51 protein-coding genes (1 of these 51 cut by a window edge) are annotated in these 56,251 nt (G+C 64.2%); 25 read left to right on the top strand and 26 right to left on the bottom strand.

All coding sequences use genetic code 11. From position 1 onward, the window contains the following. The 4 genes from ACTHNZ_RS19215 to ACTHNZ_RS19200 form a co-directional block, all read right to left on the bottom strand. Positions 1–718, bottom strand: the 5' portion of a protein-coding gene (locus tag ACTHNZ_RS19215) for an aspartate aminotransferase family protein (RefSeq protein ID WP_440544163.1). 599 nt of this gene lie to the left of the window's left edge; the window shows 718 of its 1,317 coding nt (coding positions 1–718); the start codon lies at positions 716–718; the stop codon falls past the left edge of the window. Positions 719–869: 151 nt separating this feature from the next. Then, entirely contained in the window at positions 870–1,964 is a 1,095-nt protein-coding gene (locus tag ACTHNZ_RS19210; protein WP_440544151.1) for a phosphotransferase, read from the bottom strand. 140 nt (positions 1,965–2,104) lie between these two features. Next, complete coding sequence (locus ACTHNZ_RS19205) at positions 2,105–2,773, bottom strand: haloacid dehalogenase type II (protein WP_440544149.1); 669 nt, start codon at positions 2,771–2,773, stop codon at positions 2,105–2,107. Between the two features lie 319 nt (positions 2,774–3,092). Next, complete coding sequence (locus tag ACTHNZ_RS19200; protein WP_440544148.1) at positions 3,093–4,118, bottom strand: diguanylate cyclase; 1,026 nt, start codon at positions 4,116–4,118, stop codon at positions 3,093–3,095. A 335-nt stretch (positions 4,119–4,453) separates the two neighbouring features. On the opposite strand from ACTHNZ_RS19200, the gene ACTHNZ_RS19195 reads away from it, so the two are divergent. Continuing rightward, positions 4,454–5,443 (top strand): aldo/keto reductase, encoded by a 990-nt coding sequence (locus ACTHNZ_RS19195; RefSeq protein ID WP_440544147.1) that lies wholly within the window; start codon positions 4,454–4,456, stop codon positions 5,441–5,443. 32 nt (positions 5,444–5,475) lie between these two features. Here ACTHNZ_RS19195 and ACTHNZ_RS19190 read toward each other — a convergent pair whose 3' ends face one another. After that, positions 5,476–6,405, bottom strand: coding sequence for an AraC family transcriptional regulator (locus tag ACTHNZ_RS19190; RefSeq protein ID WP_440544146.1), 930 nt, complete (start codon positions 6,403–6,405; stop codon positions 5,476–5,478). A gap of 243 nt (positions 6,406–6,648) precedes the next feature. On the opposite strand from ACTHNZ_RS19190, the gene ACTHNZ_RS19185 reads away from it, so the two are divergent. Together ACTHNZ_RS19185 and ACTHNZ_RS19180 are read left to right on the top strand one after the other, a co-directional pair. Next, positions 6,649–7,701 carry an NAD(P)-dependent alcohol dehydrogenase gene (locus ACTHNZ_RS19185; protein ID WP_440544145.1) on the top strand — a complete coding sequence of 351 codons (1,053 nt, stop codon included), beginning with the start codon at positions 6,649–6,651 and terminating at the stop codon, positions 7,699–7,701. A 99-nt stretch (positions 7,702–7,800) separates the two neighbouring features. Further along, on the top strand, positions 7,801–8,556 hold the full coding sequence (locus ACTHNZ_RS19180; protein ID WP_440544144.1) for a Fic family protein: 756 nt from the start codon (positions 7,801–7,803) through the stop codon (positions 8,554–8,556). Between the two features lie 97 nt (positions 8,557–8,653). On the opposite strand, the gene ACTHNZ_RS19175 is transcribed toward ACTHNZ_RS19180, so the two are convergent. The 3 genes from ACTHNZ_RS19175 to betB form a co-directional block, all read right to left on the bottom strand. Next, positions 8,654–11,068 (bottom strand): two-partner secretion domain-containing protein, encoded by a 2,415-nt coding sequence (locus ACTHNZ_RS19175; RefSeq protein WP_440544143.1) that lies wholly within the window; start codon positions 11,066–11,068, stop codon positions 8,654–8,656. A gap of 353 nt (positions 11,069–11,421) precedes the next feature. Continuing rightward, positions 11,422–13,143 carry a choline dehydrogenase gene (gene betA / locus ACTHNZ_RS19170; protein ID WP_440544141.1) on the bottom strand — a complete coding sequence of 574 codons (1,722 nt, stop codon included), beginning with the start codon at positions 13,141–13,143 and terminating at the stop codon, positions 11,422–11,424. A gap of 35 nt (positions 13,144–13,178) precedes the next feature. Beyond that, positions 13,179–14,657 carry a betaine-aldehyde dehydrogenase gene (betB, locus tag ACTHNZ_RS19165; protein WP_440544140.1) on the bottom strand — a complete coding sequence of 493 codons (1,479 nt, stop codon included), beginning with the start codon at positions 14,655–14,657 and terminating at the stop codon, positions 13,179–13,181. A gap of 285 nt (positions 14,658–14,942) precedes the next feature. On the opposite strand from betB, the gene fdhA reads away from it, so the two are divergent. Then, positions 14,943–16,142, top strand: a complete 1,200-nt coding sequence (gene fdhA, locus ACTHNZ_RS19160; RefSeq protein WP_440544139.1) for a formaldehyde dehydrogenase, glutathione-independent — start codon at positions 14,943–14,945, stop codon at positions 16,140–16,142. Positions 16,143–16,286: 144 nt separating this feature from the next. Here the strand turns inward: fdhA and ACTHNZ_RS19155 are convergent, their stop codons facing one another. After that, positions 16,287–16,919, bottom strand: a complete 633-nt coding sequence (locus ACTHNZ_RS19155) for a glutathione S-transferase C-terminal domain-containing protein (RefSeq protein ID WP_440544138.1) — start codon at positions 16,917–16,919, stop codon at positions 16,287–16,289. Between the two features lie 74 nt (positions 16,920–16,993). On the opposite strand from ACTHNZ_RS19155, the gene ACTHNZ_RS19150 reads away from it, so the two are divergent. After that, positions 16,994–17,683 carry a TetR/AcrR family transcriptional regulator gene (locus ACTHNZ_RS19150; protein WP_440544137.1) on the top strand — a complete coding sequence of 230 codons (690 nt, stop codon included), beginning with the start codon at positions 16,994–16,996 and terminating at the stop codon, positions 17,681–17,683. Positions 17,684–17,744: 61 nt separating this feature from the next. Here ACTHNZ_RS19150 and ACTHNZ_RS19145 read toward each other — a convergent pair whose 3' ends face one another. Continuing rightward, complete coding sequence (locus ACTHNZ_RS19145) at positions 17,745–18,776, bottom strand: GlxA family transcriptional regulator (RefSeq protein ID WP_440544162.1); 1,032 nt, start codon at positions 18,774–18,776, stop codon at positions 17,745–17,747. Between the two features lie 439 nt (positions 18,777–19,215). Between ACTHNZ_RS19145 and ACTHNZ_RS19140 the strand changes: the two genes are divergently transcribed. From ACTHNZ_RS19140 to ACTHNZ_RS19095, 10 genes are all read left to right on the top strand, one after another. Then, the gene (locus ACTHNZ_RS19140) at positions 19,216–20,490 is read left to right on the top strand and encodes a serine hydroxymethyltransferase (protein WP_440544135.1); all 1,275 of its coding nucleotides are present in this window, start codon (positions 19,216–19,218) and stop codon (positions 20,488–20,490) included. Between the two features lie 65 nt (positions 20,491–20,555). Further along, positions 20,556–21,527 carry a dipeptidase gene (locus ACTHNZ_RS19135; protein ID WP_440544134.1) on the top strand — a complete coding sequence of 324 codons (972 nt, stop codon included), beginning with the start codon at positions 20,556–20,558 and terminating at the stop codon, positions 21,525–21,527. 51 nt (positions 21,528–21,578) lie between these two features. Further along, a complete protein-coding gene (locus ACTHNZ_RS19130) occupies positions 21,579–22,112 on the top strand; it encodes a DUF5943 domain-containing protein (protein ID WP_440544133.1) in 534 nt (177 codons plus the stop codon). A gap of 58 nt (positions 22,113–22,170) precedes the next feature. Next, complete coding sequence (locus tag ACTHNZ_RS19125) at positions 22,171–24,234, top strand: oxidoreductase (protein ID WP_440544132.1); 2,064 nt, start codon at positions 22,171–22,173, stop codon at positions 24,232–24,234. A gap of 2 nt (positions 24,235–24,236) precedes the next feature. After that, on the top strand, positions 24,237–26,162 hold the full coding sequence (locus tag ACTHNZ_RS19120; protein WP_440544131.1) for a (Fe-S)-binding protein: 1,926 nt from the start codon (positions 24,237–24,239) through the stop codon (positions 26,160–26,162). A 6-nt stretch (positions 26,163–26,168) separates the two neighbouring features. Next, on the top strand, positions 26,169–27,365 hold the full coding sequence (locus tag ACTHNZ_RS19115) for an electron transfer flavoprotein subunit alpha/FixB family protein (protein WP_440544130.1): 1,197 nt from the start codon (positions 26,169–26,171) through the stop codon (positions 27,363–27,365). Continuing rightward, complete coding sequence (locus ACTHNZ_RS19110) at positions 27,362–28,147, top strand: electron transfer flavoprotein subunit beta/FixA family protein (RefSeq protein WP_440544129.1); 786 nt, start codon at positions 27,362–27,364, stop codon at positions 28,145–28,147. The genes ACTHNZ_RS19115 and ACTHNZ_RS19110 overlap by 4 nt, the downstream gene beginning before the upstream one ends. 121 nt (positions 28,148–28,268) lie before the next feature. Further along, positions 28,269–29,510 carry an aromatic ring-hydroxylating oxygenase subunit alpha gene (locus tag ACTHNZ_RS19105; RefSeq protein ID WP_440544128.1) on the top strand — a complete coding sequence of 414 codons (1,242 nt, stop codon included), beginning with the start codon at positions 28,269–28,271 and terminating at the stop codon, positions 29,508–29,510. A gap of 19 nt (positions 29,511–29,529) precedes the next feature. Beyond that, a complete protein-coding gene (locus ACTHNZ_RS19100) occupies positions 29,530–30,681 on the top strand; it encodes an FAD-binding oxidoreductase (protein WP_440544127.1) in 1,152 nt (383 codons plus the stop codon). A gap of 158 nt (positions 30,682–30,839) precedes the next feature. Further along, on the top strand, positions 30,840–31,703 hold the full coding sequence (locus ACTHNZ_RS19095; protein ID WP_440544126.1) for a glycine betaine ABC transporter substrate-binding protein: 864 nt from the start codon (positions 30,840–30,842) through the stop codon (positions 31,701–31,703). A gap of 131 nt (positions 31,704–31,834) precedes the next feature. On the opposite strand, the gene purU is transcribed toward ACTHNZ_RS19095, so the two are convergent. The 10 genes from purU to phnG all read right to left on the bottom strand — a co-directional run bounded on the left by purU (position 31,835) and on the right by phnG (position 41,188). Continuing rightward, positions 31,835–32,713, bottom strand: a complete 879-nt coding sequence (gene purU, locus ACTHNZ_RS19090; protein ID WP_440544125.1) for a formyltetrahydrofolate deformylase — start codon at positions 32,711–32,713, stop codon at positions 31,835–31,837. A gap of 161 nt (positions 32,714–32,874) precedes the next feature. Continuing rightward, positions 32,875–34,437, bottom strand: a complete 1,563-nt coding sequence (locus ACTHNZ_RS19085; protein ID WP_440544124.1) for a methyl-accepting chemotaxis protein — start codon at positions 34,435–34,437, stop codon at positions 32,875–32,877. A 301-nt stretch (positions 34,438–34,738) separates the two neighbouring features. Then, positions 34,739–35,023 carry a DUF3331 domain-containing protein gene (locus ACTHNZ_RS19080; protein WP_440544123.1) on the bottom strand — a complete coding sequence of 95 codons (285 nt, stop codon included), beginning with the start codon at positions 35,021–35,023 and terminating at the stop codon, positions 34,739–34,741. A 148-nt stretch (positions 35,024–35,171) separates the two neighbouring features. Beyond that, positions 35,172–36,305, bottom strand: a complete 1,134-nt coding sequence (locus ACTHNZ_RS19075) for an alpha-D-ribose 1-methylphosphonate 5-triphosphate diphosphatase (protein ID WP_440544122.1) — start codon at positions 36,303–36,305, stop codon at positions 35,172–35,174. Between the two features lie 76 nt (positions 36,306–36,381). Then, the gene (phnL, locus tag ACTHNZ_RS19070; protein WP_440544161.1) at positions 36,382–37,134 is read right to left on the bottom strand and encodes a phosphonate C-P lyase system protein PhnL; all 753 of its coding nucleotides are present in this window, start codon (positions 37,132–37,134) and stop codon (positions 36,382–36,384) included. 77 nt (positions 37,135–37,211) lie between these two features. Continuing rightward, positions 37,212–37,982 carry a phosphonate C-P lyase system protein PhnK gene (gene phnK / locus ACTHNZ_RS19065; RefSeq protein ID WP_440544121.1) on the bottom strand — a complete coding sequence of 257 codons (771 nt, stop codon included), beginning with the start codon at positions 37,980–37,982 and terminating at the stop codon, positions 37,212–37,214. Continuing rightward, positions 37,979–38,914 (bottom strand): alpha-D-ribose 1-methylphosphonate 5-phosphate C-P-lyase PhnJ, encoded by a 936-nt coding sequence (locus ACTHNZ_RS19060; RefSeq protein ID WP_440544120.1) that lies wholly within the window; start codon positions 38,912–38,914, stop codon positions 37,979–37,981. Before ACTHNZ_RS19060 ends, phnK begins: the two co-directional genes overlap by 4 nt. Then, positions 38,911–40,098: a carbon-phosphorus lyase complex subunit PhnI gene (locus ACTHNZ_RS19055; RefSeq protein ID WP_440544119.1), complete on the bottom strand. Its 1,188-nt coding sequence runs from the start codon at positions 40,096–40,098 to the stop codon at positions 38,911–38,913. The genes ACTHNZ_RS19060 and ACTHNZ_RS19055 overlap by 4 nt, the downstream gene beginning before the upstream one ends. Continuing rightward, complete coding sequence (gene phnH, locus ACTHNZ_RS19050) at positions 40,098–40,709, bottom strand: phosphonate C-P lyase system protein PhnH (RefSeq protein WP_440544118.1); 612 nt, start codon at positions 40,707–40,709, stop codon at positions 40,098–40,100. Before phnH ends, ACTHNZ_RS19055 begins: the two co-directional genes overlap by 1 nt. Then, positions 40,706–41,188 (bottom strand): phosphonate C-P lyase system protein PhnG, encoded by a 483-nt coding sequence (gene phnG / locus ACTHNZ_RS19045; protein ID WP_440544117.1) that lies wholly within the window; start codon positions 41,186–41,188, stop codon positions 40,706–40,708. The genes phnH and phnG overlap by 4 nt, the downstream gene beginning before the upstream one ends. A 286-nt stretch (positions 41,189–41,474) precedes the next feature. Here phnG and phnF point away from each other — a divergent pair, with 286 nt between their 5' ends. The 6 genes from phnF (at position 41,475) to ACTHNZ_RS19015 (ending at position 46,533) form a co-directional block, all read left to right on the top strand. Continuing rightward, complete coding sequence (phnF, locus tag ACTHNZ_RS19040) at positions 41,475–42,263, top strand: phosphonate metabolism transcriptional regulator PhnF (RefSeq protein WP_440544116.1); 789 nt, start codon at positions 41,475–41,477, stop codon at positions 42,261–42,263. Further along, on the top strand, positions 42,260–43,003 hold the full coding sequence (locus ACTHNZ_RS19035; protein WP_440544115.1) for a DUF1045 domain-containing protein: 744 nt from the start codon (positions 42,260–42,262) through the stop codon (positions 43,001–43,003). The genes phnF and ACTHNZ_RS19035 overlap by 4 nt, the downstream gene beginning before the upstream one ends. 270 nt (positions 43,004–43,273) lie before the next feature. Next, complete coding sequence (locus tag ACTHNZ_RS19030) at positions 43,274–44,173, top strand: phosphate/phosphite/phosphonate ABC transporter substrate-binding protein (RefSeq protein ID WP_440544114.1); 900 nt, start codon at positions 43,274–43,276, stop codon at positions 44,171–44,173. Continuing rightward, positions 44,170–45,024: a phosphonate ABC transporter ATP-binding protein gene (phnC, locus tag ACTHNZ_RS19025; RefSeq protein WP_440544113.1), complete on the top strand. Its 855-nt coding sequence runs from the start codon at positions 44,170–44,172 to the stop codon at positions 45,022–45,024. Before ACTHNZ_RS19030 ends, phnC begins: the two co-directional genes overlap by 4 nt. After that, positions 45,021–45,824 carry a phosphonate ABC transporter, permease protein PhnE gene (gene phnE, locus ACTHNZ_RS19020; RefSeq protein WP_440544112.1) on the top strand — a complete coding sequence of 268 codons (804 nt, stop codon included), beginning with the start codon at positions 45,021–45,023 and terminating at the stop codon, positions 45,822–45,824. The genes phnC and phnE overlap by 4 nt, the downstream gene beginning before the upstream one ends. Before the next feature lie 52 nt (positions 45,825–45,876). Next, a complete protein-coding gene (locus ACTHNZ_RS19015) occupies positions 45,877–46,533 on the top strand; it encodes an acetyltransferase (protein WP_440544111.1) in 657 nt (218 codons plus the stop codon). A gap of 17 nt (positions 46,534–46,550) precedes the next feature. Here the strand turns inward: ACTHNZ_RS19015 and ACTHNZ_RS19010 are convergent, their stop codons facing one another. Beyond that, positions 46,551–46,850 carry a 2Fe-2S iron-sulfur cluster-binding protein gene (locus ACTHNZ_RS19010; RefSeq protein WP_440544110.1) on the bottom strand — a complete coding sequence of 100 codons (300 nt, stop codon included), beginning with the start codon at positions 46,848–46,850 and terminating at the stop codon, positions 46,551–46,553. A gap of 241 nt (positions 46,851–47,091) precedes the next feature. Between ACTHNZ_RS19010 and ACTHNZ_RS19005 the strand changes: the two genes are divergently transcribed. Then, positions 47,092–47,382, top strand: coding sequence for a DUF1488 domain-containing protein (locus ACTHNZ_RS19005; RefSeq protein ID WP_440544109.1), 291 nt, complete (start codon positions 47,092–47,094; stop codon positions 47,380–47,382). A gap of 70 nt (positions 47,383–47,452) precedes the next feature. Here the strand turns inward: ACTHNZ_RS19005 and ACTHNZ_RS19000 are convergent, their stop codons facing one another. From ACTHNZ_RS19000 to ACTHNZ_RS18990, 3 genes are all read right to left on the bottom strand, one after another. Next, entirely contained in the window at positions 47,453–48,754 is a 1,302-nt protein-coding gene (locus ACTHNZ_RS19000; RefSeq protein WP_440544160.1) for an NCS2 family permease, read from the bottom strand. Positions 48,755–48,973: 219 nt separating this feature from the next. Beyond that, a complete protein-coding gene (locus tag ACTHNZ_RS18995; protein ID WP_440544108.1) occupies positions 48,974–49,738 on the bottom strand; it encodes a slipin family protein in 765 nt (254 codons plus the stop codon). Beyond that, complete coding sequence (locus tag ACTHNZ_RS18990; protein ID WP_440544107.1) at positions 49,735–51,255, bottom strand: NfeD family protein; 1,521 nt, start codon at positions 51,253–51,255, stop codon at positions 49,735–49,737. The genes ACTHNZ_RS18995 and ACTHNZ_RS18990 overlap by 4 nt, the downstream gene beginning before the upstream one ends. 283 nt (positions 51,256–51,538) lie before the next feature. Between ACTHNZ_RS18990 and ACTHNZ_RS18985 the strand changes: the two genes are divergently transcribed. After that, positions 51,539–52,783, top strand: a complete 1,245-nt coding sequence (locus ACTHNZ_RS18985) for an alkaline phosphatase family protein (protein WP_440544106.1) — start codon at positions 51,539–51,541, stop codon at positions 52,781–52,783. Here ACTHNZ_RS18985 and ACTHNZ_RS18980 read toward each other — a convergent pair. Next, complete coding sequence (locus ACTHNZ_RS18980; RefSeq protein ID WP_440544105.1) at positions 52,741–53,196, bottom strand: hypothetical protein; 456 nt, start codon at positions 53,194–53,196, stop codon at positions 52,741–52,743. The two genes, ACTHNZ_RS18985 and ACTHNZ_RS18980, sit on opposite strands and share 43 nt — an antisense overlap. A 143-nt stretch (positions 53,197–53,339) precedes the next feature. Between ACTHNZ_RS18980 and ACTHNZ_RS18975 the strand changes: the two genes are divergently transcribed. Continuing rightward, positions 53,340–53,627 carry a hypothetical protein gene (locus ACTHNZ_RS18975; protein ID WP_440544104.1) on the top strand — a complete coding sequence of 96 codons (288 nt, stop codon included), beginning with the start codon at positions 53,340–53,342 and terminating at the stop codon, positions 53,625–53,627. 245 nt (positions 53,628–53,872) lie between these two features. Further along, positions 53,873–54,619 carry a glucose 1-dehydrogenase gene (locus ACTHNZ_RS18970; protein WP_440544103.1) on the top strand — a complete coding sequence of 249 codons (747 nt, stop codon included), beginning with the start codon at positions 53,873–53,875 and terminating at the stop codon, positions 54,617–54,619. Between the two features lie 243 nt (positions 54,620–54,862). On the opposite strand, the gene ACTHNZ_RS18965 is transcribed toward ACTHNZ_RS18970, so the two are convergent. Continuing rightward, positions 54,863–55,789 carry a glutaminase gene (locus ACTHNZ_RS18965; RefSeq protein ID WP_440544102.1) on the bottom strand — a complete coding sequence of 309 codons (927 nt, stop codon included), beginning with the start codon at positions 55,787–55,789 and terminating at the stop codon, positions 54,863–54,865. Between the last annotated feature and the right edge of the window lie 462 nt (positions 55,790–56,251).

The following is a 56,251-nucleotide window of genomic DNA, read 5'->3' as shown; positions in this document are numbered from 1 at the left end:
CCTCGGCCACCGGCGCGAGCACGTCCGTCGGGTTGGCGAATACGCCATCCGACGAAAAGAACGAATCGGCGATGAATGCCGCCAGCCCCCCACCGTGACGGCGAATGTCCTCGATCTGCAACGCGACCTGCTCGGCCATGCGCTGGCCGATTTCCGACAGCGTCATGCGATAGGAATCGGGGGCCGGCACCGTGCGCACATAAGGGCCCAGCAGGGCCTTGCGGCCCAGCGACGGCGAAAAGCTCGAGGCCAGGTGCGAGTTGCCGTGATACGCCTCGCTGGTCACGATCACGCCTGTATTGCCGGTGTAGTGCATCGCGATGCGCATGGCCAAGTCGTTGGCCTCGGAACCGGTGCAGGTGAACATCATCTGGCCGTCGCGGATCGACGTGTCGAACGTCGCACGCAGGGCCTCGGCGTAATCGAGAATCGGCTCCTGCATGTAGCGGGTGTGCGTGCACAGCGTGGAGAGCTGGCGCGTAACCGCATCGACGACGCGCGGATTGGCATGGCCGACGCAGACGACGTTGTTGTACGCATCGAGATAGTCATTGCCCTGATCGTCGTACAGATAGACCTTCTCGCCGCGCACGATCTTGACCGGCTCGGCGTAGAACAGCCGATAGGATGGACTGAGCAGCCGTAGACGGCGCGCGATATGCCGTTGTGCGACGGGATCGAGGTGGGAGATCGCCGAGGGATCGAAGCCGTTCGGCATGTCGCCGCGCAGGGCATCGTGGGCGGTGCGGGTATCGGTGCGCTCGGCTCGAGCTGCCGGCTGCGACGTTGAGATGGCGTTCATAGGGCGGTCAGGGCAGGTAAGGTGAGGTCAGGTCAGGTCAGGTCAGCTAAATAGGGCGACGGCAGGCCTAGAGCAAGGCATGGGAAACGGTCTCGTGGTCGCGCTGCATGAACCAGCGCAGATGCTCCCATCCGGGGCGCGTGAAACGCAGGATGTAGGCTTCGTTTTCCGGAAACAGCATCGCGCGCCATGACGTGAGTAAGGCCCGCGCCGCGACGCGCGCCATGGCGAGGTGGGGAATTAGAATCAACTCGTCGGCGCTCAGTGGGGCATGTGCCAGATACCCGCGAAGCAGTTCGCGAGCCTGACCGAACAGATCGTGTGGCCCGTCGGCATCGAAGTCGAGCGGAAACTGGTTCATTACCGCGGTGGCAACGTCGATGGCTACCGCAGTATGCACAGTGTCGCCGAAGTCGATGATGCCGCTGACGAAGCTCGAGCTTCCCGGATTCGCGACGATGTTCGAGCGGTTGAAATCGTTATGCACGACCTGCGTGCGACAGCGCCGCAGCGCCGGCTCGATCGTTGCAAAGCGCACGAATGCCTCCTCGATCAGCGAGCGATGCACGGCGTCGGGGATATGTGCCTGCAACCCCATGAGGCTTGCCAAATGCTTGGCGTCCCAGGCCAGAGCCCGGTGCTCGTGCGGATGGCGGAAACCGGCCAAGGCCAGTTGCAATTGCGCCAGCACCTCGCCGATCTCGTAATGCTTGACTGCCGTTGGTTGCAGCGCATCGAGCGGCACGCCTTCTATGTAGCTATAGAGCCTTGCCGAGCGATGCGGGTGCATGGATGCCGCGAGCGGAACGACGAATTGCCCGTCGATGCTCGGCAGCACGCGCGGCACGGGCAAGTGCGGTGCAGCCACGGCAACGTGCCGCATGGCCGAGACCTGCAAATCGAGTTCTTCAGCCGTTTCGCCCGGGTTCGAGACCTTCAGTACGTAGCGAGCGCCGTCGCTCGCATCGATGCGGAAAGTGTCGTCCTTCTCCGTCGAAAACCTCGTAGCGGCGCCATCAATGCCGTAAACGCGGCGCGTGACGGCGATCGCATCAAGTGGACTCAGGCGTGCGAAACTGACCGACAGGCCACTGGCCAGCGGGGTATCGAGTGCAACTGCGGACGTGGAGCATAGGCCCCCGGAACGACTGGGCGTGAACATGGGCGATTCGGCGCGAGGAGTGGACGGCAGTATTGCGGCAAGTTTTCGCTAGCGTTCGGCCTGAGGCAGGCTCGAAGGCAATAGCGCGATGCGAGTCCGTGGCCGTCGTCGAGCACGGCGGCCACGGCGGCATAAAACGCTTACAGGCCAAGTTGTTCGGCCAATTCGATGATGCTCTTGACCGGTATATAGCCGTATTGCGGCGCTTCGGGTTCATGGCCGCGCAATACATGAGCCTTATGAACGATGCCGAGATCATGCGCGGTCATTAGGTCGTAGCGGGGGCTCGACGAGACATGCATGATTTCGTGAGGCTGCGCGTCGAGCTTCTTGAACATGTATTCGAAGCCTTGCATCCGCGGTTTGTAGGCGCGGGCGTCTTCGGCCGTGATGACGGCGTGAAACGGCGCCCCGAGCTTTTCGATGTTGCTCATGATCTGCGCGTTGTCCGCGTTCGTCAGACCCACCAGCTTGTATTTCTTCGCAAGGCGGGAGAGGCCTTCGGGCACGTCGGGATGCGGGCCCCAGGTCGGCACGGCCTGATAGAACTGCTCGGCCTCGCTTGCGATGAACGGCACGCCGGCGCGCTCGCAGGTGCGGCGCACGGAATTGTGGACCACCTCGCGGTAGGGTTTCCATTCGCCGAGCACTTCGTCGAGACGAAAGGCCTTGAATAGCCTCACGAAGTTCTCCATGGCGTCGCCGCGCAGGCGGTCGCCGTAGATTTCTCGGGCCGTCTCGGCCATGCGGAAGTTGACGAGGGTGCCGTAGCAATCGAAGGTGATGAATTTCGGCTCGAAGTCGATCATGTCGTAAGTCTCGATGAGTGACGAATCCCGAGGGACTCTCGAAAATGAGGGGCGTGCGGCAAGCCACTTTGGGCAAGCACCGATAACAGTGTCGGTACATCAAATTTAAGCAGGAACGACTTCGCTGTTACGCCGAATTGATCGGTGCAAAAAACGAGTTTCGTGCTTTTTGGAGGGGATGCGCGGCAGATCCTGCCGTGTGCGATGATGCGATGCGGAGCATCAACGACGAATAGGAAGATCGTCCTATCGTCGTGCGCGTGAGGGAGCTAGCATGCGTCGCGGGAGCGCATGCGAAGGGGCTGATTTCGAGGCTGCGCTAAGCGTTTTCCAGGACGCCAGCTTGGGCGCGCTTCAGCTTCGGCTTCTGGTCTTGTTCTTGTGCCTCGCGCCCCGCGCGCTTATTCACATACATCGCGTGATCGGCCACGGTGATCATTTCCGCGATCGACTGATCTTTCGTCATATCGAACGGCGCGACGCCGACGCTGAACCTCAACTCGTATCCGCGTTGCTGCTCGAGGTTATAGCGCGCGACGCCCGAGCGCACCCGCTCGATGATGTGTGTCTCCGTCCCTTCCTCGGCGCCGACGACGAGCGCGACGAACTCATCGCCGCCCAGCCGCGCGAGCACGTCCGTCTCGCGCATCGATGCCCGCAATACGTTCGCAAAGCCGACGATCGCCATATCGCCCTCGGTATGCCCATATCCGTCGTTGATCTGCTTGAATCCGTTCAAGTCGAAGAACAGCATCGACGCGCGAGAACCGGCACGCTTGCACAATTGCAGCAAATGGCGCCCCAGCGCTTCGAAGCCGCGCCGATTCGAGAGCCCCGTCAAGTCGTCCGTCGCCGCGAGTTGGAGCACTTCCAATTCGCGCTCGGCGATGTGGCCGAGATCGCGCAGCAGGCCTCGGTCGGCTTCGTCGAGCGTGCGCGGTTTCGTGTCCACGATGCAGATGGCGCCGACGCGGACGTCGTTGCGCAGCGTCAGCGGACATCCCGCATAAAACCGCAGGTGTAGATCGCCGGTCACCAAGGGATCGTCGAAGAATCGCGGATCTGCCTGTGCGTCTTCGATCACCAACAGCTCGTCGTCGAGGATCGTATGCCCGCAGAACGAGATGTCTCGCGGCGTTTCGGTGACGGAAAGCCCGATGCACGATTTGAACCACTGACGATCGCTGTCGACGAGCGAGACGGTGGCGATGGGAACGTCGAACAGGCGCTTCGCGAGACGGGTCAAACGGTCGAAGCGCTCGTCCGGGGGCGTGTCGAGAATGTCCAAGGAGCGCAGCAGGGCGATGCGAGCAGCTTCGTTCGAAGGTTGGGCAGGCTGTTGCATATCGCTCCTCGTCAGACGGCGGGCGCATCGCGTTCGATGCGCCATTTCTAGTCAGTGCAGGATACGGCGAAACGTCGCCGGGCCATTCGCCGAACAACACGTACATTCGGCACTGATTCGCGGCATTGAGGGTCGCACTCGGCGCGATGCGTATGAAGGTTGCGTTCTTCGGAAGATTGCTTCTTTCCCTCTTCGCTCGCTCTTCTTTCCAATGATGCAACGTTCGGGTTGGTTCCTTGCTTGCCGTGCAGTCGTCGTACTGAACGACGCCGTCCTCGAAGAGGGTTTATGCTTTCGCCTTTGCCGCTTCACGCGGTGTGCTTCGGGAGAATGCGATGGAATACCGCAAGTTCGGCGCGACAGGACTCAGCGTTTCGCGCGTGTGCCTCGGGACGATGACGTTCGGCTTCCAGACGGACGAGCCCACGTCGGCCAGGATCATGGACACCGCGGCCGATGCCGGCGTTACGTTCTTCGATACGGCGAACGTCTATCCGCTCGGCGGCGGCGAGTCGCGCGTCGGTCGCACGGAGGAAATCGTCGGCCGCTGGCTCGAGGGCAAGCGGCATCGTTTCGTGCTCGCGACGAAAGCCGTCGGCAAGATGGGGCCGTCGCCGTGGGAGCAGGGCGCCTCGCGCAGGCATTTGCTCGACGCCATCGACGCATCGCTGAGCCGGCTCCGCACCGACTACGTCGATCTCTATCAATTGCATTCGGACGATCGCGAGACGCCGCTCGACGAAACGCTCGAAGCGCTCGACGTCATCGTGCGTTCGGGGCGCGCGCGCTATATCGGCGTGTCGAATTTTCTCGCGTACCGGCTGGCCATTGCCTTGGGCCGCTCGGACGTGCTGCGCACGGCGAGGTTCGTGTCGGTCCAGCCGCGCTATAACTTGCTGTTTCGTCAGATCGAGCGCGAGTTGCTGCCGCTTGCCGAGGAAGAGCGTTTGGCCGTTCTGCCTTATAACCCGCTCGCAGGCGGGTTGTTGACGGGCAAGCACCGCCGCGAGGCGCCGCCGCCCGAGGGCCGCTTCACGGTCGGCACGGCCGGCGATCTGTACCAGGCCCGGTATTGGCACGACCGCGAGTTCGATACCATCGAAGCGCTGAAGAAGCTGGCGGCCGATGCCGGCCTTCCGCTGTCGACCGTCGCCGTTGCATGGGTGCTCGGCAATCGCACGGTCACGTCCGCAATCCTCGGTGCGAGCCGTCCCGAGCAATTGGCCGACACGTTGGCCGCCGTCGATCTGGCACTCGATCCGCAACTGAAAGCGAAGCTCGACGCGCTCACGCGTGAATATCGATTCGGGGATGCAGCGCGGTAGGCAGCGCGCCGCGCGAGCCGGTTCGATTTCGGCTAATCCGCCGTGGCGTAGCGCGGCGAGCCATGTCGTGCGTGCTCGCCCTCGGGGCCGATGACGCCGGCATGATTGCCGCGCAGGCGCTTGACGTCATCGACGGGACTCACCCCGAACAATCGTTTGAACTCGCGGCTGAATTGCGATGCGCTTTCGTACCCGACGCGGGAAGCGGCCGCGCTGACGTTCAGCCCGTCTTGCATGATCAAGAGCCGGGCATGATGCAGCCGCGTCGTCTTGACGTATTGCATCGGCGAAGTTTCGGTTACCGCTTTGAACTGCGCATGAAACACGGCCAGGCTCATGCCGGCTTCGCGCGCGAGCGAGGGAACGTCGAGCTCGCAGGCGAAATCGGTGTGAATGCGCCGTAATGCTTTCGAAATTCTGCCGAAATGATCTTGATGGGTCAGCGCCGCCCGGATCATGTCGCCTTGCGAGCCGGTCAGCACGCGGTAGCAGATCTCGCGGACGATAGCGGGGCCGAGGATGCGCGTATCGTGCGGCGACGCGAGCGATTCGAGCAGCCGCAACACCGCATCGCTCAGTGTGGCGTCGAGCGGTGTGGCATAGACGGCGCGCGGCTCGCTGTCGATCGGCCCGCGCGTGTCGCCCAGCGTCATCAGCAATTCGGCCACGACGGCCAGATCGACGCGGATCGAAATCGCCAGCATCGGCTCTTCCGGTGTCGCCTCGGTCTCGCATTCGAACGGCAACGGCACGGCCAGGACCAGGTAGTGCTGCGCGTCGTAGATGAAAGCCTGGCTGCCGAGAAAGCCGCGCTTGCGGCCCTGCGCCACGACGACGATCGACGGCTCGTACATGACGGGCACGCGCGGTATCGACACGTTCGTGCGCATGAACTTCACGCCGTCGAGCGCCGATTGCGTGAACCCCTCGCTGGGGGCGAGCGTTGCCAGTAGTTGCACCATGCGTGCTTGTTCAGGACTGACGAAACGAGGCTGCGGAGCGGAGCTGGACATGGCGATCGGGCGTGTGCATTCGGAGAATCAGGCTCGAAAATATAGCGCCGATTTGACGTTTTTGCCGGCCGCCAAGAGAAAAAGGCAAACGTTCGATAGATTCAGGCATTCCGTCCCGCCGCGCCGCTTCCTACCATGTGCACCTGTGCAGCTCCATGTCGGAGCGCCGCATTTTGCAGGAGTGATGACCCCATGTATACGACTCACGGATATGCAGCGAAGGACGCCCGCTCGCCCCTCGCTGCGTTCGACGTTCAACGCCGCGACCTGCGCGAACACGACGTGCAGATCGAGGTGCTGTTCTGCGGCGTTTGCCACTCTGATCTGCATCAAGCGCGCGACGAATGGCGCAATACGATCTACCCCGTCGTGCCCGGACATGAAATCGTGGGCCGTGTCGCGAAAGTCGGCTCCGCGGTGACGCGCTACAAGAGTGGCGATCTCGTCGGCGTCGGCTGCCTCGTCGATTCGTGCCGTACGTGCGCGAGTTGCGCCGAAGGCCTCGAGCAATATTGCGAAAACGGCTTCGTCGCGACGTACAACGGCACCGACCGCGTAAGCGGGGAAACGACCTACGGCGGGTATTCGACGAGCGTCGTCGTCGACGAAGCGTTCGTGCTCAGCGTGCCGGACAATCTCGATCCGGCCGGCACCGCGCCGCTGTTGTGCGCAGGCATTACGACGTACTCGCCGCTGCGTCAGTGGGGGGCGGGCCCGGGCAAGAAAGTGGGGATCGTCGGCTTAGGCGGGCTAGGCCACATGGGCGTCAAGCTGGCGCGCGCAATGGGTGCGCACGTCGTCTTGTTCACCACGTCGCCCTCGAAAGTGGAAGACGCGAAGCGTCTTGGGGCACACGAAGTCGTGATTTCGAAAGACGAAGCGCAAATGCAGGCCCATTTGAACAGCTTCGATTTCATCCTCAATACCGTGGCGGCGCAGCACGATCTCAATCCGTTCATCGCATTGCTCAAGCGCGATGCGACGATGACGCTCGTGGGTGCCCCGGAACACGATCATCCGTCGCCCCAGGTGTTCAATCTGATCTTCAAGCGCCGCCGTCTCGCCGGCTCGCTGATCGGGGGCATTGCCGAAACGCAGGAAATGCTCGATTTCTGCGGCGAGCACGGCATTACGTCGGATATCGAAATCATTCCGATGCAAAGCATCAACGAAGCCTACGAGAGGATGCTCAAGAGCGACGTCAAGTATCGCTTCGTCATCGATCTCGATTCGTTGCGGCAATAGGACGGGGATGGGTTTCGCCGGGCCCTGAAAGCGCTGAGTTGAGGTGAGGCGACGGGTGAACATATAATCACCCGCAATCCACCTCGCTCAGGAAGACTCATGGCGAATCACACTGCCGCGCTGCTGGCAACGGTCGACGCTGACAAAGCGACGCTCGATCGAGCACGCCCGTTGCCGGCGCACACGGTTGCATCGCTGCGCGAGAAACTGATGCTGGAGTGGACGTATCACTCGAACGCGATCGAAGGCAATACGCTGACGCTACGCGAAACCAAGGTGGTGTTGGAAGGTATTACGGTTGGCGGGAAATCCCTTCGCGAGCACTTCGAGGCAACCAATCACCGTGACGCGATCCTGTACGTCGAGGCGATCGTCGCGAAGCATGAGGCGCTCACCGAGTGGCAGGTGCGCAATCTTCACGCACTCGTGCTCAAGAGCATCGATGCTGACCAGGCTGGCCGTTATCGACAGGAGAACGTCGTGATCGCCGGCGCGAGCACGATGCCTCCTGACTTCATGCACTTGCCGGCGGAAATGGCAGGGCTAATGCACTGGTATGACGATGCGGGCGCGACGCACCCGATCGAGCGTGCGGCGGAACTGCACACCCGGTTCGTCAAGATACATCCGTTCGTCGACGGCAATGGACGGACAGGACGGCTACTGCTGAACTTCGAATTGCTGAAGATGGGCTACCCCCCAGCGATCATCCGCAAGGAAGATCGGCTCGCTTACTACGACGCGCTCGATACCGCATGCGTCAGCGGCGACTTCAGCGAGATCACGTCCTTGGTCGCAGTCTCGGTGCAGAGATCGCTCGACTTATATCTCGAGGTGCTGGGGTTGCGCAAATAGCCCGGCTTCTCAACTCCCAATCGACGCGACATACTCGAAGCCGCCGCCGACGAAGCCCGGCCGCGGCCCTAACGTCGTCGCTACGGCAAACCCTCGCTTAGTTCGTGCTGCTTTGCCATGCCAGGATGGGGGTTGCCGAGCCGGGAGGCAGGGTCCATACGCCCCCTCGTCCGAAATTCCAGCCGCGGTAGCTTGCGGCGTTGGCGGCTTGCGTCGCGGACAGCCCATTGCCTGGCCGCGTCCCCGGACCGCCGTCGGATAGGCCCGTGGCATCGACGTTCCAATAGACGTCGGGACCGATGTGCCCCGTGTTCTCGCCGACGATCGCCCCGACCTTGGCGTTATGCGGCACGATCAGGCTGGATGCGTACGATTGGCTGATCGTGCCGCTGTTTTCGCCGACGAGGCCGCCGATCACGTTATTGCCGGCCGTGTCTCCTTCGCCGCCGACCAAATAGCCGTCGCTCGTATACGACTGCGTAATCGTGCCGCGATTGATGCCGGCGAGTCCGCCCGCAATCGTGTGCGTGCCGTTGGCCCAGGTGCCGCCGCTCGAATAAGACTGAGTGATCGTGCCCGAGTTGATCGCCGCGAGGCCGCCGTTGACCAGAGAATCGCCGGAGCTCGCGTTGCTCCACGAGCGCTCGATGAGCCCCTCGTTCTGGCCGACGAGACCGGCGAACATGGCGGTAAGGGCCGGTGCATCGTCCGTCATCCCGCCCGACGTATAGACGTTCGTGAGCACGCCATGGTTGTCGCCCGCGATGATGCCGACGACGCAGCCTCCCGGCGGGCACGAGAAATGGCCATACGGCGGCGGGCTCGGGTCCGTATTGCTGTTCGTCACGCCGAGATTGCGCACGACGCCGGTTTTGCCGATGGTGCCGAACATTCCGATCGGTCCGGTTACCGAGGTCATGTTCTGATACGACAGTTCATCGATCGTGTGCCCCATGCCGTCGAATTGGCCCGAGAAAGGGTTCGTGCTCGTGCCGATCGGCGTGTATACGCCGGTGCCGAACGTGACGCTGGCGTCGATATCGGTTCCAAGCGCATAGCTGCCGGCCAAATCGCGCGAGACGTTCTGAAGGTCGGCCAGCGAATTCACGAGTTTGTACGCGGTTATCTGAGTGACGAGACCGCTGTAGGCTGGAGCGGTCCATGACGCATTGCGCAGCAGCGTGCCGGGCACGTATCTGCCGTTCATGTCATAGAGCGCACTGACGGTGCCGGTGCTGTTCGACCAGTCGATCGTGCCGCGGTTGATGACGCTGCCGTGATTGTCGATGCCCGTGGCATCGGCGCGCAAAGTGAGGCTGCCCTTGCCGATATTGGCAATCGTCACGCCTTCTCCGATGGCCACGGTGCGAAAAGCGCCCAGCGTCAGCGATGCGCCGCCGATCCATCCGATGTCGGCCCACACGTCGAGATTGCCCGACGTTTTATTCGCGCCGGTCGTTTGAAGATTGATCGACGTCCCCGCGTTCAATGTATTCGCGAACGCGTTCGCGGCGAGGCCGTCGATGGCGAAGCTGGGTGTCGTGATATTCCACGTTCCGGCGCCGACCGCTGGGCCGACGATGGGCAGCATCAGCGTGCCGGCCATCGTGTCGACCGTTCCGCCGCTGCCGTTGGCGTTGGAGGCGACGATCGGGCCGGCGAGCACCATGTTGCCCGTGTCGGCCACGAGCCAGACGTGCCCGTCGCGATTCGCGGTGCCGGTCGCACGCACCGCGTCGTGGTTGCCTGCAAGCGCGAAGACATTCCCGTCCGCGGCTTGCAGGCTGATTTGCGCCGCTTTGATCGAACCGCCGTTGAGGACGGTGCCGCCGCTGCCGGTTTGCACGAAGACTTGCCTGCTGCTCGACGAATCCTGCAGCAACACCGCTCGCCCCGCGGCGAGCTCGGCGGTGCCTTTGGGTGCGCTGATGTGGCCGAGGTTATCGACCTCGCCGCTCGCGACGAGAAACACATCGCCGCCGCTCGATCCGATTCTGCCGAGGTTGACGACGCTCGCGCCGGAGTGGCCCGCAAGCGTCAGCGGGCCGCCGGCCATGAACGATGCGTTGTCGGTATCGAGGGTGGACGCGACGAAGCGGCCGCCCGTCGACACGACGCCGCTCGGGCCGACGACGATCCCTTGCGGGTTGATCAAATAGACGCTGCCGGTTGCCGTGAGCATTCCGAGGATCGACGACGGAGTGTTGCCGGTCACGCGGTTCAGCGTCGCGCCGCTACCGTTCTCGAAGCTGACATGGTTGCCGTTGCCGATCGAAAAGCCTGTCCAATCGATGATGCCGCGCCCTGTTTTTTGGTTGACGGTCAGCGAAGTCGCTGAGCCGCTGATCGAGCCTGCTCCGGCAACGAATTTGCCGCCGCTCGGCAACGGCCCGGCGGCATAGGCCGGCAGAGCGAGCGACAGCGCAAGCGCCACGGCCGTAGGCACGAGTGCCGGCAGTTTCTGGGGGGGATGGGCGCGCGAAGGTTGGTTCGATGAGAGGTGGTGCGTCACTTGCCGTCTCCGGTTGTTATCGGACGCAACGATGCGCCGAGCTGGGGAGGGCACGGGCCGGATCGCTACGCCGATTGCATGTTGAATTACGCGAATCGAGAGCGGAGGGGAAAAGGACGCCGAATTCGGCCGAGAGGACGGCACTTTCGGTCGCGGTGGGTTACCGCGTGGGTTCGGCGGCTATCAACACAGGTTGGCCGTCGCATTCGGTTGCGACCCGGATTTCGATGCCGCCGCCCCGTGAACGTCACATGTCTCGTTCGGCGTTTCTGGCCCTCGCGGCCGAGCACGAAATGGCCGCGCATTGATGCGATTCGCGCGGCCGTCGGCCTGCTTCGAAACGAAGATGTGCGCTAGCTGGCCGCATTCACCGCCGACCGCGCCGCGGTCGGCACCGCGCCCTGTGTTCCCGCCCGCGCGGGCCTTCCGTTCGCCACGTAGTACGGCACGTCCTCGCGCGCCAACGGCGCCCGCCCCCGAATGCGATCGGCGATTTTCTCGGCCATCATGATCGTCGGCGCGTTGAGATTGCCCGTCGTGATGCGCGGCATGATCGATGCATCCACGACGCGCAGCCCGTCGATGCCATGCACGCGCCCTTCGCCATCGACGACCGATAGGTCGTCGTACCCCATTGCACAGGAGCATGACGGGTGATACGCCGTCTCCGCGTGGGCGCGCACGTACGCGTCGAGTTCCGCGTCCGTCTTCAAGTCCGCACCGGGACTCAATTCCCGCCCGCGATATCGGTCGAGCGCGCGCTGAGCGATGATCTCGCGCGTGATGCGGATTCCGTCGCGAAACTCGCGCCAATCGAGCGGCTCGGCCATGTAGTTGAATAAGATGCTCGGATGAGCGCGCGGATCGCGCGAGCGCAGCTTGATGCGCCCGCGGCTCGGCGAGCGCATCGAGCCCATGTGCGCCTGGAAGCCGTGCATGTTGATCGCGTTCGAGCCGTTGTAGTTGATCGCAATCGGCAGGAAATGATATTGGATGTTCGGCCAGGGGTCGTCGTCGCGTGTCCGAATGAAGCCGCCCGCTTCGAATTGATTGCTCGCGCCGATGCCCGTGCCGTTCAGCAGCCACTCCAATCCGATCGCCGGCTGGTTGTACCACTTCAGCGCGGGATAGAGCGACACGGGCTCCTTGCACTCGTACTGCATGTAGATCTCGAGATGATCTTGCAAGTTGCGGCCGACGCCGGGCAAGTCCAGCACGATCGGCACGTCGAGCTCGCGCAGCCATTCGCCGGGGCCGACGCCCGAGCGCTGCAGCAACTGCGGCGACGCGATCGCCCCCGAGCACACGAGCACTTCGCGCCGCGCATGCGCGGTCACGGGCGTTTCATGATGAAGGTAGGCCACCCCCGTGGCGCGCTTGCCCGAAAACAGCACGCGGTCCGTTTGCGCATGCGTCACGATCGTCAGGTTCGGCCGTTGCCGCGCTTGATCGAGATATCCGCGCGCCGTGCTTGCCCGGCGCCCATGTGCGGTGACGGTGCGGTCCATCGGGCCGAAGCCTTCTTGCTGATAGCCGTTCAGATCGTCGGTGCGCGGATAACCCGCTTGCACGCCGGCTTCGACCATCGCGCCGAACAGCGGATTGTTGCCGGGCTTGCTCGTCGTGACGTGCACCGGGCCGTCGCCGCCGTGATAGGCGTTGGGTCCCGCGTCGCGCGTTTCGGCCTTCTTGAAATAGGGCAGGCAATCGAGGTAGCTCCAATCCTCGAGCCCTTCGTTTTGCGCCCAGCCGTCGTAGTCGAGCGCATTGCCGCGGATGTAGCACATGCCGTTGATCAGCGACGAGCCGCCGAGCCCCTTGCCGCGTCCGCATTCCATGCGGCGGTTGTCCATGTACGGCTCGGGCTCCGTCTCGTAGGCCCAGTTGTAGCGGCGGCCTTGCAGCGGATAGGCGAGCGCCGCCGGCATTTGCGTGCGGAAGTCGAACCGGTAGTCGGGCCCGCCCGCTTCGAGCAGCAGCACGGTGACGCCTTCATCTTCCGTTAGCCGCGTAGCCAGCACGTTGCCCGCGGACCCCGCGCCGACGATGATGTAGTCGTATTCCTTGGCACTCACGAGCGATCTCCCCCAGAGTTTCAGAACGTCGAACGTCAGAACACGGGCCGATAGGGGCCGAGCTCGACCTGCACCGATTTGATCTGCGTGTAATGCTCGAGCGTGCTGATCCCGTTCTCGCGGCCCACGCCCGATTGCTTATAGCCGCCGACGGGCATTTCCGCGGGCGATTCGCCCCATGTATTGATCCAGCAGATACCCGCTTCGAGACGGTGAATCACGCGGTGCGCGCGAGCGAGGCTTTCCGTCACGACGCCCGCGGCCAATCCGTAGTGCGTCGCATTGGCCCGCGCGATGACTTCGTTCTCGTCGTCGAATTCGAGCAGGCACATCACCGGCCCGAATATCTCTTCGCGCACGATGCGCATGTCGTCGCGGCATGCGGCGAACACCGTTGGCGCGACGTACTGCCCGCGGGCGAAGTCGCCGTCGGCGAGACGTCGGCCCCCGGTCAAGACGCGCGCCCCTTCGCGCTTTCCGCTCTCGATGTAGCCGAGCACCTTGTCGAGCTGGGCCGCGCTGGCCAGCGGGCCGAAGTTCGTTTCGGGATCGGAGGGCTTGCCGATTCGGATCCGTTCCACGCGTTCGGCGACGAGCGCTTCGAACCGGCTCATCACCGAGCGGTGCACGAACACGCGCGTGCCGTTCGTGCAAACCTGGCCCGCGCTGAAGAAGTTCGCCGTCACCGCAATGTCGGCCGCACGTTCGAGGTTCGCATCGTCGAATACGATCAACGGCGATTTTCCGCCGAGCTCCATCGTCACTTCCTTCAGCGACGAGGCGCCCGCGAGCGACATCACTTTCTTGCCGGTTTCGACGCCGCCCGTGAACGACACCTTCGCGACGTCGGGATGCTCGGCCAGCATCGCACCGACGAGGCCATTTCCCTGAACGACGTTGAACACGCCGTCCGGTACGCCGGCTTCGGTGTAGATCTCGGCCAGCTTCAACGCGGAGAGCGGCGTGATCTCGCTCGGCTTGAAGATCATGGCGTTGCCGGCGGCGAGCGCGGGCGCCGATTTCCAGCAGGCGATCTGGATCGGGTAGTTCCATGCGCCGATGCCCACGCAGATGCCGAGCGGCTCGCGGCGCGTATAGACGAACGAGTCCTCGCGCAGCGGAATTTGGCGGCCTTCGAGCGCGGGGGCGAGCCCGGCGTAATACTCGATGACGTCGGCGCCGGTCACGATATCCACCGCGCGCGTTTCGGCGATCGGCTTGCCCGTATCGCGCATCTCCAACTCGGCGAGCTCGTCGTTGCGTGCCCGCAGCAGATCGACCGCGCGGCGCAAGATGCGCGAGCGCGTCATCGCATTGCAGGCCGCCCATTCGCGTTGGCCTTCTCGGGCCGACGCCACGGCGCGCTCGATGTCGGCGCGGCTTGCTTGTCCCACTGTCGCCAGGCATTCGCCCGTTGCCGGATCGAACGTCGCGAAGTGCTCGCCCGACGTGGCATCGACGTGAGCGCCCCCGATGTAAAGCGGCTGCGGGCCATAGACGGAGGACGGGGTCATCGGCAATCTCCAAGAAGCTCGTCGGTCGATCGAAGGCTCCAACGATAGGCGTTTTGCGCCCTGCGTTCAATCGATAGAGGCTGCTCCACAGGGCCGGTGTCGGGTTCTAGCAAGCGCATGTCGCGTTTTGTACGATCGCGACAACCCGTTGCGGACTACCCTGCAAGCGGCAGCGGAGGAGATGCGCGAAGGGCGTTTTTTTCAGACTTTCGTAGACGCTCCGGTCATGCATTCCGCCACAACACGGATCGCGGATCGGCGATCGAGATACAGGAGACGAATACGATGAGCAGCAACCGAGGTGTCGTATATCAAGGGCCGGGCAAGGTCGAGGTGCAGAAGATCGATTATCCGAAGATGGTCGACCCGAGCGGCCGCGCGATCGGGCACGGCGTGATTCTGAAGGTCGTGAGCACGAATATCTGCGGCTCCGACCAGCACATGGTGCGCGGCCGGACCACCGCACCCGTCGGGCTCGTGCTGGGCCACGAGATCACCGGTGAAGTCGTCGAAGTCGGCCGCGACGTCGAAACGCTCAAGATCGGCGATCTCGTATCGGTGCCGTTCAACGTCGCCTGCGGCCGGTGCGCAATGTGCAAGGAGCAGCACACGGGCGTGTGTTTGAACGTCAATCCGTCGCGTGCGGGCGGCGCATACGGCTATGTCGACATGGGCGGATGGATCGGCGGGCAGGCGGAATACGTACTGGTGCCGTACGCCGACTTCAATCTGCTGAAGTTCCCCGACCGCGATGCGGCCATGGCCAAGATTCGCGATCTGACTTGCTTGTCGGACATCTTGCCGACGGGCTATCACGGCGCGGTCACGGCCGGCGTCAAGCCGGGCTCGACTGTCTACATCGCCGGCGCGGGCCCGGTCGGTATGGCGGCCGCCGCATCGGCGCGCTTGCTTGGCGCCGCGGTCACGATCGTCGGCGACATGAACGCCGAGCGTCTCGCTCATGCCAAGGCGATGGGTTTCGAGGTGGTCGATCTGTCGAAGGATGCTTCGCTCGGCGAGCAGATCGAGCAGATCCTCGGCAAGCCGGAGATCGATTGCGCGGTGGATTGCGTCGGGTTCGAGGCGCACGGACACGGCTCGGCGGGCCATTCGCAAGAAGCGCCCGCGACGGTGCTCAATTCGCTGATGGAAATCACGCGGCCGGCCGGTGCGATCGGCATTCCCGGCCTGTACGTGACGGACGATCCGGGTGCGAAGGATGCCGCCGCGCAGCACGGGAGCCTGAGCATCCGCTTGGGCCTCGGCTGGGCGAAGTCGCACTCGTTCCACACGGGACAGACGCCTGTTCTCAAGTACAACCGCAACCTGATGCAGGCGATCTTGTTCGACCGGCTGCCGATCGCCGAGATCGTCAACGTGAAGGTGATTTCGCTCGAGGAAGCGCCGGAAGGCTACAAGCAGTTCGACGGCGGCGCGGCGCGCAAGTTCGTCATCGATCCGCACGGCTTGCTGAAGGCGGCTTGACGAACGGTTGATGTTGCGTGCAAGAAGCGAAGGCCCCGCGCGATGATATATCGCACGGGGCCTTCGGCGTTTTGCGCGGAGCGCGAACATCAGCGCTGCAAAGCGAAGAACGTTGCGAGCGCCTGCGCGATGTCGTTCAAGCGCTCAAGCGCTCTGGCGTTCGGCTTCCGCTCGATAAAGCTCGGCTTCCTCCGCGAATCCGCGGGCGGCGGCAGGGCGTGCCGACACACGCTCGAGCAAGCCCCGCGCCGCCGGCCATGGCGAGAGGTCGACGCCGCAATAACGTGCCCAACTCAGCACGACGGCCAGATAGATGTCCGCGACGCTGAAACTGTCCAAGAGCCATTCCCGCTCGGCCAAATGCGCTTGCAGCGTGTCCATGCGAAGCGCGAGCTTTTCGCGCGCGTACCGTTTGACTTCGGTGCTGGCATCCGGGTCGAGCAACGTCACGAACACGGCTTTGTGCAGTTCCGTGCCGACGAACCCTAGCCATTGCTGCAGCCGTGCTCGCTCGAGGCCCCCGATCGGCGCCAGTTTCGCAGCGGGGAGGCGATCGGCCACGTAGGGCAGGACGGCCGTGTTTTCGAACAGCAACGTCCCGTCGTCGGTGCGCAAGACAGGCACTTGCCCGAGCGGATTGATCTCGAAGAAGTCGCTTCCATCCTCCACGCGCTTGCGCTTCGTGTCCACCTGCACGTACCGCGCGTCATAGCCCGCTTCGTAGAACGCGATGCGCGTGGCCAGCGAGCACGCAAGCGGCGAAAAGTACAGTTCCATGTCTCTTTTCCTTTGTTGATCGGTTTTTGTACTATAGTGAACAAAAATTGAGGCGGTCAAGGTTTTTATTCGAAATGGTACAAAAAAAGACGCAAGGCGGTCAGCCGGAACCCAAGCGCGCTCGCGGGCGCCCGCGAGCGTATGACGCCGACGAGGCACTCGCGCAAGCGCGCGATGCGTTTTGGCGAAGCGGCTACAGCGCGACGACGCTCGATGACCTGAGCGTCGCGACGGGCATGAACCGGCCTAGCTTGTATGGGGCGTTCGGCGATAAGCGTGCGCTGTATCTCACGGCGCTCGAGCGCTATATCGAGACGAGCCGCATGGCGATGGACGAGGTGTTGGGCGGCGAGTTGCCGCTCGCCGAAGCGCTGATGCGCATCTATGACCTTGCGTTGGGCGTGTACTACCGTGCCGGCGGTCCGCCGACGGGATGTTTTCTGATCGGTACGGCGCTCGCCGAGGCGGTCAACGACGAAGAAGTCCGCACCTCGCTTGGCCGTGGATTGGATGTGTTCGAGCGCTCGTTCGAAGCGCGCCTCATGCGGGCCCGCGCCACCGGCGAATTGGATGCGAACGCCGATCCGGCCCTGCTCGCCAAGATCGCCTCGGCCGTCTTGCATTCGCTGGCCATCCGCTCGCGTGCGGGCGATTCGCGCGCGGTGCTCCGAGCGACGGCAGAGGCTGGCGTTGCGATGATTTGCGGGGCCGCGGCCGCGGCCGGGGTTGGGGTGGGAGCCGGTGCCGAGGGCCCCGGCAAGTAAGCCGATGAGAAGGGGCCGCGGCGCTTGCGTGTTTCGCTGGGCGCCGAGCCCGTCAAGAAAATCAGGCGTGCAGCACCGGAGCGGCTGCGGTGGCGGGGCGGGCGAGCGGTGCGACTTGCTGGCGGCGCTCGCGTGTCGGCGCGGTGCCGAATGCGTCGCGGTAGCTCTTGCTGAAGTGGCACGCCGATTGGAAGCCGCACGCCATCGTGATGTGCATGATCGACATGTCGGTTTGCAGCAGCAGCTCGCGCGCGCGGCGCAGCCGCAGCGTGAGGTAATAATGCGTCGGGGTCATGCCCAGATGCTCGCGGAACAGACGCTGAAGTTGCCGCTGCGACATGTTGGCGAGCCGCGCGAGTTCCTCGCGCGACAGCGGTTCCTCGATGTTGTTCTCCATCAACGCGATGACTTCGAACAGCGATTTGTTCGCGGAGCCCAGCCGCGCGACGAGCGGCATCCGCTGCTGAGCGCTCATGTCGCGCACGTGCTCGACGATGAACTGCTCGGCGATTTGCGTGACGCGCGGCGTGCCGACGCGGGGCGCAATCAAATGCAGCATCATGTCGAGCGGTGCGACGCCGCCCGTGCAGGTGATGCGATCGCGATCGATGACGAACAGCTCCTTCAGGAAGCGCGTGCCCGGAAACTCCTCCTTGAGGGCCGACATGTTTTCCCAGTGAATCGCGCACGCATAGCCGTCGAGCAGCCCGGCGCGCGCGAGCGCATAGGTGCCCGTGCACAAGCTGCCGAGCGCCGTTCCCATGCGTGCGAAGCGGCGCAGCGCCGACAGATGCGTATTCGTCGTCGAATGCTGCACGTCGACGCCACCGCAGACGAAGACGACGTCCGGTTGATGCTGCAGTGAAGAGATGGGGGCCGTTTCGACCGCCAAGCCGTTGCTCGCCATGACGGGCCCGCCATCGGGGCTCACCACGGTCCATTGATAAAGCGTCTGGCCGCTGAGGTAGTTCGCCATCCTGAGCACTTCGACCGCGTTCGAGAACGCGATCATCGTGAAGTTCGGCAGGGTCATGAACGCGAAGTTCGACAGCGACGCAGTGCGGTCGGGGGACATGGGGACTTTCCTTCGAATCCGATTCTAGGCCGCCGCCGCTCGCTTGCGTGCCGAGCGGCGGGGGCGCATTTCATTGTCGATTCCAGGGCAACAAGCATGCCATACGGCTTAACCCTAGGATGCGTCGATGGGCGAGTTTTTGCTGCACTGCGTGAGTGCGAGGATGGCCCTATTGAAGCGCGAATTCGGCGTTATATCGGTGCATCGATGTTGCAATGCGATAAGCAGTTGGAGACGACGGCAGCCCTGGCGCGCCGTCGCGCGGGCCGCTCGGCCGTCGCATCGGCCTCACTCATCCGACTTGTCCAAAACGGACGAGCGTGTCGGAAAAGGGAAAGAAAGCGTCTGAATTCGTCAATCCGTCAAAAGGGCGAACGACAAGAATAGAGCCGTCACCCATGAACGCCGGCAGCGCAGGGTTTCGAACCGTGCGCCGCGCCCTCACAACGGATACGCCATGTCGAATACAGAGCCGTTTTTCACGCAGACGCTTGCCGACCGCGACGCCCCCGTGCGCGCGGCAGTCCTTCGAGAACTCGAGCGGCAGCAATCGCAAGTGGAATTGATCGCATCGGAGAACATCGTATCGCGCGCCGTGATGGAAGCGCAGGGTTCGGTGCTGACGAACAAGTACGCCGAAGGCTATCCGGGCAAGCGCTACTACGGCGGCTGCGAATTCGTCGACGAAGTCGAGGCGCTCGCGATCGAACGCGTGAAGAAACTGTTCGGCGCCCAGTTTGCGAACGTGCAGCCTCATTCGGGCGCGCAGGCCAACGGTTCGGTCATGCTCGCGCTGGCCAAGCCCGGCGACACGGTGCTCGGCATGTCGCTCGACGCCGGCGGCCACCTGACGCACGGCGCCAAGCCCGCACTCTCGGGCAAGTGGTTCAACGCCGTGCAGTACGGCGTCAACCGGGACACGCTGCGGATCGATTACGACCAGATCGAAGCGCTCGCGCACGAACACAAGCCGAGCCTCATCATCGCCGGGTTCTCGGCCTATCCGCGCGAGCTCGACTTCGCGCGCTTCCGCGCGATCGCCGATGCGGTCGGCGCCAAGCTGATGGTGGACATGGCGCACATCGCGGGCATCATCGCGGCCGGCCGCCATGCCAATCCGGTCGAGCATGCCCACGTCGTGACGTCCACGACGCACAAGACGCTGCGCGGCCCGCGCGGCGGCTTCGTGCTGACGAACGACGAAGACGTCGCGAAGAAGATCAACTCGGCCGTTTTCCCGGGCCTCCAAGGCGGCCCGCTCATGCACGTCATCGCGGGCAAGGCGGTGGCTTTCGGCGAGGCGCTCGATGACGGCTTCAAGCACTACATCGACCGCGTGCTGGCCAATGCCCAAGCGCTCGGCGCCGTGTTGCGCGAAGGCGGAGTCGATCTCGTGACGGGCGGCACCGACAACCATCTGCTGCTCGTGGACCTGCGCCCGAAGGGGCTGAAGGGAACGCAGGTGGAGACGGCGCTCGAGCGCGCGGGCATCACCTGCAACAAGAACGGCATTCCGTTCGATACGGAGAAGCCGACCGTGACGTCGGGCATTCGCCTCGGCACGCCGGCCGGCACGACGCGCGGCTTCGGCGTCGAGCAGTTCGAGCAGATCGGACGCCTGATCCTCGAGGTGTTCGAGGCGTTGACGCGCCACCCCGAGGGCGATGCGCAAACGGAACAGCGCGTGCGCCGCGAAATCTTCGCGCTCTGCTCGCAATTCCCGATTTATTGAACGCGAAGCGCACGCGCCGCCGCACCATACGATCCTCATTCGACTCGCCAAGCCCGGAGCATTCGATGTCCACTTTGCACGACAACAGCATCATCATCGACGGTCTGAACATTTCCAAGTTCGAGCGTTCGGTTTTCGAAGACATGCGCAAAGGCGGCATCACGGCCGCCAACTGCACCGTCTCGGTGTGGGAAAGCTTCACGAAAACGGTCGACAACATCGCGCTCATGAAGCAGCAAATTCGTGAGCACAGCGAAATCCTGACGCTCGTGCGCACGACGGACGATATCCGGCGCGCGAAGCAGGAAGGCAAGACGGGCGTGATCCTCGGCTTTCAGAACGCGCATGCGTTCGAGGACAACCTCGGCTACATCGAAGCGTTCGCCGACATGGGCGTGCGCGTGGTGCAGCTTTGCTACAACACGCAAAACCTCGTCGGCACGGGCTGCTACGAGCGCGACGGCGGCCTCTCGGATTTTGGCCGCGAGGTCATCACCGAGATGAACCGCGTCGGCATCATGGTCGACCTGTCGCACGTCGGCGGCAATACGTCGTCGGAAGCGATCGCGTTTTCGAAGAAGCCCGTCTGCTACTCGCACTGCCTGCCCTCCGGCCTCAAGGAGCATCCGCGCAACAAGAGCGATGTGCAACTGAAGGAGATCGCCGATGCGGGCGGCTTCGTCGGCGTGACGATGTTCTCGCCGTTCTTGAAGCGCGGCCCGGACTCGACGATCGAGGACTACATCGAGGCCATCGACTACGTCGTCAACCTGATCGGCGAAGACGCCGTAGGCATCGGCACCGACTTCACCCAGGGCTTTTCCGTCGACTTCTTCGATTGGCTGACGCACGACAAGGGCCGCTATCGCCGGCTGACGAACTTCGGCAAGGTCGTCAATCCCGAAGGGATCCGCACGATCGGCGAATTTCCGAATTTGACCGCCGCGATGGAACGGGCGGGATGGAGCGAGACCCGCATCCGCAAGATCATGGGCGAGAACTGGGTGCGCGTATTCGGTGAAGTGTGGGGCGCGTGAAGCGTCGATATCGATCCGCCAGACCGTTAGTTAGATAGATAGGAACCTTTCATGCAACCGCAACTCCCGATCGACGTCGATGCCGAGACCGGCGTATGGACGACCGACGCGCTGGCCATGCTCTACGTGCCGCGCCATTTCTTCACGAACAACCACGTCGCCGTTGAAGAGGCCCTGGGCCGCGAAGCCTATGCCGAGATCCTGTACAAGGCCGGCTACAAATCGGCTTATCACTGGTGCGACAAAGAGGCGAAGCAGCACGGCTTGACCGGCATGGCCGTCTTCGAGCATTACCTGAAGCGCTTGTCTCAGCGCGGATGGGGACTGTTCAAGATCATCGAGGCCGATCCCGCGAGCGCCCGCGCCCGGATCGAGTTGCGCCATTCCTCGTTCGTGCTGGCTCAGCCCGAGAAGCAGGGCAAGCTTTGCTACATGTTCGCGGGCTGGTTCGCCGGTGCGATGGACTGGGTCAACGATACGGATGCGAACGGCCAGGGCCGTCCGCGCTCGCAATCGAAAGAGACGCAATGCGCGGGCGAAGGCCATGACCACTGCGTGTTCGAAGTCTCGCCGATCGCGCATTGATACGTTGCACGCATAACGCTACAAGACTCGCCACAGAATACGCTCGAGGTCGATCGACATGCGCTACCCCCACCTGTTCAAACCGATGACGCTGAATCAGCTGACGTTGCGCAACCGCATCGTCAGCACGGCGCACGCGGAAGTCTATGCGGAGCCGGGCGGCCTGCCCGGCGATCGGTATATCCGTTACTACGAGGAGAAGGCGAAGGGCGGTGTCGGCCTCGCCGTGTGCGGCGGTTCGAGCCCCGTGTCGATCGACAGCCCGCAAGGGTGGTGGAAATCCGTGAACTTGTCGACCGACAAGGTCATCGACCCGTTGTCGCGCTTGGCCGAGGCGATGCATCGTCACGGCGCGAAGATCATGATTCAAGCCACGCACATGGGCCGCCGCTCGGCGTTCCATGGCGAGCATTGGCCGCATTTGATGACGCCCTCGGGCGTGCGCGAACCGGTGCACCGCGGCAATGCGAAGATCATCGAGGTCGAGGAGATCCGCCGCATCATCACGGACTTCGCCGTTGCCGCGAAGCGCGTGAAGGACGCGGGGATGGACGGCATCGAGATCTCCGCCGCGCACCAGCACTTGATCGACCAGTTCTGGAGCCCGCGCACGAACTTCCGTACCGACGAATGGGGCGGTAGCCTCGGCAATCGTCTACGCTTCGGCGTCGAAGTGCTGCAGGCGGTGCGCGAAGCGGTCGGGCCCGACTTCGTCGTCGGGCTGCGCATGTGCGGCGACGAGTTTCATGAAGACGGCCTCGATCACGAGCAGTTGAAGGAGATCGCCCAGGCCATGTCCGAGACGGGCCTCATCGACTATCTCGGCGTGATCGGCTCCGGTGCCGATACCCACAACACGCTCGCGAACTGCATGCCGCCGATGGCGCTGCCGCCCGAGCCGTTCGTCCATCTCGCCGCCGGCATCAAATCGGTCGTCAAGGTTCCCGTCATGCACGCGCAGAGCATCCGTGATGCGGGTCAAGCCGAGCGCTTGCTGGCTGCGGGCATGATCGATCTCGTCGGCATGACGCGCGCGCAGATCGCCGATCCGCACATGGTCATCAAGATCCGCGACGGGCGCGAAGACGAAATCAAGCAGTGCGTCGGCGCGAACTACTGCATCGACCGCCAGTACAACGGCCTCGACGTGCTGTGCGTGCAGAATGCCGCGACGTCACGCGAAGCCACCATGCCGCACGTGATCGAGAAATCGCGCGGGCCGAAGCGCAAGGTCGTCGTGGTCGGCGCGGGGCCCGCGGGGCTCGAAGCCGCGCGCGTGGCCCGCTCGCGCGGTCATGATGTCGTGCTGTTCGAAAAGGGCACCGAAGTGGGCGGGCAGATCGTCCTCGCTTCGAAGGCGCCGCAGCGCGAGCAGATGGCCGGCATCGTGCGCTGGTTCGACATGGAAACGAAGCGCCTCGGCGTCGATCGGCGCCTGGGCGTCGAAGCCGACGTAAAGGCGATCATGGCCGAGAAGCCGGACATCATCGTGCTCGCCACGGGCGGGCGCGCGTTCTCGGATCAAGTCGCGGCCTGGGGCGTGGCCGACGGCCTCGCCGTCACCTCTTGGGACATCCTCTCCGGCCGTGTCGAGCCGAAGCAGAACGTGCTCGTCTACGACGGAGTCAGCACGCACGCCGGCGCGGGTGTGGCCGACTTCATCTCGAGCCGCGGCTCGAACGTCGAAATCGTGACGCCCGACGTCAAGATAGCCGACGATTGCGGCGGCACGACGTTCCCGATCTTTTATCGGCGCCTGTATGCGCAGGGCGTCATCCACACGCCGAACTACTGGCTCGATCGCGTGTACGAGGAAGACGGCAAGAAAATCGCCGTGCTGCGCAACGAGTACACGGAGGAGCAGGAAGAGCGCGCCGTCGATCAGGTCGTGATCGAGAACGGCAGCACGCCCAACGATTCGCTCTACTGGGCGCTCAAGCCGGAGTCCGTGAACCGTGGGCAGATCGACGTGCACAAGCTGTTTGCGGCCGAGCCGCAGCCGTCGCTGTCGGAGGAATTGGGCAACGGCCGCTTCCTTTTGTTCCGCGTCGGCGATTGCATTTCGATGCACAACATCCACGGCGCGATCTACGACTCGCTGCGGCTTTGCAAGGACTTCTAACCATGAGCCCGGCATTTCTCATCACGGTGCTGCTCTGGCTGTCGGTCGCCGGCCTTGCGTTCGCCGTCGCCAAGCGCTCGTCCTATTGGCGTCTGGGGCGTGCGACCGCCCCCGGTGCATTCGGCATCTGGAATCTGTTTACGATCCCGAAGCGCTATTTCGTCGATCTGCATCACGTCGTCGCGCGCGATCCCTACATCGCCAAGACTCACGTAGCAACGGCGGGCGGGGCGATCGCCGCACTCGCGCTCGTCTTCGTCAACTACGGGCTCGGCCTGTACTCGCCCTGGCTCGACAAGCTGATCTTTCTCGCGGCGCTCGCGATGCTGATCGGTGCCGTGTTCGTCTGGCGCCGCCGCCATGCGAAGGACGTGCCCGCGCGGCTCTCGCGCGGCCCCTGGAATACGCTGCCTTGGCTGCTCGGCTCGTTCGCGCTCGGTCTCGTGCTGTTCACGGTGGTCCCGGCCGGCATGATGTCGCGTGCGTTTGCCGTGATCTGCGCCGTGCTGATCGGAATCGGCGCCTTTGCGATGACGATGGGAGCCGCGAAGGGCGGCCCGATGAAGCATGCGATCGCGGGCCTGCTGCATCTGGCCTTCCATCCGCGGCAAGAGCGTTTCGCGGCCACGCGCGACGCCTACACCGGGAACGGCAATGCGACGCCCCCAACGGCGTTGAAAGTGCCCGACCTCGATCATCGCGAATATGGGGTATCCAAGCCGGTCGAGTTTCGCTGGAACCAACTGCTGAGCTTCGATGCCTGCGTGCAATGCGGCAAGTGCGAAGCGGCCTGTCCGGCGTTCGCATCGGGCCAGCCGCTCAATCCGAAGAAGCTGATCCAGGATCTCGTCGTCGGCATGGCGGGCGGCACCGACGCCGCCTATGCCGGCAGCCCGACGCCGGGCATCCCGGTCGGCCGTCACGGCGGACAGCCTAACGGCCCCATCATCTCGGGCCTCATCGAATCGGACACGATCTGGTCGTGCACGACCTGCCGGGCCTGCGTGCAGGAATGCCCGATGCTGATCGAGCACGTCGATGCGATCGTCGACATGCGCCGGCATCGCACGCTGACCGAGGGCGACATTCCGGGCAAGGCCCCTGAAGTGCTGGCCAATCTGCGCGAAACCGGCAGTGCGGGCGGCTACGACATCGGCGCACGCTATGACTGGGCCGTCGATCTGAACGCCCGCGTCGCGCAGCCCGGCGTGGCCGTGGACGTACTGCTGGTTGCCGGCGAGGGCGCGTTCGACATGCGCTATCAGCGCACGTTGCGCTCGCTCGTCAAAGTCTTGAACAAGGCCGGCGTCGATTTCGCCGTGCTGGGCGGCGAGGAAGCCGACACGGGCGACGTTGCACGCCGGCTCGGCGACGAAGCGACGTTCCAACGGATGGCCAAGCGCATGATCGGGACGCTCGGCGCACTGAGCTTCAAGCGAATCGTCACGGCGGATCCGCACGTCATGCACAGCCTGCGCAACGAATATCGCGCGTTCGGCGTGCGCTACGACGTCCAGCACCATACGAGCTTGCTCGCGGAACTCGTGGAGTCGGGCCGGATTTCGGCGAAGGCGCAAGCGGCTTTGGCGGACAAACGCATCACCTATCACGATCCGTGCTATCTGGGTCGCTACAACGGCGAAATCGAGGCACCGCGGCGTGCGCTGAAGTCGATCGGCATCAAGGTCGTCGAAATGGAGCGTCACGGCATGCGCGGGCGCTGCTGCGGTGGTGGGGGCGGCGCACCGTTGACGGACATTCCGGGCAAGGCGCGTATTTCCGATATCCGCATGGGCGACGCGCGAGCCATCGGCGCCGACGTAGTCGCCGTTGGCTGCCCGAATTGCACGGCGATGCTCGAAGGCGTGGTGGGGCCGCGGCCCGAGGTGCTCGACGTTGCCGAACTCGTTGCCGCCGCGCTGGAGTGACATGCCATGACTACGATCAAAAGAATCGATCCGCGCCGGCCGTTCATCATTGCCGGGTCGGGACTCAGACGCATCACGCTCGGTGCGGAACACGTCGAAGGGGCGACGAATGCGCCGTCCTTCGCGGGCGCTCGCGGCGCGCATGGCGAGGCGCCGAAGCCGAAGCGCAGCTATGAAGCCGGCGGCCGCACGCTGCTCGTCGCGGCGCACAGCGATCGCGGCGCGCTGGACGAACACGCGCGCCAAGCCCTAGCGGCCGCCGCGATTACCGCGGATGCAAAGACCGAGGTCATCTTGCTCGTGTTCGGGGAATTGACCGACGATGCCGCGGCGCTCGGCGCAGACAAAGTGATCGAACTGCCGGCGCTGGCTCGCCCGGTATTCGCGCCCGATCTGGCGCTCGCCGCGTTGCGCGATTGCGTCGCGGCGTTCTCGCCCGCGCACGTCTTGATGCCCGACAACGCCACCGGCGATGGCGACCTGGGCCGCCGCTACGCCGCGCAAGCCAAGGCGAGCATCGCCACGCACGTCGTCGAGATCGATGCCGCGCACGTGGGCTGCTATGCGCAAGCGGGCCAAGCGTTCGCCACGCGCGCATGGCCCGACGTGATTCTGCTCGATTCCGATGCCGTTTCGGCGAAGCTGCCGTTCGTCGGGGCGGGCGTGCGCGTGGCGCCGCCGCCGGCCAGCGAAGCGGCGGTGAGCCTCGGCTCGAGCTCGGACTCGAGCCGATACGGCGACCACGGCACGACGCAGCTCGATGCGGCGCAAGTCGCGCTCGAAGAGGCCGACTTCATCATCTCCGCCGGCAACGGCGTGACCGACATCGCGGCATTCGAAGCCTTGGCCCGCGAGTTGGGCGCGGCAGTCGGCGCGAGCCGCGTGGCCGTCGACAACGGGCATTTCACGCGCGACAAGCAAGTCGGGGCGACGGGCAAGACCGTCAACGCGAGCGTCTACATCGCGTTCGGGATATCGGGCGCCGTCCAGCATTTGCAGGGCATCAAGGACTGCCGCCACGTGATCGCGGTCAATCTCGACGCGAGCGCGGCGATCGCGAAGCGCGCGAACCTGACCGTCATTGCCGACGCGAAGGAGACGATCGCCGCGTTGACGCATGCGGTCACGGAGGCGAAGCAAGGCCGCCAAGCACCGGCTTCGGCGGCGGCAGGCACCAACGTTCATGAGGGGTTGGCGGCATGAAAGCATTTGCAAAGCTGGATCGAATCGCCGTGCTCGTTTCGGTCGGACATCATCGCGTAAGCGGCGCCTCCTGTTACAGCCGCAACGACGCCGCGGCGCTCGAAATCGCGCGCACGCTCGCCAAGGAGCATGGGGCTGCTCTCGAAGTGCTGCACGCGGGCGACGCCTCGAACCTCGCGTTGACGGATTACCTTGCCCTCGGCGCGCCCCGCGTCGACGTTCTGCCGTGCGGCGAAGCCGATGACGCGGCGGCGCTGCTGGCCGACCGCTTGCGCGGCGTGCCGCTCGTGCTGACGGGCACGCGCGCCGAAGGTGCCTACGACACGGGGATGCTCCCGTATCGGCTGGCCGATGCGCTCGGCTATGCATTGGTCGCTTCGGCGCTGGATGTGTCCCTAAGGGACGATCGGCTGTCGGTGACGCAGTTCCTGCCGAAAGGGTTCCGCCGCAGCGTCGATGCGGCTTTTCCGGCCGTCGTGGCGATCCACCCGCAGGCGGCCGTGACGCCGCGCTACGCCCATGCGCGCGCGGCTGCGGGCACCGTCGAGGCGCAGCGCACGGCGCCGAGCCTCGATGCCGACGCGCAGGCGTGGCGGCTCGGCCCCGTGGAGCGCAAGCCGGTCAAGCTCGTCGCCGCGGAAAAGCGTTCGGGGCATGCCCGAATGCTGACGGCGACGACCACCGAAAGCCGTGGCGGAAACGTCGTAATTGAAGGGAGTTCGGTCGAAAAAGCACAAGCGATCCTTGGGTATTTACGCGAGCATCGACTCATCGATTACTGAATTCGCAATCGTTTTGCGCCGCCGGCAGCGGCGGAGCAGGCCGCTCGCGACAGGCACTCGTACCGCACGTAACGCAGGTTAAGCACGTCCAGCACGTAAAAGCAAAGCATCCGGAGCAGACATGACCGTATCCGTAGACATTCGCGCGCTCATCGAACGGCGCAAGCAAGGCTACAGCCTCGAAGCACCGTTTTACCAGAGTGAGGAGATCTTCGCGCTCGACATGGAGGCGATCTTCCACAAGCACTGGATTCACGTGGCGATCGAGCCGGACATTCCCGAGCCGGGCGACTACGTGACCGTCGAGCTGGCCGGCGAGTCGGTGCTGATCGTGCGCGACGACGACATGACCGTGCGCGCCTTCCACAACGTGTGCCGCCATCGCGGTGCGCGCCTGTGCAACGAGGACAAGGGGACGGTCGGCAACATCGTCTGTCCCTATCACAGCTGGACGTACAACCTGAGCGGCGCCCTGATGTTCGCGGAGCACATGGGCGAGAAGTTCGACCGTTGCAAGCACAGCCTGAAGCCGGTTCACGTCGAGAGCCTGGCCGGCCTCATCTTCATCTGCCTGGCCGAGGAGCCGCCCACCGATTTCTCGGTCATGCGCGCGGCGATGGAGCCGTATCTGCTGCCGCACGATCTCGTGAATTGCAAGATCGCGGCTCAGGTGGACATCATCGAAGAGGGCAATTGGAAGCTGACGATGGAAAACAATCGCGAATGCTATCACTGCGTCGCGAACCATCCGGAGCTGACGATTTCGCTCTACGAATACGGCTTCGGCTATCAACCGTCTCCGGCCAATGCGGAAGGGATGGCGGCGTTCGAGCGCACTTGCATCGAGCGCGCCGCCCAGTGGGAGGCGATGAGCCTGCCGTCCGTCGAGATCGAGCGTTTGAGCGACGTCACGGGTTTCCGCACGCAGCGCTTGCCGCTCGATCGCAGCGGCGAATCGCAGACGCTCGACGCAAAGGTGGCGTCGAAGAAGCTGCTCGGCGAATTCCAGCAGGCCGACCTGGGCGGGCTGTCGTTCTGGACCCAGCCGAATTCCTGGCATCACTTCATGAGCGATCACATCGTGACGTTCTCGGTGATTCCGCTGTCGGCCGGCAAGACGCTCGTGCGCACGAAGTGGCTCGTGCGCAAGGACGCGGTGGAAGGCGTCGATTACGACGTCGAAAACCTGACGGCCGTTTGGAATGCGACGAACGCGCAAGATCGGGCGCTCGTGGAATTCTCTCAGCGCGGCTCCAGCAGCAGCGCCTACGAGCCGGGTCCCTATTCGCCGTTCACGGAAGGGCTCGTGGAAAAGTTCTGCGATTGGTACATCCGGCGCTTGGGCGCCCACGTCGGCGCCTAGTCGATAGATGAGGCATGACATGATGCGAGACGCGCAAACTTTCGAGCCGCAGGACGCACGCGTGACGCGCCCCGCATTTTGGCGCGCGCTCGGCGCAACCTGGACCAGCGACGAGGAAGAGACGCTCGTGTGCTGCCAGGTCAGGCAGGAAACGCACGACGTGAAGAGCTTCTTCTTCATGTCGAAAGAAGGGCGGACTTTCTCGTTCGAGCCGGGGCAATTCATTACGCTCGAGCTCGAGATCGACGGCGAGACGATCAACCGTTGCTACACGATTTCGTCGGCGCCGACGCGCCCCCACACGATTTCGATCACGGTCAAGCGCGTGCCGGGCGGCAAGGTGTCGAACTGGCTGCACGACAATCTGCGTCCCGGCGACGCGATTCGAGTGCTCGGGCCGGCGGGCGAGTTCACCTGCGCGCGTCATGCGGCGGGGAAGTACTTGTTCTTGTCGGCGGGCTCCGGCATTACGCCGCTGATGTCGATGAGCCGTTCGCATCACGAGCTCGGCGAGGATCGCGACATCGTCTTCGTGCACAGCGCCCGCACGCCCGACGACATCATCTTCGCGCGCGAGCTCGATCTCATCGCGTCGAATCACCAGCATTTCCGTACGTCGTTCGTGTGCGAGCGCCTGGGGCCGCGAACGAACTGGCCCGGCGTCACCGGATTTTTGACGCTGCCGCTGCTACGGTTGATCGCACCGGATTTCATGGAGCGCGAGATCTTCACGTGCGGCCCGGCACCTTACATGAAGGCGGTGCGCGACCTGCTCGACGAAGCGGGTTTCGACCGCGCGCACTACCACGAGGAGAGCTTTTCGTTCGATTCGCTCTCGCCGGCGGAGCAGGCGGCCGCATCGGAAGGCGACGGCTCGGCGCTCGATGCCGGCGCAGCCGACGGCGCGGCCAAATTCTCCGTCTCGTTCACGAAGATGCGCCGCGACATCGAGTGCGGCGCGCACGAGCACGTGCTCGATGCGGCCAAGCGCGCGGGCGTGCGGCTGCCGGCGTCCTGTACGCAAGGCATGTGCGGCACCTGCAAGGTCAAGCTCGTATCGGGGCAGGTGGACATGCGCCACAACGGCGGCATTCGCCAGCGAGAGATCGATCAAGGCATGGTGCTGCTTTGCTGCAGCAAGCCGCTCAGCGATTTGGTGGTAGATAAGTAGAAAGTAGGCAATAAGCAGGCAACCCGTAGGCAACTCGCGGCCAACGATCGTCGTTCTCGGACAAACGCGTGTCGGAAACCGCACTTACCAGCCAATTTTGGCTGCTCAATCTAAAGCCTGATTCACCGCACCGCGGATGGACGACCAGGAGAGTGACCATGAAAATTTTCAAACTGTTGATGCTGACGGCCGCCATCGGTACGGCGCTCGCGAGCGCGGTGCCTGCCTATGCGGACGGCAAGCCGACGATCAAGATCGGCTACGTCGAAGGCTGGGACGATAGTGTCGCGACGTCGAACGTCGCGGCGCGCGTCATCGAAACGAAGCTCGGCTACCCGGTCAAGCTCGTGCCGGTGGCAGCCGGCGTGATGTGGGGCGGCGTGGCGCGTGGCGATCTGGATGCGACGCTGTCCGCGTGGCTCCCGGCCACGCACGCTTCGTACTGGGAGCAGTACAAGTCGAAGGTCGAAGACCTCGGCGCGAACTTCAACGATGCGAAGATCGGGCTCGTGGTGCCCATGGACGTCAAAGCAACGTCGATCGCCGATCTCGAAGGGCAAAAGGACGCCTTCGGCGGGCGGATCGTCGGGATCGACGCCGGCGCCGGCGTGATGAAGAAGGCCGACGATGCCATCAAGGCATACAACCTCAGCTACCAACTGATGCCGAGCTCGGGCAGCGCGATGACGGCCGAACTGGCGCGCGACATTCACGCGAACAAGCCGATCGTCGTCACGGGCTGGGCGCCGCACTGGATGTTTGCGAAGTGGAAGCTCAAGTTCCTCGAAGATCCGAAGAAGGTCTTCGGCGGCGCCGAGCACGTCGACAACGTGATCAACCCCGAGCTCGAGAAGAAGGCCCCGCAGGTCGTCGAGTTCCTGAAGAAATTCCAATGGAAGCCGGGCGAGATCGACGGGATCATGCTGGCGGCGCAGAACGGCACGAAGCCTGACGACGCAGCGAAGTCGTGGGTGTCGGCACATCCCGACCGCGTGGCGGATTGGGTTTCCGGCGTCAAGTAACACGCGATAGCAGAACAGGGTGTCCCATACGGGGCGCACGGCTGAACGAGCCGCTGCGCCCCGCTTTTTTTGGGGGGCGCGGTACGCGCGCCTCTCCACGAAAGACGAGAGGCGCTGCTAGCGGCTCGCCGCTACTGCAGAACGACGGTCCGCTCGCCGTTGATGAACACGCGCCGCTCGATGAACGCTTTGACGGCGCGAGCGAGCGTAATGCACTCGACGTCGCGCCCGACGGCCAGCAGTCGTTCGGGACTATGCGAATGATCGACGCGCTCGACGGTCTGCTCGATGATCGGGCCTTCGTCGAGGTCGTCGGTAACGAAGTGAGCCGTCGCGCCAATGAGCTTCACGCCGCGCGCATGCGCTTGGTGATAGGGCTTGGCGCCCTTGAACCCGGGCAGGAACGAGTGATGGATGTTGATTGCGCGCCCGGCGAGCTTGCGGCTCGTTTCCTCGGACAGAATCTGCATGTAGCGCGCGAGCACCATCAATTCCGCGCCCGTCGTCTCGAACAGATCGAGCAGGCGCGCCTCCTGGCGGCCCTTCGTCTCGGGCGTGAGCGGCAGGTAGTGGAATGGCAAGCCGTGCTGCACGGCCATCGACTCGAGCGTCGTGTGGTTGGACGCGATGCCGACGATGTCCATCTTCAGCTCGCCCATACGCCACCGGAACAGCAAGTCCGCCAGGCAATGCTCGAGCTTGGACACCATGAGCAGGACCTTGGGCCGGACGTTGGCATCATGGATGGCCCACGTCATGTCGAACCCGGCGGCGATCGGGGCGAACTCGGCTTTGAGGCGATCGACGTCCAGCGTCGCGCCATCGGCTCGCGCGCCGTGGAAGACGCATCGCATGAAGAAGCGCTCGCTGAGGTCGTCGTCGAAAACGGTGAGTTCGTCGATGTATCCGCCGTGCTTGTCGAGCAGCGCGACGACGGCGGCGACTTGGCCGGCCGCGCTCGGACAGGCGAGCGTCAGCACGAATTGGTGGGAACGATCGGGAGTTGACATAGAAATACCCTGGTCTCCAAGAAAATGCGCGCGGCTCGAACTTCCGCACTTACCGCGCCGCCTTCTAGCGTCTGCTTCGAGCAGACGTCATCGGACCTTAGTAGACCAAGCCAGATCGTTTACCGATAGAACCGAATCGCCGTGCCGATGGTATCCGTCCGTCAGGCCGCGCCCGACGGGAGCCGGAACCGTGCGACCGCCTCGTCGAGGCGGCGGCTCTGATCCTCGAGCGAGGCGGCGGCCGCCGCCGCCTCTTCGGCCAGCGCGGCATTGCGCTGCATGGCTTGCTCCATGTGCGAAACGGAAGCGTTGACTTGTTCGATGCCGATCGATTGCTGCTCCGATGCGAGGCTGATTTCGGCGATGATCGTGCGCACGCGCTCAACGGCGTGTGCAAGCTCGCTCATCGTCGCGCCGGCTTCGCCGACGAGAGTGCTGCCGCCGTCGACGCGCTGCGTCGAGTCGCCGATCAGCGTTTTGATTTCCTTCGCGGCCGAGGCCGAACGCTGCGCCAGGTTGCGCACCTCTGATGCCACCACGGCGAAGCCGCGCCCGTTTTCTCCGGCGCGCGCCGCTTCCACCGCCGCATTGAGGGCCAGTATGTTCGTTTGGAACGCGATCCCTTCGATCACGCCGACGATTCCGGCGATCTGCGTCGAACTCGCCGAGATGGCGTCCATCGTCGCGACAACGCGCGTCATGGCCTCGCCGCCCTTGAGCGCGATCGCGTTGGCGCTTGCGGCGAACGTGTGGGCGCTGCGGGCATTGTCGGCGGTTTGGCGGACGGTTGCCGTCAATTGCTCGATGCTCGCGGCGGCCTCTTCCAAGGACGCGGCTTGCTGCTCGGTGTGATCCGACAACTCCATGTTGCCGTGCGCGATCGTGCGTGCATCGCCGACGATCGATTCGGTGCTCGTGCGAACTTGGCTGACCGTCTGCGCCAATCCCGTTTGCATCTGATCCAAGCGACTGAGCAGATGGCCCATTTCCTTCGCGCGCGCGGCCGAGACGCGGTGCGTCAAATCGCCGTTGGCGATGCGGTCGAAATGATCGACGGCGGAATTGACCGGCGTGACGATGGCGCGGGCCAGCGTCCGCTGAATGACGAGGCCCACGACGAGTGCAAGCACTCCGGTCGCGCCGAGCACCCAAAGCGCGTGATGAAAGCGCGAGTCCGCCGCTTCGAAGCGCGCTTTCTGGCGGTCGACTTGCAGGTTCTCCAGTGCCGTGATCGCGTCCTGGTAGGCGGCGAACAGGGCCGGCGGCGCCTCGCGCTGCGTCGACAGGAAGTCGACCTGATCGTCCTGGTCCAACTGCGTCAGCGCTTTTTGCAGGGTTTGCGTCAAGAGCGCCTGGCGGCGCGTCAGCAGTGTATCGAGCAGGGTTTGCTCGGCCGCATCGGGCGTGTGCAGTTGCCGGTAGGCGGCCAATTCGTCGTTGCTCTGCGCCAGCAACTGGTGCAGTCGCGCGATTTCGGCTTTGGCCGGCTGGCCCGCGCTGATCAATTGCTCGACTTCGCTCAACCCGCCGCGAAACACGAGCAGCCGCTCGGAACTCGTCTTCAGATGGAGCAGGGAGGCCGTATCGTCGCGGTACATGGCGCCGAGCGCCGCATTGCCGGCCGAGAGCATGGCGACCGCGCCGGCGATGACGAGCATCAAGAGCGCCGTGTAGCCGGCGATGGTGGCGGCCAGGCCGCCTCGAATCGAGAGCGATGTTTGCATGACGATATTCGCTTACGGTGCACCCGTGGGGCGGGTGCCGATGCACGTCCGAAGATGGCAAAGGCAGTCGGGAAGGCGCAGAACGAACGACGCCTACGGCGTGTATATCGGCAGGGCCGGAGAACGGCTGTTGTCAGAACGCGACGGCGGCATGGTCAATTGCGACAACGCCGTCACGCCGTCAGGCGGGGCATGCACGCGCGCATGCGGTATACGCGTGCGGCACGCACGAAAATCATCATGAAAGCTAAATGCGGGAAACTACTAAAAATCGTAGTCCCGCGTTGCGGACTCAATGAAATTATTCCTCCACAGCCGCGCGGAACGCATCGACCGAGATCATGGCTGCCGCGTTCGCGGGCGCGGGGCGTTCCGCCGGGCGAAATACGGCATCGCCGCGCCGAATCGCGCGCCGAGAAACGATGCAGGTGCCCGACGAATTGGCCGAGCGCCGGCGCCAGCGCTGCTCCCCATAATGGCAGCGGCCGGGCTCGACCCAGCGGATGATGAGCGTGGTGTCGGATTGTTCGAGAATTTCGATTTGGACGCGGCTTACGTCTATGGCGTGAGACTTTTTCGTCCTCATAGCAGCTCCTGGACTCAAGCTGTCTAAATGTATTCGGGTCGAGCCAGGACCGCTATCGCTATATCCGTAGAAACACAATTCTCTAAATTGCAATAATCAGGATGCGCTTACGCCAATTCGCACAAATCTGCACACGTTTTTGCACATCTCAGGTGACGCGTGCCCCCCGCACGTAGGTCGCACGCGGCACTGGGAAGCCACCGCTCACGGTCACCCGGACCATATCGGCGCGCAAGCCCGGCTCGATCGCGCCCCGGTCGTTCAGACCGACCGCCGCGGCGGGGGCCGCCGACACGGTTGCCACCGCGCGCGGCAACGGCCACCGCGCTTCGTGCACGAGTTGAAACGCCGCCAGCATGAGGCTCGACGGCACGTAATCCGAGGAAAGGATGTCGAGCAAGCCCTCCTTGGCCAACTCGAGCGCGGACACATTGCCCGAGTGAGACCCCCCGCGCACGATATTGGGCGCGCCCATCACGGTCACGAGCCCTTGCTCCCGCGCCGTGCGCGCGGCGGCCATCGTCGTCGGAAACTCCGAGATGGCCATGCCGTCGCGCACGGCCTCTTCGACGTGCTCGACGAGCGTATCGTCATGGCTCGCGACCGGAATGCCGAGCGTCCTGCACCGATCGACGATGCAGCGCCGGTGCGTCTGCGCATAGCGCGCTTGGAGCTCGGACAATTCGAGCAGCGCCGTTTCCATCTTTTCGTCGCTCCACTTCCCGTTGCGTTCCTGATACTGGCGCCACTTGGCCGCGTCGCGCCATTGACGCTGGCCCGGCGTATGGTCCATGACCGATGCGAGCTCGACGAGGCGATGGGCGCCGAATTCGTCGAAGAGATCGACGACGTCTTCCGTTCCGACCTCGCAGCGCAAGTGCAGGTAATGTTCCGCGCGCAGCAGACCGTGTTCGGCCAGACGATCGAGCGCCGCGACCGCGTCGCGGTGGAGTTGGCTGCCGCGCAGGCCCGCATCGGTGCGCGAGCCGATCGCGAGCGAATCGAACACCGTCGTGATGCCGGCGGCGGCCACCTGCGCATCGTGGATGACGAACGCCGCATCGACGTTCCACATGACACCCGGGCGCGGCACGAGATGCTTCTCGAGATTGTCGGTGTGGAGTTCGACGAAACCGGGCAGCAGATAGTCGCCGCCCCAGTCGTCGGCCTCGGGGGCGCTCGTCGTGCCCCGTGCCACTTCGGTTACGAGCGCATTGTCGATGCGCACGACCCCGAGGAATTCTTCGTCGCGCGTGACGATGCGCGCATTCTTGATCAGCATCCCGCTTTTCTCCGTATCCGCTTCGCAGAATCTGCGCGGCTCACATCCATTATCGTTCGATGAGCGTCCATGACGGTCACGCGCACGCGAGCGTGGACGCCGGCACGAGTTCCAGGCACCGTGTGGCGACTTGGGCGCGCGCCGTTTCATCGTGAAAGATGCCGACGATCGCGGCGCCGCGCCCGCGCGCTTCGGCTATGACCTCGGCGACCACGGCCCGGTTCGATGCATCGAGCGAGGCCGTCGGCTCGTCGAGCAACAGCACCGGATGCTCGGCAATGAGGCCGCGTGCGATATTGACGCGTTGCTGCTCGCCGCCCGAGAACGTGGCAGGGGCGAGATGCCAGAGCCGCTCGGGGATGTTCAGCCGGGCGAGCCACGCACGTGCGCGCTCGCGTGCGTCGTCGCCGTCGATGCCGCGCGCGATGAGCGGCTCGGCGACGAGATCGAGCGTCGGCACGCGCGGGATCACGCGCAGGAACTGGCTCACGTATCCGATGATGTCGCGACGAATGCGCATGACTTCATGCGGGCTGGCACGCGTGAGCGACACATATCGGCGCTCGCTCCCGATCGGGTCGCGCACTTCGATGGACCCTTCGCTGACCAGATAGTTGCCGAAAAGGCACCGCAGCAGCGTGCTCTTGCCCGCGCCGGACGGCCCCACGAGCGCGACGCACTCGCCGCGCGAGACGTCGAGGTCGACGCCGCTCAGGGCAGATAGGGATGCTCCGCCTTGCGTGTGTAGCACGAACGTCTTGGCGATGCCGCGTGCGCGCAGCATCGGGCCGTCATCGGCGGCGAAGCTCATATCGATCGACTCGTCCATCATGTCAAGGTCCCTTTTGTTCTTCTAAGCCGACAACCGCGAACACGCCGCCATTGCTCGGTGCGTCGCGGTGCTCGTCACGCAGGCAATACGGAGGACACGAGAAGTTGCGTATAGGGATGCTGCGGGTCGTCGAGCACCTGATCCGTCAGCCCGGCCTCGACGACGCGTCCGCCTTGCATCACCATCAGCCGATGCGCGAGCAGACGCGCCACGCCGATGTCGTGCGTGACGATCACGCAGGCCAGATGCAGTTGTGCCGTGAGCGTGCGCAGCAGATCGAGCAGGCGTGCCTGCACGGAGACGTCGAGACCGGCGGTCGGCTCGTCCATCAACACGAGCCTCGGGCCGGTGACGAGATTGCGCGCGATCTGCAGGCGCTGCTGCATCCCCCCGGAAAACGAGGCGGGCAAATCGTCGATGCGTTCGGCGTCGAGCTCGACACGCCGCATCCAGCTCGCCGAGGTCTCGCGAATCCGCCCGAAATGGCGCGCCCCGACGGCCATGAGCGGCTCGCCGATGTTCGCTCCCGCCGACACCGTCATGCGCAATCCGTCGCGCGGGTTCTGCTCGACGAAGCCCCATTCCGTGCGCATGAGAAAGCGCCTGCGCGGTTCGGCCAACGTCAATAGATCCAGCGATTCGCCGTCGGCGGCCGTGTAGGCGAGGGAGCCCGATGCCGCGGCGACGCGCAGGGCCACCGTGTTCAAGAGCGTCGACTTGCCCGACCCCGATTCGCCGACCACGCACAGCACCTCTCCCGGATAAAGGTCGAAGCTCACGTCCTCGCAGCCGGTCCGGTCGCCATAGCGTGTCGTCAAGCCACGTGCGCTCAGCAAAGGTTTCATGTGCGTGCCCCATCGACTTCGGCTACCGGCGCGTGCTCGGGGCGAGGTGCTCGGGCCGGCGACGGTGCGCCGTCCGTCTCCCGGCGCTCGGTTCGCTGCCGGCAGTAGTCGCTATCGGAACAGACGAACATTCGCTTGCCTTTATCGTCGACGATCATTTCGTCGAGAAAGCTTTCCTTCGAACCGCATATCTCGCACGCATGCTTCCAGCGTTGAATCTCGAACGGATAGTCTTCGAAATCGAGGCTGCGCACGCTCGTGTAAGGCGGGATGGCATAGATTCGGCGCTCGCGTCCCGCACCGAAGAGCTGTAACGCCGGATTCATGTGCATCTTCGGATTGTCGAACTTCGGTATCGGAGACGGCGCCATTAAATAGCGGCCGTTGACGATCACGGGATAGTCATACGTCGTGGCGATGCTTCCGTGCCGGACGATGTCCTCGTAGAGCTTCACGTTCATGAGTCCGTATTCGGTCAGCGCATGCAGCTTGCGGCATTCGGCCAGACGCGGTTCGAGCCGGTACAGCGGCTCGGGCATGGGCACCTGATAGACGAGAATCTGCGCCTCCGTCAACGGCGTTTCGGGGATGCGGTGCCGCGTCTGAACGAGGGTTGCCTCGGCCGTGCGCGTCGTCGTCCGCACGCCGGCCGTCCGCGCGAAAAACCGCCTGATGTTGACGGCGTTGGTCGTATCGTCGGAGCCTTGATCGATGACTTTCAGCGTATCGCTCCGGCCGACGATCGCTGCCGTCACCTGAATGCCGCCAGTACCCCAGCCGTAAGGCAGTGGCATTTCGCGCGAGCCGAACGGCATTTGGTGGCCGGGGATCGCGACGGCCTTCAGGAGCGAGCGGCGGATCATGCGCTTCGTCTGCTCGTCGAGGTAGGCGAAGTTGTAGCCTTCGACGGTTGCGTTCACGACGGACATCATGCGTCCTCCCGATGCTCGTCCGTATGCCGCGTGTGCCGCGCGCCATGCTCTGCGCGCAAGCGGCGCACTAACTCGAGCTCGGACTGGAAATCGACGTAGTGGGGCAGCTTCAAATGCTGCACGAAACCCGAAGCTTCGACGTTGTCGCTGTGATACAGCACGAACTCGGGGTCTTGCGCGGGCGCCGTCACGGCTTCGCCGAGCTCTTGCGCACGCAGCGCGCGATCGACGAGCGACATGGCCATCGCCTTGCGCTCGGAATGCCCGAAGGCCAAACCGTAGCCTTGCGTGAAGCTCGGTGGCGTGTTGCCGCTGCCGGAGAACTGATTGATCATCTGACATTCGGTGACTTCGATCTCACCTAGCTCGACCGCGGCGCCGAGCTCCGGAACCTCCATTTCGACGGTTACGTTGCCGAAGCGGATTTCGCCCGCGAACGGATGATTGCCTGCGTAGCCGCGCTGTGTCGAGTAGCCCATCGACAGCAGAAAGCCTTCATCTGCGCGCGCCAGGTTCTGGAGCCGCACGGCGCGCTGTGCCGGCATCAAGAGCGGCTCGAGCGCGAGGTCCGCCGGCGCGGGCGGCTGCGTCGACGGCCGTTCCTGCTCGATCAGGCCCTCGGAATCGAGGAGCGTCACGACGCGTGGCATCGGCACTTTGTCTTCGGTATCGGACTCGAGCGGCAAGGACGCCGCGGCAGTGTTGGCCAGCGAGCGTGGCGCCCAATCCGACCCCGCCGACCCATCGCCGGTAGCGGATTCGAAGTGCGCCGATCCTTCCGCCAGCAGCGAGAAGTCGAGCAATCGCTGCGTGTAGTCGTAAGTCGGCCCTAGCAGTTGGCCGCCGGGCACGTCTTTGAACGTCGCCGAGATGCGACGCCGCACTTCCATGCGCTCGGTCTCGATCGGCACGGTGTAGCCGAAGCGCGGCAACGTCGTGCGATAGGCACGCAGCAGAAAGATCGCCTCGACGAGATCGCCAGCCGCTTGCTTGATCGCCAGTGCCGCGAGGTCTTCGTCGTAGACGGAGCCTTCGGTCATGACGCGCGCGCAAGCGAGCCGCATCTGCTGGCGGATTTGCGCGATCGTCAGCTCGGGCTCGGCACGATCGCCACGGCGCGCTTGCTCGAGCAAACGCCACGAGGCTTCGATCGCGCGCTCGCCACCCTTGACTGCAACGTACATTAGTTGACCTCCACTCGGGTCGTGCGCGGGATGCCGGCTACGGACCGCCCGCAGACGAGATAGCAATCGATGCCGCAAGGGGCTTGCGCCTCGAGCGCCGAGCGCTCGTGCCAGAACGTAGGGGCAAGGCCGATCGGTGCCAGGCCGGCGCTCGACTGGATGCCCGGCCCCGACAGCGTGAGCGGACGCCCTCCATCGAAGGCTTCGACGCGGATCAGCAGCGTGGCCGAATTCTGCGGCGCCTCGGGCGTGCCGAGCAGGAACGCATCGAGCGATGGCATGGCGGTGCCGTCGTCGATGTAGGCGAACGCAGCCTGGCGCGATTCGGCGGCCAGCGGTGCCCCCGTGTGAAAGCGGATGGCTTGGGCGAGCGCGTCGTCGGGCCGCTGCAGCCAAACGGGCGTGGAGAAGTCCACGAGCGTCAACATCGCCGCGAAAGCTGCAGCCGGCCATTGGCGAAGCACGCCGTCATCGAGCGCCACGTCGATCGAGCCGATCGTGCCGGGCCTTGCAAGAACGTCGAGCAACACGCGAAACGAGGCCTGCGCATCGTGCACCGGATCCGCAAAGCCGCGAACGAGCGAAGCGAGCGAGGAAAGCGGCTCAGTCATGTTTCGCCCCGCACCATCGTGTAGAAATCGACGCGCGTCGATGCGGTTTCCAACGCCCGCTTGCGGCGCGCCTCGTCGAGCGCCTGAACGAGCGGCTCCAATAACCGGGCGTGCAGTGCCGCTTGCCAGCGAGGGGATTGCAGCATGGCATCGGCGAGCGCCGCGAGCTCGGCGCGCTGTTTGTCGCGCCCCAACTGATACGCGATGCCGACGGTTCCTGAGCCATCGCTGCCTTTCAGCCGCAGGACGGCCCGCGTGACCGTGGCCTCTCCGACATTGAACGCGTCGCCGGTGCCGCCGATGCGTCCGCGTACCATCGCAAGCCCCGTTTGGGGCGTGCGCAGCCAATCGAAGGCGGGCAGAGGCGAACCCTCGCAGACTCCTTCGAGCGCGGACTCGAGAAACGAGCGCGGCGCCCGGGACAGATGAGCGAGCCAAGTTCGCCGCTCCAGAGTGACTTCGGAAGATGACGCCTGCATATGCCGAATTTCCTCGCTGATTGTCGAACCGTTGCGCGTTGGCTACGGCTGAACGAAAACCGAAACGAAAACGTCGTGCAAAGTTGAGATCGAAGTCGTCTAGTCATCTAGACGTCTATGCGACAACGAGCACATGCTAGCATACGACCATCGATGATGTGTGGCGCTCTCGTGTCAGTCGGCATCGTGTATCGAGGCCAACGATTCGAGGCGAACGATGCAGCGCGATCGCATCGTTGGAATGGTCTCTGAACGAATGATTCGAACCGATCGGAATGACAGAACGATGAAACGCAGCAACAACGAACGGGCAACGGAAGCGAGCGCGGCGTTCGGGGCGGGGCGCGCGGTCGAGCGTGGTGCGGGCGTGGCGGTATGGCGGCAGATCGAGCAGGTCCTGGCGTCCGAAATCGCGGCGAGTGGGTTCGGCGAAAGCGGCCGCCTGCCGAGCGAGGGCGATCTCGCGAAGCGCTTCGGCGTCAACCGCCACACGGTGCGGCGCGCCATGCTCGGGCTTGCGGCACAAGGGCTCGTGAGCGTGGAGCAGGGACGCGGCACGTTCGTGCAGCCGGGCGCGATCGACTACACGATCGGCCGTCGCACCCGGTTCACGGAAAACCTGCGCGAGCAGGGACACTCGGCGCACGGCACGGTGCTTTCGTCGGCTCAAATGAAGGCGGAGCCGAAGATCGCCAAGGCGCTCGGCCTGCGCACCGGTACGCTCGTCTATCGAGTCGAATCGCTTCACGCGGCGGACGGCGTGCCGCTCACCTATGCGCTTGCCTGGTATCCGGCCGCGCGCTTCAGCGGCTTGCCGGAAGCACTTCACCGAACCGGCGGCCGGTTTTCCGCGGCGCTCGCCGAATACGGCGTGACGGACTATTCGCGGCGCTGGAGCCGCATCGGGAGCACGCTGCCCGATGCGGACGTGGCGCGCCGGCTCAATATCAACCGCCAGCAGCCCGTGCTGTGGGTCGAGAACGTCGACGTCGATGCCGACGCCGTGCCGATCAAATATGGTGTGACGCACTTCGCGGCGGATCGCGTCCAGCTTTACGTGGAGCAGGACGGATGAACGTCGACGCCGCGAATGGCGAAGCGCCAGAATGGACCGCCGAGAGCCGGTTCGCGATCTATTACGTCCCTCCGCGCGATTCGGCGTGGTGGGAGGCGGGGTGTCGGTGGCTCGCGCGCGACCCGGAATCGGGCGAGGCGCTCGAGTCGCCCGTATTGCCCGCGCTCGCCGAGCGTTCGCGCGACGTGCGCAGTCTTTCGCGCGCTCCCCAGCGGTACGGCTGGCATGCGACGTTGATCGCGCCGGCCCGATGCGCGCCCGGTGTCTCGCTCGATCAGGTGGCCGAACGGGCGCGGGCGTGGGCATGCCGCCAGCAGGCGTTCACGCTGCAAGTCGAAGCGGCCGCGCTCGAACGATTCGTCGCGATCATACCGGCGACGGACGACGGCGCCGCCGCGATGCGCAGGCTCGCCGCCGACGCCTTGCATGCATTCGCGCCGTTGCGCGCGCAGCCGAGCGAGCACGATCGCCGCCGCCGTCTCTCGGTGAACCTGACCGAGCGGCAACGTGAATTGCTCGATCGCTGGGGTTATCCCTATGTGCTCGACGCGTTCCGCTTCCATATGACCTTGAGCGATTCGATCGATGGTGACCTGCGGCAGTTGCTGATCGATTGGTGGAGGACTCAGGTGCCGACGTTGGGTCCGCTGCCCATCGACGGTGCCGCGCTGTTCGTCGAGCCTCGCGCCGGAGCCCCGTTCGTCCTCGCCGCGCGTCTGCCATTCGGAGGGCGGCGATGACGGGCGGGCTGATCCAAGGCGTGCGCCGGTAGGCGGCAAAGCGGTTTCGTTCGTCAGCGGACGCAACGATCCCCATTGCGCGCGAGGCATCGGGACATCGGAACATCTAGACGTCTGGATATCGTCCAAACCTCGCTGCGCGACGAGAATCGCGCGTGCCTTTCACAAATTCATCATCTACGCATCCCACAATCCCCGACAGTTGGCTCGGCGCGATACTGCGTCGTGTCGGCGTTCAATCGATGCGCAACCACTCGGGAAAGGGAAGATATGAAGGTATCCAAGGTTTTCGCCGCTGCCGCGCTTGTCGCAAGTTTCGCCGTCCCCGCAGCCCACGCGGAAGGAACTTGTCCGAACGACGGCGTCGTGCGCTTCGGCGTCGAGCCATACGAGTCAGCGCAGCGGTTGCTGCCCGTGTACAAGGATCTCGCCGATCTGATCGGCAAGAAGATCGGCTGCAAGGTCGACCTCTATGTCGCAACGAGCTACAACGCCGAGATCGAAGCCATGCGCAACGACAAGCTCGAAATCGGCGAGTTCGGTCCGCTCGGCTATGTGCTCGCGCATCAGGTCGCACACGCCGAGGCCGTCGCGACGTTCGCCGGCGCGGACGGCAAGCCGGCTACCTACACGGCGTCCATCGTGACGTGGCCGGGCTCGGGCGTGAAGACGATCGCCGAGATCAAGGGCCAGTCGTTTGCCTACTCGGACCCCAGCTCGACGTCCGGGCACCTCTTTCCCGCATATGGCCTGAGCAAAAACGGCATCGATCCCGACCACGGCGTCAAGGCGATCTACGCGGGTAGCCACACCGCGTCGTTCGAGGCGCTGCGCAATCACAAGGTGCACGCCGGGGAGCTCAACAGCGAGGAAATCGCGAGCGCAAAGCTGCACAACGAGTTCGACGCGAACGCTTACGTCACGCTGTGGCAATCGGAGCCGATTCCGCTCGATCCGCTGGCCGTGCGCGGCAATCTGCCCGCCGAGTTCAAGGCGCGTTTGGCGAAGGTCTTGAGCTCGCTCGATCTCCATGAATTGCCTGATGCCGATCAGAAGTTCCTGGCAGCCAACGAAAACCCGGCGTTGAAGACGACGGCGCAAAGCGATGCGTCGTACGACCAGATCCGCGATTTGGTCAAGACGCTGCACGTCGATTTGGCAAAACTGTGAACGCGATCCTCGGAGCCTCCGGGGCCGCGGCGCTCGAACCGGAGGGCATGCGGCCCGGCCGCGCCGCGGCGGCGAATGCCGCGCACGGCGCGGCGCTCGCGCCCCGCGTGAAGCTGGCCGTGCGCAATTTGACGATGCGTTACGCGAACGGTCATACCGCGCTGCAGGACATGAATTTGTCCGTTGGGGCGGGCGACATGGTCGTGGTGCTCGGCAGCAACGGCAGCGGCAAGTCGACGTTCATGAAGTGCGTCGTCGGCTTGAACCGGCCGACGGCCGGTACCGTCGAGGTGGCCGGGCGCGATCTCACGTCGCTGTCGGGCAAAGCGATGCGCGAAGCGCGGCTGCCGCTCGCGCTGATCTCGCAGCATGCGAATCTGGTGCGCCGCCGCAGCGTGCTCGCCAACGTCTGTTGCGGTGCGCTCGGCAGGCATCGCACGCTCGCGACGACGCTCGGACGAGTGCCTCCGGAGGAAGTCGAACCGGCGCTCGGGTACCTCGCGGAAGTAGGGCTAGCGGACCTGGCGGGCCAGCGAGCGGGAACGCTTTCCGGCGGGCAGGCACAGCGCGTCGCCGTCGCCCGTGCGCTCGCGCAAGCGCCGCAGGTGCTGCTCGCCGACGAGCCCGTCGCCAGTCTCGATCCCGAGGCCGCCGACGAAGTCATGCGGCTTTTGCGTCGCTTGGCAAGCGAGGATGGTCTCGCGGTCGTCTGCGTGCTGCATCAACCCGAGCTCGCCGCGCGCTATGCGGACCGGATCGTCGGCTTGCGCCGAGGCAGGACCGTCTTCGATCGCCCGGCATCGGCTGTCTCTCAGCGCGAAATTGCCGACCTTTACATGGCGGACGCATGAGCAGCGCAACGAACGAACTGAGCGTGGCGAGCGGTCCCTCGCCGCTTCGCAGAGCGATGACGGCCGGGATCGTGCTCATCGTCGCAGCGCTGTTCATCCAGGCGTGGATCGTCGTGCAGGCACGCCCCCAGGATCTCGTGACCGGCGTGCACGGGATGGCCGACATCATCTCGCGCTCGCTCCCGCCGGCGTTCGATCAGTTCGAGCCGACGTTGATGCCCGTGCTGGAAACGATCGATCTGGCGATTTTCGGCACGGTCGTCGGGGTTGTCCTCGCGTTCCCGCTGTCGATGCTCGCGGCGAAGAACATGACGCCCGGCAAGCCGTTCTACTACGCCGCGCGTGCCGTCATCGGCCTCACGCGTTCCGTTCCCGATCTCGTGTGGGCGCTGCTGTTCGTCACGGCGGTCGGCCTCGGGCCGTTTCCCGGTGCGTTGGCGTTGGGCGTTCATTCCGTCGGCATGCTCGGGCGGCTCTTCGCGGAAGTCATCGAGGATATGGACATGGGGCCCGTCGAGGCATTGACGCTGACAGGTGCGAGCCGGCTGCAGGTGTTCACGCACGCCGTCGTGCCGGGTGTGCTGCCGTCGCTGCTCGGCATCGCGCTTTACCGCTTCGACGAGAACTTGCGCTCCTCGCTCGTGCTCGGGTTCGTGGGCGCGGGAGGCATCGGCTTCCTGTTGCTGACGGCGATGAACTTGTTCCAATATAAAACGGTTGCGTTCTTGCTGATCGTCACGTTCGTGCTCGTCACCTGCGCCGAACGGATGTCGGCGGCCCTCCGCCGCCTGGTCGCCTGAGCGCTCGGACCGTCGCGCGAAGCATGAGCGTTAGCGTTAGCGAGGAAAATCCATGTACATAGAAAAAATCGGCGGTGTCGATCCGTGGACGCTCGGCCGAGTGTTGAACGAAGAGTCGGAGATCGACCCGACCGCCGTCGTCCGCAAGAGCGACTTCGGGCGGCACACGTACCTCGGCCCGCGCTGTCAGATCGCCGATTCGACGTTCGGCGATTACAGCTACGCCATGGGCGACAATCAGATCGCGCATGCGCGGATCGGCAAATTCGTCAACATCGCCACCTGCGCACGCGTGAATCCGCCCAACCATCCGACGTGGCGTGCCACGCTTCATCATTTCACCTATCGCTCGCGCTCCTATGGCTTGTCGCTGGACGACGACGAAGAGATTTTCGGCTGGCGCGCGCAAGACCGCGTCGAGATCGGCCACGACGTTTGGCTCGGTCACGGCGCCATCGTCATGCCGGGGGTGAAGATCGGCAACGGCGCCGCCGTCGGCTCGGGGGCGGTGGTGACGAAAGACGTTCCGCCTTTTGCGATCGTCGTCGGCGTGCCGGCGCGCGTGCTGCGCCTGCGTGTCGACGAGCGCACGGCCGAGCGCCTTCAGCGAATCGCGTGGTGGGACTGGCCGCATGATCGCCTCGATGCCGCATTGGCCGATTTCCGTGCGCTCGGCGCTCAGGCGTTCGCGGAGAAATACGACGTTTGAGGGGCCGCTTGCCGCGGTCAACCGCGCTCGGCGTCGGGCACCCATAAGACGAGATCGGTCTCGGCCAACGCTACGCACGGCAGAATGAAACCCTCGGCTTTTTCTTCCCGGCTCACGCCGGGCCATTCGATGCGGTAGCGCACCCGCCCGTCCACGAGCTTGCACAAGCAGGTCCTGCAGGTGCCGTTTCGACACGACCGCGCGAGCCGCACGCCGGCGGCCTGCGCCGCCTCCAGCAGCGTCAGCGGCTCGGGCGACTCGAACGTGTACCCGGTCGGTTCGATGCGAACGATGGGGGGCGCGGGTGATGGGGTCATAGGGTCATCGGGTCGCGCGAGGCATGCGGTCGTGCAATTGAGGGTCATTTCGTCGGAACAATCGACGTCCATACGGTGCGGCACAAGGAAAACTTGCTCGCCGCCGCAAACATCCTAAAGTAAATGAAATCGGCATGAACGGCCTCGTCCATGCCGGTAAGCCCGCGTTTCCGTCAAGAAGGAAGCACTCCCATTTAAGCGCGGTCATCGGCGTGTCTTCGTCACGGCAAAGGCGAATCCCATGCAGATCAGTTTTCCGAACGAAGCGCCCGAGTACTCGGGGCGCGAGCTGAAAGTGGCATTTCCGGCGCTCGTCAATGGCGAGCGCGTTTGGTGCAGCATCACGGCGGAAGCGCTCGAAGATCACTTCGGCGCCGCCTCGCCGCGGCTCGAAGACATGGGCGGTGGTTTCGATGCGCATCGAACGCGGATCGAAGCGGCGACGCGCCGTTTGCTCGCGGAGACGGGTTGCCAGTGCCTGACGTTGCGTAGCGGCTACGTCAGGTTCTATGAAGCGAACGCCCGCGCTTAGGGCCTCCTTTCGGGTTTTCACATCAGAGCCTGCCGGCGCGCGTGCGCGCGGCCGGGAAGCCCGCGCGCGCTCAGCCGCCGCCTAAATAGAAGAAGCGGAACAGAAAGATCGCCGCGATGATCCAGACGATCGGCTTGACTTGCCGTGCTCGCCCGGTGAACAGCTTCAGCCCCGCATATGCGATGAACCCGAATGCCACGCCGTTGGCGATCGAATAGGTGAACGGCATGAGCAGTGCGGTCAGCACGGCCGGCACGGCTTCCGTTGCATCGTCCCACGGCAGATCGGCCAGTTCGCGCAGCATGAGGCACGACACGTAGAGCAGCGCGGGCGCCGTGGCGTAGGGCGGTACGACGCCGGCCAGCGGCGCAAAGAACAGGCTGGCGAGGAACAGCACGGCGACGGTGATGGCCGTCACGCCCGTGCGGCCGCCGGCCTGGACGCCCGAGGCGCTTTCGATGTAGGCCGTGGTGGACGACGTACCGAGCAGCGACCCCGCGACGATTGCGGTGCTGTCGGCCAGCAAGGCCTTGTTCAAACGGTTCATCTTGCCTTCGACGAGCAGCCCGGCGCGGTTGGCCACGCCCATCAGCGTACCGGTCGCGTCGAACAGCTCGACGAGGAAGAACACGAGCACGACGTTGAGAATGCCCGTGGAGAGGGCCGCCCGAATGTCGAGATGGAATAGCGTGGGAGCGATGGAAGGCGGCGCGGAGACGACGCCGTGAAACTGGTTGCCGCCGAAGAAGAACGACAGAACGGTCACGCCGAGAATGCCGATCAGGATCGCACCGCGCACGCGCAGAAAGTCGAGCGTCACGATGGCGAAGAAGCCGATGGTCGCAAGCGCGACGTCGGGCTTGCGCAGATCGCCGAGCGTGACGAGCGTGGCCGGATTGCCGACGATGACGCCGGCTGTCTTCAACGAAATGATGGCGAGGAACAGCCCGATGCCGGCAGTAATGGCGGCGCGGATCGAACGCGGAATCCCGCTCACGATCATCTCGCGCACGCCGATCAGCGTGACTAGCATGAAAAGGCAGCCGGAAATGAACACGGCGCCTAGCGCGGCTTCCCAGGTGAAGCCCATGCCTTTGACGACGGTATAGGCGAAGTAGGCATTGAGCCCCATCCCCGGCGCGCAGGCGATCGGGTAATTCGCGTATAGGCCCATGATCAGCGTCGCGATCGCCGCCACGAGGCAGGTGGCGACGAACACGGCTTCTTTCGGCATCCCTGCGTCGCCGAGGATCGCGGGGTTGACGAAAATGATGTAGGCCATCGTCAGGAAGGTCGTGATGCCGGCCAGGATTTCCGTGCGCAGCTGAATGCCGCCCTCATCGAACCCGAAATAGCGTTTTGCCGATTCCAAGAGCGGCGAGGCCTTGACTTGTTCTTCCATGGGTGTGCGTCTCCTAGCGAGTGCGTCGGCAGCCTGCCGCGCGAGGGGCCGAGCCGCGGACGAGCCGCACAGTTTAATAGCGACCTTGCGCCGACGCCAGCGCGTTGCGCACGGCGTTGCGCACGGCGCGCGCCCCGAAGGAAAGCGGCGGAAGGGGGGGGGCGGAGAGGGGCGTAAAGAAGAGCCGGCTCAGTGACGGTTGAAGCGATCGAGCAGCGTGCTGAGCAGATCGATGGGCAGTGGGAAGACGATGGTCGAGTTCTTGTCCGCGGCGATCGTCGTCAGCGTTTGCAGATAGCGCAACTGCATCGCTTGCGGTTCCTGCGCGAGCGTCTGCGCTGCCTGCAGCAGCTTTTGCGAGGCCTGCAGTTCACCGTCGGCATGAATGACCTTGGCGCGCCGCTCGCGCTCGGCCTCCGCCTGCCTGGCGATGGCGCGGATCATCGACTCGTTGATGTCGACGTGCTTGATTTCGACGTTCGATACCTTGATGCCCCACGCGTCGGTTTGTGCATCGAGCGTCTTCTGAATGTCGGCATTCAGTTGCTCGCGCTCGGCCAGCAGGGCATCGAGCTCATGCTTGCCGAGCACGGCGCGCAGCGTGGTTTGCGACAACTGGCTCGTCGCATCGAGAAAACGGGCGACTTGGATGATGGCCTTTTCCGGGTCGACGACGCGGAAATAGACGACGGCATTGACTTTGACTGAGACATTGTCGCGCGTGATCACGTCTTGCGGCGGCACGTCGAAGACGATCGTGCGCAGATCGATGCGCACGGCTTGCTGCACGATCGGGATGATCAGTACGAGGCCCGGGCCTTTTACCTTCCAAAAGCGGCCAAGCAGGAAAACGACGCCGCGCTCGTATTCGCGGAAGATACGAATCGACGAAGCAATGATGACGATCACGATCAAGAACAGAATCGTGCCGAAGCTGTACGTGAACCCGATCATGGCGACACTCCGCGTGGACGTGACTGTGGCGGTGATGGCGGCTGCGGTGCTTGCTCCGGCACGACGTCGAGCGTGAGCCCGTGCCGGTCCGTCACGCGCACGCGTGCGCCGGCCGCAAGCGGGGCCCTCGCGCTCACGCGCCAGCGCTCGCCGTGCACGCGTGCCCAGCCGACGTTCGTGCCCTCGGCCTCATCGCTGTCGCTGCACGCCGGTGCCAGTGCCGCGTCGATGATCTCGCCGAAGCTGCCCACGAGCGCCTCGCCGCCCGATACGACGGGCCGGTGGCGCGCGCGGTACGCGAAGCTTGCGACGAAGAAGACGAAGACGGCACCCGCGGCGGAAATGGCGATGACAGTCGAGACGGGGATGCCGTAGCCGGGCTGATCGGTATCGATCAGCATCAGTGCGCCGGCCGCGAACGCGACGATGCCGCCGAAGCCGAGCGTGCCGAACGTCGGCAGGAACGCCTCCGCGATGAGAAAGGCGATGCCGAGAAAGATCAGCGCCAAGCCCGTGTAGCTGATCGGCAGCAACTGCAGCGCGAACAGGCCGATCAATAGGCAGATCGCGCCGGCGACGCCGGGCAACACGAACCCGGGGTTGGCGAACTCGAAAAAGAGTCCGTACATTCCGATGGTCAAGAGGATCAGGGCGACGTTCGGATCGGTCACGACGGCCAACACGTGGCTGCGCCAGTCGGGCTCGAACGTGACGACGCTCGCGTGCGCGGTCGCGAGCTTGTGCAAGCCGTTCGAGGTTTCGACGGTGCGGCCGTCGAGCTTCGTCAACAGATCGGGCACGTCTCGCGCCGTCAGATCGACGACGTGCTGAGCGAGCGCTTCGTCGGCGGACAGGCTGACCGCTTCGCGGACCGCCTGCTCGGCCCACGCCGCATTGCGGCCGCGCAACTGCGCGAGCCCGCGAATATAGGCGGCCGCATCGTCGATTTGTTTGCGCGTTTCGGTCGATTGCGTATCGGTGGCCGGGACAGCGGAGGCTGAGCCTTTGCCGTGCTCGTCCGCGGGTTTGGGCTTCGGTTCGGGCGAGCCCATGCCGGGCGCCCCGAGTTGGATCGGCGTGGCCGCGCCGAGATTCGTGCCCGGCGCCATCGCCGCGACATGGCAGGCATAGACGATGTAGGTGCCGGCGCTCGCGGCGCGTGCGCCGCCTGGCGCGATGAATGCGGCGACGGGCACGGGCGAGGCCAGGATGGCCTTGATGATCTGCCGCATCGAGGTGTCGAGCCCGCCGGGGGTGTCGAGCTCGATGACGGCCAACTGCGCGTCGGACTGAGCGGCGCGGGCGAGCGAGCGCGTGACGAAGTCCGCGCTTGCGGGGCCGATGGCACCGACGACGGGGATGACGGCGACCGCGCCGCGCGGAGCCGCATCCGCGGCCGTCGCGCACGCTGCCAGTGCCACGAGCGCCGCCCCGCAGCGGAAAAGCCACGCATGCAGCCACCTGCACCGACGTGCGCTGTGAGCCGACGCAATTCGCGGCAACGGATGGATTCTCATCGTTTTCAGCCGACGCATAAGAATGCGTCGCCGCCGGCGGGAAAAGCCGCCCTGACACTGAAAGATTAGGACGATTCCGTCTCGTGCGCTACGTTCGCTGTGTTGCGCGGTGAACGTATCGGTATCGACGGCCCGATGAGCCTAATTGCTTCGGCCCATGCCGCCTTACCTCGGCGCGCTGCCTGCCATCGCGGCCCGTTGCGAGCATTTGGTCTATTTTTCATAGGATTTCGCGAGGCACCGGCTACTATAGCTTCGATGCGCGAACGACAGGAGGACGCATATGAATGCAAACCCGGCGGCGGCAGGCGGTATGAACGAGATCATCCAGCACGTTTTCGTCTTGATGCTCGAAAACCGGTCGTTCGATCATTTGTTCGCGTTGTCCGGCATTCCAGGAATCGTCGCCGCTACCGCCGAAAATACGAATAGTCACAACGGCAGTGCTTATGCGTTCGGCGGCGGCGCGCCCGCTCGAATGTCCACGGATCCCGGGCACGAATTCACCGACGTCGTCGAGCAGCTATGCGGCCCGGGCAAGCAGTTCATGCGCGGCCAGCCTTATCCGTCGATCGACAATTCCGGTTTCGCCTCGAATTACGCCACCACCCGCACCGAAGGCACCGTGCCGCAAACGGGCAACGTGGGAGACGTTATGCGGGGCGTCGACGTCCGTACGCAGTGCCCCGCGCTGTACGCGCTCGCGACACAGTTCGTGCTGTGCGACGGCTGGCATTCGTCGCTGCCGGGCCCGACCTGGCCGAACCGCTTTTTTCTGCACGGCGCGTCGTCGGGCGGGCTCGAGCATTCGCCCACTTCCGCCGAGATGTGCGAATGGGAAGGGCTGAATGGCTTCGTTTATCCGAACGGTTCGATTTTCGACGCTTTGGGGAAGGACAATTATCGGCTCTATCAAGATCATCTCGGCGATCCGCTCGGCCGCATTCCGCAGGTCGCATCGATCAAGGGGATCAGCGTTCGAGACGTGGACGACCTGGCGCACTTCGAAGGAGACCTCGCCGCCGGCTATACCGCTCGGTACACGTTCATCGAACCGAGCTACGGCGACGTCGTCAAAGGCAGCTATGAGAACGGCAGCTCGCAGCATCCGATGGACGGCCTCGCGGGCGGCGATCAACTCGTCGCCCGCGTGTACGGTGCGATCCGCCATTCGCCGTTGTGGGACAAGAGCCTCTTCTTGATCCTTTACGACGAGCACGGCGGCTTCTATGACTCGGTCAAGCCCGGTCCCGCAACGCCTCCGAACGACGGTGCGGCCGCGAGGCTCAATGCGAGCGGTTTCGGGTTCGACGTCTACGGCGTGCGCGTGCCGGCGATCGTCGTGTCGCCTTGGGTCGCGCGCGGCCAGGTGGATCATACGACTTACGACCACAGCTCGGTGCCCGCAACCCTTCAACGCTTGTTCGGTCTGTCACCGCTGACGGACCGCGACAGAAACGCTAAAGACGTGCTGTCGCTCATCACTCAAACTTGCCGCCAGGACTGCCCAGCGAGGATAGGAGCATGAATCGAGCGACGCCTACGCGCCCTCATGCGCGCGATCACGAACCCGTACCCGACCAGAGCACGCTGATGGCAATGCTGCACGTGCTGCGAAAGGCGCATATCGAACTGGTGGGCGAGGAGGCGGCGCACCAGCGCTTCAAGCAGGTGACCACGCGGGGAGACGCAAGACAGTACATCGGCGAACTGATGCCGCATATCGCGCAGGCGCGTGAAGAGCGGCGACGGCATCGGCACGGTGGCGGGAACAAATAGGGCGATGCGGGTCGTCGCGAACGGGCCCGGGCAGACGTGCAATTCACGCTGTTCCGTGCGCCCGGAATGACCGATGAAAAATTCGCCGCGGATGCGCAGTGGGTCATGCCCGACTTGAACCGGCGTGATTTCAGTGCACGAAAAGAGCATGGTTTCATGCATTGATTCATTTCCGCCCCTAACGACGAAAATCGAAATTCATCATTGCCAACAACGCGCTTAATTATCAGCAGCAGCGTTCCTAAACTTTCCATACCGGGTGAAAACTCGCCGAATTTTTCAATCCAATGATGGAGGGGCGGATCATGAACAAGACGACTTGTGCGCTGATTGCGGCGGCTGTCGCACTATCGCTTTCAGACGCAGCTTTTGCTCAGGGCAATAATACGTTGGCGACCCCGACGACGAAGTCGCCGGCCGCTGCCACGAGCGGCTACGGCACGCCGGGTGCCGTCCAGTCCGAAAGCGGCACGGCATCGCCGAACATGCGTCAGACAAACAGCATGGACGCGGATTCGACCTCGTCCACCCCGGCTTTCGGCGTCAACAATACGCTGGCAAGGCCGAGCACGAAATCGCCGGTAGCCCAGTAAACCAAACCGCCGAACAACTGAACAACCGAGTAACCCAGTAACCGAACGCGATCAAGGTTCGCCACCCGCGCGCTAGCGAGCGTAAGCAGCCAGCGCGCGGGCATTATTCGCCAAATCTCTCAAGTCAATTCGCGCTCAGCGCCTTTATCGCGGCGAAGCGACTGTCTACATTCGGTTCAACGCAGGCCGGTTGGCCTGTGAAACGACTTCCCGTTCATGCTATCGAACCGATTGGAGAAAGAGATATGAGCAAACTGTCAGGCAAAGTGGCCGTCGTCACGGGCGCGTCGAAGGGGATTGGTGCAGGCATCGCCAAAGCGCTCGCGAGGAACGGCGCTTCCGTCGTCGTCAATTACGCGAGCAGCAAGGCCGGAGCCGAAGCCGTAGTCGCCGACATCACCTCCGCAGACGGCAAGGCGATTGCGGTTGGCGGCGACGTATCGAAGGCCGCCGATGCACAAGGCATCATCGATGCGGCAATCAAGACGTATGGCCGCATCGACATCCTCGTCAACAATTCGGGCGTCTACGAGTTCGCTCCGATCGAAGACGTCACCGAGGAGCACTTCCACCGGCAGTTCAACGTGAACGTGCTTGGCCTGCTGCTTACCACGCAAGCCGCGCTGAAGTATCTGGGAGAAGGTGCAAGCATCATCAACGTGAGTTCCGTTGCGACCACCATCACGCCGCCGACGACCGCTGTATATTCCGGCACGAAAGGCGCTGTCGATGCGATTACGGGCGTGCTTTCGCGCGAACTGGGGCCGCGCAAGATCCGCGTCAATGCGATCAACCCGGGCTTCGTGATTACGGAAGGCACACACACGGCAGGGGTCGTGGGGTCGGACTTCGAAGCGGCCGCGGTGAGCCAGACGCCGCTCGGCCGCGCCGGCCAGCCCGACGACATTGCGTCGGTGGCCGTGTTCCTCGCTTCGGACGACGCCGGCTGGCTGACGGGGGAGCACATCGTCGCGAGCGGCGGCATGCGCTGAATCCGTCCAGCGTGACCGAGCGCATCCAGCGGCGCGCTGCTCGAGCGAGAGAAGTTGTCCAATCGCGGCGTGGGCTATGGGGATAGTCGCTTTTGGCTTCGGTGCGGTCGCAACCGGAGGGCGCCATTTGGACGAGGGATGAGCGGTTGTGCAGAGCGGCCGAGGACTTAGGGGCGGCCGCAGGATTGTTGCATGAGCGGGCCGCCCGCGTGGATGCGCCGCGGAATGTCACCCGACAGTGCCTCAAAAGATCGACCGTCCCGAATAGGTCGTCAACCATTCCAATGCCAGCGTGCCGGCCAGCGAGTTGCCGTTGGCATCCAGCCCTGGCGACCACACGCAAACGGCCATTTCCCCTGGCAGCACCGCAACGACTCCGCCGCCGACTCCGCTTTTCGCCGGCAGTCCCACGCGATAAACGAAATCGCCGGCGGCGTCATAGGTGCCGCACGTGAGCATGAGTGCCGACAAGCGTTTGGCCGAACTCGAATCGAGGATCTGCTCGCCGGTGGCAGGGGAGATGCCGCCGTTCGCGAGGAATAGCGCGGCGCGCGCGAGCTCGACGCAGTTCATTTCGATGGCGCATTGCCGGCAGTAGGCGTCGACGACGGCTTCCGGCGGCATTTCCAGATTGCCGAAGCTTGCGATGAAGTGCGCCATTGCGCGGTTGCGATCGGCGTGTTGCAGTTCCGATTGTGCGACGCGCGAGTTGTAATCGATGTCGACCGCACCGGACAACCGGCGCACGAACTGCACGAGCGCGGTCTCCGCACCCACGAAGCGACGGGACAGCACATCGGTCACGACGAGCGCGCCGGCATTGATGAATGGATTGCGAGGCAGGCCGCGCTCGGTCTCGAGCTGAACGAGCGAATTGAATGCCGTGCCGGACGGTTCGCGTCCCACGCGCCGCCAGAGTGCGTCGCCGAGCAATTGAAACGCAAGCGTGCAAGCGAACAGCTTCGAAATGCTCTGTATGGAGAAGCGCTCGCCGGCGTCCCCTACGGTGAACACTTGGCCGTCCAAGGTGACGACGGCCATGCCGAACCGCTCGGCCGGCACCTTGGCCAGTTCGGGGATGTAATTGGCGACGCGGCCTTTCGTTCGCCACGGTTCGATGTCGCGATGGATTTGCTCGAGGATGAGCGCGTAGTTCGGCTGATGGTTCATTGTGTGTTTTCGTGGACCGATAAGCGTGCGAGCGCGCTTGTCGCCGCGCCTTCTCGACGGACGACACGCGCGAAGCCCGTATGGAACCCGGAAGCGCCCGGGGTCGTCAAGCGCGGCCGCTCGGGTGTTGCGCCTTCCTTGCGTGCTGCGCTTGTGTACTTGCGCTTGTGTACTGCGCTTGTGTACTGCGCTTGTCGGCGTGTCGTCTCGACTTGACTTGTGTTTTGCTTCCTCCGAAGAGGGCGAACCGATGGCTGCGAATTTCCGCTTGCGCGGTGTTCGGAAGGGGCCTAGAATCACGCCCTTTCGCGCAGTCAATGTGACTGAGCGAAGGGAAGCGAGGCCTTGTGCGAAGCGGGTTGTACCCGTGTTTTGCGCGGGTGCGGAGCAGAGGGTGCGGCAACGGTTGAGGGTTCGATGAAGTTCGAACGAAGTTAAAAAAACTGTTGACGCGATGTGAAA

Source organism: Trinickia sp., assembly GCF_051953955.1.
GTDB lineage: Bacteria > Pseudomonadota > Gammaproteobacteria > Burkholderiales > Burkholderiaceae > Trinickia.
This window is presented reverse-complemented; position numbering and strand designations above follow the sequence as displayed.

What these genes read in the sequence shown, in the direction of transcription:
- ACTHNZ_RS19210 (WP_440544151.1), bottom strand. Translation starts at nt 1,964, where the DNA reads ATGTTCACGCCCAGTCGTTCCGGGGGCCTATGCTCCACGTCCGCAGTT.
- ACTHNZ_RS19205 (WP_440544149.1), bottom strand. Translation starts at nt 2,773, where the DNA reads ATGATCGACTTCGAGCCGAAATTCATCACCTTCGATTGCTACGGCACC.
- ACTHNZ_RS19200 (WP_440544148.1), bottom strand. Translation starts at nt 4,118, where the DNA reads ATGCAACAGCCTGCCCAACCTTCGAACGAAGCTGCTCGCATCGCCCTG.
- ACTHNZ_RS19195 (WP_440544147.1), top strand. Translation starts at nt 4,454, where the DNA reads ATGGAATACCGCAAGTTCGGCGCGACAGGACTCAGCGTTTCGCGCGTG.
- ACTHNZ_RS19190 (WP_440544146.1), bottom strand. Translation starts at nt 6,405, where the DNA reads ATGGTGCAACTACTGGCAACGCTCGCCCCCAGCGAGGGGTTCACGCAA.
- ACTHNZ_RS19185 (WP_440544145.1), top strand. Translation starts at nt 6,649, where the DNA reads ATGTATACGACTCACGGATATGCAGCGAAGGACGCCCGCTCGCCCCTC.
- ACTHNZ_RS19180 (WP_440544144.1), top strand. Translation starts at nt 7,801, where the DNA reads ATGGCGAATCACACTGCCGCGCTGCTGGCAACGGTCGACGCTGACAAA.
- betB (WP_440544140.1), bottom strand. Translation starts at nt 14,657, where the DNA reads ATGACCCCGTCCTCCGTCTATGGCCCGCAGCCGCTTTACATCGGGGGC.
- fdhA (WP_440544139.1), top strand. Translation starts at nt 14,943, where the DNA reads ATGAGCAGCAACCGAGGTGTCGTATATCAAGGGCCGGGCAAGGTCGAG.
- ACTHNZ_RS19155 (WP_440544138.1), bottom strand. Translation starts at nt 16,919, where the DNA reads ATGGAACTGTACTTTTCGCCGCTTGCGTGCTCGCTGGCCACGCGCATC.
- ACTHNZ_RS19150 (WP_440544137.1), top strand. Translation starts at nt 16,994, where the DNA reads ATGGTACAAAAAAAGACGCAAGGCGGTCAGCCGGAACCCAAGCGCGCT.
- ACTHNZ_RS19140 (WP_440544135.1), top strand. Translation starts at nt 19,216, where the DNA reads ATGTCGAATACAGAGCCGTTTTTCACGCAGACGCTTGCCGACCGCGAC.
- ACTHNZ_RS19135 (WP_440544134.1), top strand. Translation starts at nt 20,556, where the DNA reads ATGTCCACTTTGCACGACAACAGCATCATCATCGACGGTCTGAACATT.
- ACTHNZ_RS19130 (WP_440544133.1), top strand. Translation starts at nt 21,579, where the DNA reads ATGCAACCGCAACTCCCGATCGACGTCGATGCCGAGACCGGCGTATGG.
- ACTHNZ_RS19125 (WP_440544132.1), top strand. Translation starts at nt 22,171, where the DNA reads ATGCGCTACCCCCACCTGTTCAAACCGATGACGCTGAATCAGCTGACG.
- ACTHNZ_RS19120 (WP_440544131.1), top strand. Translation starts at nt 24,237, where the DNA reads ATGAGCCCGGCATTTCTCATCACGGTGCTGCTCTGGCTGTCGGTCGCC.
- ACTHNZ_RS19115 (WP_440544130.1), top strand. Translation starts at nt 26,169, where the DNA reads ATGACTACGATCAAAAGAATCGATCCGCGCCGGCCGTTCATCATTGCC.
- ACTHNZ_RS19110 (WP_440544129.1), top strand. Translation starts at nt 27,362, where the DNA reads ATGAAAGCATTTGCAAAGCTGGATCGAATCGCCGTGCTCGTTTCGGTC.
- ACTHNZ_RS19105 (WP_440544128.1), top strand. Translation starts at nt 28,269, where the DNA reads ATGACCGTATCCGTAGACATTCGCGCGCTCATCGAACGGCGCAAGCAA.
- ACTHNZ_RS19100 (WP_440544127.1), top strand. Translation starts at nt 29,530, where the DNA reads ATGATGCGAGACGCGCAAACTTTCGAGCCGCAGGACGCACGCGTGACG.
- ACTHNZ_RS19095 (WP_440544126.1), top strand. Translation starts at nt 30,840, where the DNA reads ATGAAAATTTTCAAACTGTTGATGCTGACGGCCGCCATCGGTACGGCG.
- purU (WP_440544125.1), bottom strand. Translation starts at nt 32,713, where the DNA reads ATGTCAACTCCCGATCGTTCCCACCAATTCGTGCTGACGCTCGCCTGT.
- ACTHNZ_RS19085 (WP_440544124.1), bottom strand. Translation starts at nt 34,437, where the DNA reads ATGCAAACATCGCTCTCGATTCGAGGCGGCCTGGCCGCCACCATCGCC.
- ACTHNZ_RS19080 (WP_440544123.1), bottom strand. Translation starts at nt 35,023, where the DNA reads ATGAGGACGAAAAAGTCTCACGCCATAGACGTAAGCCGCGTCCAAATC.
- ACTHNZ_RS19075 (WP_440544122.1), bottom strand. Translation starts at nt 36,305, where the DNA reads ATGCTGATCAAGAATGCGCGCATCGTCACGCGCGACGAAGAATTCCTC.
- phnL (WP_440544161.1), bottom strand. Translation starts at nt 37,134, where the DNA reads ATGGACGAGTCGATCGATATGAGCTTCGCCGCCGATGACGGCCCGATG.
- phnK (WP_440544121.1), bottom strand. Translation starts at nt 37,982, where the DNA reads ATGAAACCTTTGCTGAGCGCACGTGGCTTGACGACACGCTATGGCGAC.
- ACTHNZ_RS19060 (WP_440544120.1), bottom strand. Translation starts at nt 38,914, where the DNA reads ATGATGTCCGTCGTGAACGCAACCGTCGAAGGCTACAACTTCGCCTAC.
- ACTHNZ_RS19055 (WP_440544119.1), bottom strand. Translation starts at nt 40,098, where the DNA reads ATGTACGTTGCAGTCAAGGGTGGCGAGCGCGCGATCGAAGCCTCGTGG.
- phnH (WP_440544118.1), bottom strand. Translation starts at nt 40,709, where the DNA reads ATGACTGAGCCGCTTTCCTCGCTCGCTTCGCTCGTTCGCGGCTTTGCG.
- phnG (WP_440544117.1), bottom strand. Translation starts at nt 41,188, where the DNA reads ATGCAGGCGTCATCTTCCGAAGTCACTCTGGAGCGGCGAACTTGGCTC.
- phnF (WP_440544116.1), top strand. Translation starts at nt 41,475, where the DNA reads ATGAAACGCAGCAACAACGAACGGGCAACGGAAGCGAGCGCGGCGTTC.
- ACTHNZ_RS19035 (WP_440544115.1), top strand. Translation starts at nt 42,260, where the DNA reads ATGAACGTCGACGCCGCGAATGGCGAAGCGCCAGAATGGACCGCCGAG.
- ACTHNZ_RS19030 (WP_440544114.1), top strand. Translation starts at nt 43,274, where the DNA reads ATGAAGGTATCCAAGGTTTTCGCCGCTGCCGCGCTTGTCGCAAGTTTC.
- phnE (WP_440544112.1), top strand. Translation starts at nt 45,021, where the DNA reads ATGAGCAGCGCAACGAACGAACTGAGCGTGGCGAGCGGTCCCTCGCCG.
- ACTHNZ_RS19015 (WP_440544111.1), top strand. Translation starts at nt 45,877, where the DNA reads ATGTACATAGAAAAAATCGGCGGTGTCGATCCGTGGACGCTCGGCCGA.
- ACTHNZ_RS19010 (WP_440544110.1), bottom strand. Translation starts at nt 46,850, where the DNA reads ATGACCCCATCACCCGCGCCCCCCATCGTTCGCATCGAACCGACCGGG.
- ACTHNZ_RS19005 (WP_440544109.1), top strand. Translation starts at nt 47,092, where the DNA reads ATGCAGATCAGTTTTCCGAACGAAGCGCCCGAGTACTCGGGGCGCGAG.
- ACTHNZ_RS18995 (WP_440544108.1), bottom strand. Translation starts at nt 49,738, where the DNA reads ATGATCGGGTTCACGTACAGCTTCGGCACGATTCTGTTCTTGATCGTG.
- ACTHNZ_RS18990 (WP_440544107.1), bottom strand. Translation starts at nt 51,255, where the DNA reads ATGAGAATCCATCCGTTGCCGCGAATTGCGTCGGCTCACAGCGCACGT.
- ACTHNZ_RS18985 (WP_440544106.1), top strand. Translation starts at nt 51,539, where the DNA reads ATGAATGCAAACCCGGCGGCGGCAGGCGGTATGAACGAGATCATCCAG.
- ACTHNZ_RS18980 (WP_440544105.1), bottom strand. Translation starts at nt 53,196, where the DNA reads ATGCATGAAACCATGCTCTTTTCGTGCACTGAAATCACGCCGGTTCAA.
- ACTHNZ_RS18975 (WP_440544104.1), top strand. Translation starts at nt 53,340, where the DNA reads ATGAACAAGACGACTTGTGCGCTGATTGCGGCGGCTGTCGCACTATCG.
- ACTHNZ_RS18970 (WP_440544103.1), top strand. Translation starts at nt 53,873, where the DNA reads ATGAGCAAACTGTCAGGCAAAGTGGCCGTCGTCACGGGCGCGTCGAAG.
- ACTHNZ_RS18965 (WP_440544102.1), bottom strand. Translation starts at nt 55,789, where the DNA reads ATGAACCATCAGCCGAACTACGCGCTCATCCTCGAGCAAATCCATCGC.